Below are 57,671 nucleotides of genomic sequence, written 5' to 3'. Positions count from 1 at the left end.
AATGAAGGAAAGGATGCTCGCCGCGCCGATCAGCAGGAGGATTTCTCCAATCCCCTGACCGACCTCCAACGCACAGCGGCCGATGCTCTTCACGCCCAAAGCGCGAAACGCCAGCCCTAACATCAGCGCAAAAGCCACCGCCGCCGCCGCGCCTTCCGTGGCGGTGAACGCGCCCACGCGAATTCCGCCCACAATGATGACCGGCAGCACGAGCACAGGGAGCGCCTGAACGCCGGTGACCGCGACCCTGCGCGCGACGAACCGCTCCTCGACCGGGAATCCGCGACGTCTGGCTATGAAGTACACCAGCGTCATCTGCATGACGATAATCAGGATCCCCGGCACGATTCCCGCCAGGAACAGATCGATGACAGAAGCGCCGGCGAGAACCGCATAGAGGATGAACACGACGCTCGGCGGTATGATCGGCCCGACGATCGATCCGGCCGCAGTCACCGCCGCCGCGAACGCCCGGGGATACCCGCGCTCCGCCATCTTGGGGATCAGAAGACTGCCGACAGCCGACGCGTCCCCGATGGCGGATCCGGAGATGCCCGCCATCAGCATGTTCGTGGACAGATTGACCATCGCGAGCGAGCCGCGGATATGACCGACGAGAGCCTGAGACAAGTTCACCAGTCGCGTCGTCAATCCTCCGGAATTCATGAGCTCGCCAGCCAACATGAACAATGGCACCGCCAACAGGAGGAACTGATCCATCCCGTTGAACAGGCGTTGCATGATCAGTTCCGGAGGCCAGCCCCGGAGGAATATATACGCCGCGGAGGGGAGCCCGATGGCCACGGCGATTGGCGTGCCGCAAACCAGGAGCACCGCGAAGAGAGAAAGGAGTGCGGCAAACTCAACGCTCATGATGAACCCGCCGTGGAAAGGCGCGAAGCCAACGAAGCGACAGGCGGATCAGTATTCCGCCGGCGACAACCGGGTAAACGATGTAGACCCACCACAACGGGATCTGAGCCGCCGACGACATTCCCGTGGTTTGACTGAGCACCGATACCTTAAGCCCCAACCATAGAATCAGAAGAAAGAAAATCACCGTCGCGGTTTGAGAGATGACGCTAGCGACCAGACGAATTCCTGGATGCCGCACTTTGGACAGCACGTTGAAACTGATGAAGTCGCCCGTGCGCAGATGCCCCACCAAACCGAGGAGGCCGGCCCAGATCATTGCGAATGTCGCGACTTCTTCAGACCACGGCAGCGAAAAGTTGAGAACGTACCGTGAGAAAAACTGTGAGAAGACGAGGCCGGAAATAAACAGGATTCCGAGCACGACCAGCGCATCCAGCAGCTTCTCAAGCCCGCTGAGGATATAAGCCATCCGCGTCAGCCCTGATGATCCCGGCCCCGGTCGCCGTTCGCGGCTCAGCGAGCTTGCTCGGTGGCCGCGAGCCAGGCGTCCAGTTTTTCTTGCGGAACCTGGTTGGCCACATCCTCCAACACTGGCGGCTGGGCCACCTCCCTGAACTTCGCCATCTGCGCGGCGTCCAGCTCAATCACCTCGACGCCAAGATCGCGGAGCTGTTGCTCGGCCTCTTCGACGTCACGCTGATTTATGTCGCGCTCCTCTGACGTCAGCTCCCGCATGGTCTGCTGGACGATGTCGCGAAGATCCTCCGGCATCGCGTCAAAGCGCTTCTTGCTGCCGAGGACGATGACAGAGTCATAGATGTGGTGCGTTAGCGTAACCTGCTGAATGACCTCATGAACGCCAGTCTGCGTGAACAGATAGCTTGGGATCTCCACACCATCCACCACTCCTTGCTGCAGCGATGTGAAGACCTGCGCCCACCCCATCGGCGTCGGATTCGCCCCCAGCGCCCTCCAGGCGGTGATGTGCAATGGCGCTTCCATGGTGCGCAACTTCAGATCGCTTACGCCGGCGACACCGCTTTCCAGCGGTTTGGTCGTCCCGAGATTTCGATATCCCTGCTCCCAAATGGCGAGCCCGACCAGCCCCGACCCTTCCAGGTCCGAGAAAATCAGCGTTTCGCCGACTGCGTCCACGACGTTGCGCGCATGCTCGATGTCGTCAAACTGGAACGGGATGTCCAAAAGCATGAAAGCCGGGTCAAACCCAGCGGCGACGCCATTTGGAATGGCGACAATCTCGATCGTGCCGAGTTGGAGACCTTCCACGCCTTCGCGTTGACCGGCCAGCTGACTCGAGTGAAAGACGCTGACCTCCAGCCGCCCTTCCGAGCGCTCCTCCGCCAGCTCCTTGAACTTCTCAAGCACCACATGGATCGGGTGCTTCGTGTTGGCCGCATGAGAGATCTTGATCTCGAACGTCTCTGCGATCGCATCACCCGATTGCATGAACATCGTCATGCAACCCAACGCTATAGCGGCCGACGCCGCGCGCACCTTACCTTTATACGCCATTTCACTCCCCCTTGATGATCTTCCGATGTTTAGTTACCATCGTGTCTTACAATTTGTTATTTAGCTACCACGACGCCCAACGTCCTGTCTACAAATTCTTCCGATCTGCCTTAATATCGTCCGACGAAACCCCCAGCCAGAGGTCATCAGCCATGACGGAGCTGCCTGATTACACCGCCGTCGAGCTCGTCGATTTGTACAGAAGACGAGAGGCGTCTCCGCTTGAAGTTGTGGACGCGGTCTTGACTCGCGTTGACGCGATGGAGCCCGTTCTGAATACATACGCCGCTCGTGATGATCGCGCGGCGCGGGCGATGGCCAAGGCGTCGGAGCAGCGCTGGGCGCGCAACGCCCCGCTCAGCCCGCTCGACGGCGTACCGGTGTCGATCAAGGATCTGGTGCTCACCCGGGGCCTGCCGACCGGGCGCGGGACAATCACGACCTCCCCGGACCCAGGCGGCGAAGACGCGCCCATCGCAGCGCGGTTGCGCGAGAGCGGGGCCGTAATCATGGGCAAGACCACCGTCTCGGAGCTTGGCTGGAAGGGCGTGGGAGATAACCCCGCAACGGGCGTCACGCGGAACCCTTGGGATCCGGAGCGCACACCTGGCGCGAGCAGCGCCGGCGCGGCCGCGGGCGTCGCCGCCGGACTGGCGACGTTGGGCACGGGGAGCGACGGAGGCGGCTCGATCCGCATCCCCGCGAGCTTCTGCGGGGTTTACGGGCTCAAGCCGACCCACGGAGCGGTGCCATCATGGCCGCCCAGCCCGGTTGGCTCGCTCTCCCACCTCGGACCATTGACGCGCTGCGTGGATGACGCCGTTCTGGCCATGAACCTTATCGCCCAACCGGACAGCCGCGACTGGACGGCTTCGCCAAGATGGATGAATGAGTTCGACGGGGAGCCTGAGTTTGAGCTACGGGGGCGGCGGATCGCGTTTTCACCCACCCTTGGGTACGCGAAAGTGGATCCGGAAGTCGCTGAGATCGTGCAGTCAGCGGCGCGCGCATTTGAAGAGATGGGCGCTCATGTTGAGCTGGTGGAGGAGGTGTTCGAGGACCCCATATCCATATACCGGCCGCTATTTTTGGCTGCGTACGCGCACTTTACTGAAACATGGGATGAAAAGCGCCTGTCCCTCCTGGACCCCGGCCTGCGGGATGTCGTGGACGCAGGGCGCCCTGTCGATATCAGCGCCTATTTGCGCGCGGTCGGCGATCGAGAGCGCTTTGCGACCTCTGCGCAGAGGTTCTTCGATACGTTCGATCTCCTGCTGACGCCAACCATGCCTGTCGTTGCGCTCCCGGTCGGGATGGATACGCTGGAGCCCACCGAAAGCGTGCCAAGCTGGCTGGATTGGAACCCCTTTACGTATCCGTTCAACCTCTCCCAGCAGCCCGCCGCAACCCTGCCCTGCGGCTTCACCGCCGAAGGTTTGCCTGTCGGCCTGCAAATCGTGGCGGCCAAACATCGCGACGCCCTCGTGCTCAACGCCAGCCGAGCATTTGAGAGCAGACACCCGTTCCGCATGCCTGATCCGAATGAGGTTCAGGCCAGACTTTTACAGTTCCAGAACAGCAACGAAGAGTGAGGGGAGAAGACAGATGACGACCACCAAACAGTGCTATGGCGGCGCGCCCGGCCTGCCGCTATCAGCGGCGGTTCGCGCTGGCGATCTGATATTCGTATCCGGCCAGATGCCGCTTGATGACAACAACGAAGTGGTTTCCGGCAATATTGAGACCCAGACGCGCGCCACGCTGGAACGCCTGAAGAAAACGCTCAACCTCGCCGGGGCGGAACTCTCCGACGTTGTCAAGGTAACGGTGTGGATCGCCGATCCGCGTGATTTCACCGGCTTCAACAAGGTGTATAGTCAATATTTTTCTTCCGACGCCCCCGCGCGCTCTACGGTACGAAGCGATCTCGTCTACGATGTGCGCCTCGAAATCGAAGCCGTCGCTTATAAGGCGTCTTGAGCCAGCCGCTTGAAGGAACAGACATGTACGTGATCACAGTGGAATTGGACGTGCTTCCCGATTTCAAGGAAAACTACCGCACGGTGATTGAACAGCAAGCAAAGACATCCGTAGAGCGCGAAGACGGCTGTTTGAAGTTTGAAGTGTCGATCAGCGAGGATGACCCGAACCGTTTTCTGCTCTACGAAGTGTACAAGGATAAAGAGGCGTTCAAGACGCACATCGAGCAGCCACATTCGAAAGAAAACGGCGCAAAAACCAAGCCATGGATCAAATCTCAATCCGTCCGCACATGGCTTCAGCCGGCCGCGTAGGAAAAGGCCTTCCCGACGTCATCGCTCCGCCGATCAGACTTCGCCCGCCCCGCACGGCGGGCGCCTTCCACACGGGACGATCGGCAATCGGTGACGACAGGCGGCGCGCGCCCTGAAACCGTTGAGGAGACGGCGGCGCGCTTTCGCCGGGGGAGCCCGATTCGCTGCAAATCAAGTCTTCGCCGTACGCGTGCCCGGCGTGTCGACCTCATAGTCCAGCCTCCCTTCCGGCCGGCGTATGGGCCGCCTCTCGAAATGTTGGGGACAGGCGCGTGCGTAACTCGCCGCCGCAGCCAGAACCTTGTCGTCCCGAAGGCGGTGGCCAACGATCTGCAAACTGATCGGAAGCCCTGATTTGGAGACGCCGCACGGCACAGAAATCGCCGGCAGGCCGACCAAGCTGAAAGCGTAAACGCCAAGAAACACATCGTAGTAGTTTTCAACTTCCACCCCACCTATGTGATTTGGAAGAGGTTGATCGATACGGAATGGAAGCGCGCCGATAGTCGGCGTCAAGATGAATTCGTATCTCTCGAGGAAATTGCGCACCCGATGCCAGTATGCCGAGCGAAGGCGCTCCGCCCGCGCGACGCTTGCGAGCGATTGGCTGGCCGCGCCCTCTATCTGGTTCACCAATTGCTTCGTCAATTTTGGAGCATGTTCCTCCAGAAGCTCCGAAAACCGACCAATCACTCCGAAGCTCCGCGTTCCCGCGATGATGTCCCGAATGTCGCTTGCGTCGAAACATGCCTCTTCGACGATCGCGCCCTGCTGGGTGAAGGCGGCGGCCGCCGCCCGCACCGCCTCGGCGACCTCCGGATCGACAGGCATGACGCCGCCAAGATCCATACAGAGAGCAATCTTGCGTCCGCGCAATGGCGAGCCGTCCCGGGCCGCCACAATATAGTCCGCATCGGGATCCGGCAGACTGCTCGGATCACGATCATCCTGGCCCGCAAGGATAGACAGCATCAATCCCAGATCTCTGACCGTGCGGGCCAGCGGCCCCTGAACATGCGCGACGAGCGTATCCCAGGCGAATTCGGCCGGATAAACCGGAACGCGGCCGGGGCTTGGGCGCAGACCCGAAATGCCGCCCCACGCCGCCGGAATTCTGATGGAGCCGCCGTGATCGGTTCCCAGCCCGATCGGGGCCATATCGGATACGATCGCAGCCGCAGTTCCTCCGCTGGATCCGCCTGCGCTGACAAATGGATCGAGCGGATTTCGGGTGAGGCCGAAGATCCTGTTGGTCGTATTCACGTCCGTGGCGAATTCGGACGTATTGGTTTTTCCCATGAGGATCCCGCCGGCGGCCTGCAAACGCTCGACGACGATAGCGCTCTCTTTCGGTACATTGGTTTCATGAACAAGTGAGCCGAAGGTCGTCCGCAATCCGGCCGTCGGAATATTGTCCTTGACGACGAAAGGCACGCCTTCCAGCGGCCGCGCCGGCGCACCTGCAGCCAACCGATCGTCTGCGTCCTTCGCCTGCGTCAGAGCATCGTCATTGAACGTAACGACAGCATTTATACCCTCATTGAGGTCAGCCGCCCGATCTTGAAAGGCGGAGCAGACTTCGCTGATCGAAATCTCGCCCTTGCCGACGCGCCGTGCAATTTCGGTGGCGTCCAAATCAGTTAATTTACTCACGCTCAGTGTTCCTTGAGATAGGAGATTGCTTTGCTCGCGCCCCGTCTTCCGCCGAAGACAGCGCGGATCGCGGGTTGGCTGATCGCGTCATGTGCGTCCTCTGCGGATCCGCGGCCCCATCGACTCGATCATACATCAGCCAAACACGTCGAGCCAAACTCGCCAGCGCCGATCAAAACCAATCCGCACAAGAGGGCCTTCCGCCCTCCTCTATCGCCCCCCGCAAACTCAATGCATGAGGATACGGATAGGCAGAAGAACAATCTCCGGAAAGATTGCGATCGACAGGTATATAACCATGCTGCACGCATAAAACGGCAGTGAAACCCGAACCAGTTTTTCGATAGGGAGGCCGCTGATCTGGGCCGTGGCGAAAAGACAGACGCCGACAGGCGGCGTGGCGAGCCCGAGAGACAAGCCGGTCACAAGAAACACGATGAAATGCAGCGGGTCGATGCCTACGCTCACCGCGACAGGGAACAGAACCGGAATGAGAATCAGCCCGGCGGCGATAATTTCCATGAACATTCCCACTATGAGGAAGATCACCCCCATCAAAAGCAAAATGATCGTTGGATCGGCGGAGACGGACAGAATGGCTTCACTGACCTTTTGCGGCAGGCGATCAATCGTAAAAACATAGGTCGCGACGCTGGCGCTCATCATGATGAGCAGGACAGTGCCCGTCGTGCGTCCGGCGCTGATCAAGATGCCCGGAACTTCGCGAAGCTTGAACCCGCCATAGAACACGAACCCCACCAGGAATGTGTAAAACGCCGCCAGGCCAGCCGCCTCAGTCGGGGTGACTATTCCGGAAAACATTCCCCCAAGAATGATGATTGGCGCGCCGAGGGCGGGCAAAGCCACACCGATGGTGCGGGCTGATTGGGAAAAGCCTCTTGGAGGCTCCATTACGCCATACCCGTTTCGGCGTGCGATCACATAGTTGATCAGCACAAACCCCATGGCGAGAATGATCGCCGGCCCCACGCCGCCCGCGAGCGCGCCGCCGACCGACTGCCCGGCGGCGGATGCGGCGATAATCATGAGAATGCTTGGCGGAACGATCGACGCCAATGTCGCTGTCGTCATCGTAAGGCCAGCCGCATAGTCGCGCGGATAGCCTCGCTCCGTCATTGCGCGAATCTCGAGAGGGCCAAGACTCGCCACATCGGCGATGGCCGAGCCGGAAATTCCACCGAATATGAAGCTGGCGGCGATATTGACATGGCCAAGTCCACCGCGCCAGCGCCCCACGACAACATTCGCGGCCTCGAATATGCGCTCGGACAGACCGCCTCTCTCCATTACATGTCCAGCAAGTATGAAGAGAGGAATAGCGATCAAAAGAAAGCTGTTCACCGATGTGTACATCGCCTGCGACACGACCGAGAGTGGGATACCCTCGACCTGAAGCACAAACATGGCGGCCAGACCAAGAGCCACCGCAAGCGGCACGCCAAGAATGCTCAGGGCCGCAAAAGTCCCAAGAAGTAGCCAACTCACGTGATGACCCTATCTGTATCTTCAACCTGAGAGCGTGACGCCTTGTCCAGATAGACAGTCTGAATCAGAGCGATGACCGATAGCACCGCAGAAATAACCGCGGGTATCGTGATGATATACATGCCGATCCCCAGCACCGGCGAAACTTCGCCAATCCTGATTTGTCGATATACAAGCTTCACGGAATACCATCCAACTACAGAAAAGAATATCATGCCCGTCAATGCATAGATATGAACCGACACGCGCCGAAATATGGGAGGCAAGATGTTTACAAGAAGCATGATCCGCGGATGATGCAATTTTCTGAATCCAACGCTCAGGCCAAGAAAAGCGGTCCAGATGAACAGGAATCTGGACAGCTCTTCAGTCCATGGTGTCGAAAAATTATAGGTGCGTGCGAAAACCTGAGTGGAGACCGCAATCAGCATGCTCGAGACGCAGATCAGGAGCACCCCATCGACCGGACGCCAGAGCCAGCGGTCGATCGCGATGGTGACCCGCATCCGCACCCCACCTGTCTTTTCCGACACCATGGATAGCAGTCCTTAATTCCGGCCTAGAAATTTCAGGCTTTCCTGCATGAACTCCGCGCCCACCAGAGCCTCGAACTCAGGATAGAGAGCCAGGGAGATTTGCTTGAGCTTCTCCTTTTCCTCGGGATCAAGCTCGTGAACCTCCATCCCCTTCTCCTTGAGCTCTTCGATCATGCGAGCTTCTTCCTGACGATCGTAATTGCCCTTGTATTCGGCCGCCTCGAGCGCCGATTCCTGCATGATCTCCTGGAGCTCCGCCGGCAGGCCATCCCACAGGTCCTTGTTGACGGCGAGAATATACGCGTCGCCGATGTGACCGGTGAGATTCAGGTGCTTCTGCACTTCGTAGAACCGATTGGACAGCGGGATCTCCACGGGGTTTTCCTGTCCGTCGATCGCCCCGAGCTGAAGGGCCGTATAGACTTCGGTGAAGGCCATCGGCGTCGGGTTGGCCCCGACTTCCTTGAAGAATTTCACGAACAGCTGGTTGTTTGGAACGCGCAGCTTCAGCCCCTTCAGATCGTCGACCTTGGTTATGACACGATCCGACGTCGTGACGTGACGAAAGGTTCGAAGCATCATCGCCAAACCCTTGATGCCCAACCGGTCGAGAGACGAAAGCAAGGCTTGGCCCGGCTCGCCTTTCATGTATTTTTCCAGCTCGCCATAGTCTGAAAACAGATACGGGAGGCTCATCGCGTTCATTCGAGGCTCGAATGACGCGAATACGTTGCTGCTCAAGATGACCATGTCGAGAGCGCCGTCGCCGAGCTGGTTGACCGCGGCGTTCTGATCGCCGCCGAACAGGATGCCATCCGGAAAGATCTCGATTTCGACATCCCCGCCCGTCTTTTCCGTGACGATCTCGGCGAATTTTTCCGCGCCGATCGCGACAGTCGAAATGATCGGGTCGCCGATGGCCATACGGAAGCTGTGCTCTTGCGCTTCAACCGCACCCGATAGGGATACGGAAGAAAGCAGCGCCAACGCCCCCGCAATGGCTCCCGTGGAGCGCTTCAGGTTTTGTGTAAGGTTCATTTTGTTCTCCTCCATGTGTTTTGACGTTCCCGGCCCATCCCTCTCTGACGAACTTCAACCGGGACCATCAGTCTTTCTGACAGGGCATGGATGTCGCACAGTATTAGACCACAACATTTCAGCCCATTTTCAGCTTTCAGGCTCACCCTCTCATCGTGATATTGAGCTCGTTTGTCATGGGCGCGTAAGGTGATTTGGAACGCCCCGCTCGGAGGGATGTGTCACTCTGGGGCCGTTATTTGTCAGACCCTTTTTGGCCACCAGTTCCCGACCCAGCTCCACCGCCTTGATCGCGGCGCCGGCGTTCGCCTTTCCCAGCCCTGCGATGTCATAGGCGGTCCCATGGGCCGGCGTGACGATCGGAAACGGGTAGCCGGCGATCAGCGTAACCCCCCGGTCGAACCCGAGAAGCTTCATCGCGATCTGCCCCTGATCGTGAAACATGGTCAGCACGGCGTCGAATTCGCCCTTGACGGCCCGCAAGAACACCGTATCGGAGGGGACCGGACCGGTCACAGGCATCTGCTCGCCCCGGGCGCGCGCAACGGCGGGCGCGATTATCTCGTCGTCCTCGGCGCCGAAATTGCCCCCGTCTCCTGCATGAGGGTTCAAGGCCGCGACGCCGATGCGCGGGCGCTCGAATCCGGCATTCTTCATGACCTGAAATGTCAGCCTTATGCTGTCATATATCCGATCCACGCTCAGCGTTTCCGCAACGTCCCTCAGGGGGATGTGCGAGGTCACACGCGCATTCCAGACTTCGTCGAGGACATTGAATTCGCGCCCTGACGCGGCTGCGCCGATCGTCCTGTCGATAAAGCCGATCTCATCGACATAGTCAGGCTGCGCCAAACGCATCGCATGCTTGTTGAAGGGCGTGAAAAAGACCATATCGGCGATGCCCGCATTGGCGATCTCCAGCGCCATGCGGAAGTTCTGGACCGAGCCGCGCCCACCGGGCTCACTCGCCACGCCCAGCGGCACGTCGTCGGGGTCGCAATTCGCCATATCCAGCAGAACCGTCCCGTCGGGCGGATCGCGCAGTTCGTCCACCGTCACACGGGGCAGATTCAGCTCGACCCCGGCATGCGCGCATCCACGCTCCAGCACCCGCGCGTCGCCGATCACGACCATCTCCCCCGCCTCTATCGCGCGGTCGGCGAGGATCCTGGCGGCGAGTTCCGGCGAGACGCCAGCCGCATCGCCCAGAGCGAACGCAATTCTCATGACCCCTCACCGGTTTGAGCAAGCAATCGTCATTTCTCAATGTATACAATATTTTCTATCTTAAATTCAAGCTGTCTCTGACGCGAACCGCTGCTAATATCGACGAAAGGAGCAATTCGATGCATGACGCGACGGAATCCGACCACCCGCTGGCCGTTCGTAAGGAGACGCTGCACGATCAGGTGGCCAGCCGGGTGCGGGATCTTATTATCGAGGGCGTGTTGGAGCCGGGAAGCCGGATCGACGAAAGCACGCTTTTGCGCCAGCTAGGCGTATCGCGCACGCCATTCCGCGAATCGTTGCGCACGCTGGCGGCGGAAGGCCTGGTCGAAATTCGCCCCTCGCATGGCAGCCGGGTGCGAAAGCTGAGCCCCGAAGAAGTTCAATCCATGCTGGAGGTGCTCGCGAACCTCGAAGCCCTGATCGGGCGGCTGGCCTGTGAGCGGGCGTCGGACGCCGAGATCGACAGCATGACCGACCTCCATCGCCGGATGATCGAACATTACCGAACCCGAGACCGGCTTCCCTATTACAAACTCAATCAGGAGTTCCACAGTCGGATGGCCGAATTGAGCGGCAATTCCATTCTCGTGGAGATTCAAGCCAACATTCAGGCGCGTCTCAAACGGATACGTTTCATCGGGAACGGCACGCCCGAGAACTGGGCCGAGGCGGTGTCGGAGCACGAGGGAATGGTCACCGCCCTCAAGTCACGCGATGGCATGCGCCTCTCCAGGATGATGGAGCGTCACCTGGAAAACACCTGGGAAAGGGTGCGGGAGTACATCTGAAAGGGGGGGAGACGGGCCTGACACCTTGTGTGACCCGCGCCTGCGGAGCGTCTGTAAATCCAGCCACAGCAGCCGCGGGGTTGATCGGGCGAGACCGGGGAGCGGCGCCGAAGACGCTGTCGGTTCCGGGAACCGCCCGGCTGCCGGCCGACGGCTCCGCGAGCGCGCAGCCGGATGGACGCCTGGAAGGCTTGACGAGATTCTCAGCCGGAAAGCCCCTCCAGCCGCATGGTCGAATCCGGAATTCTGTCAGGCTTGTTCATGGGGCGGGCCGATAGCCGCAGCCGATTTCACCGGCGGCCGCCCGGTGCGCAGCACCGCGGGGAGGACCGCCGACAGATGATCGACCAGAAGTCGGAGCATGGGCAACCTGCGCAGGTCGTCATGCACGACCAGCCAGGCGTCGTGAACCCAGCTCACCTCATCCGGAAGGACGGGCTCCAGCATCGGATCCCGCGCCGCGACGCCGGCCTGCATCGGCCCTATGCCAAGACCGGCCCGGACGCTCGCGATCTGAGCCGCCTCGCTGTCAGTGCGGAGGCGAAGATGCTGCGGGCCGAGGAGCTCGCCGAAGACGTCGAAGCCTGCGCGCGCGGCAGGGTCGGCATCCGGACCGATCAGGACATGGTCTAACAGATGTTCCGGCGTTGTGGGCCGCCCGGCGCGCTCCAGATACGCGCGGTGCGCGAACAACCCGATCGGCGCCGGACCCAGCCTGCGCGCGACAAGGCTGCCCTGCGAGGGGCGGACCATGCGGATCGCGAGATCCGCCTCGCGGCGCAGGAGATCGGCGCTGTCATTGGACAATGCGAGTTCTACGGCGAGGCCCCGGTGCTCCGCCAGAAACGGCGACAGCGCAATCGGCAGCACCTCGGCGCCGACCACATGACTGGCGGCGACGCGTAGGACGCCCACACCCGCCCCGGGGGCGCTCGCCGCGCGCCGTGCGAGGCTTTCCGCGGTCAGATGCATCGCCCGCGCCTCTGGAACCAGGAGGGCTGCGGTCTCCGTGACGCTCAGGCCCTGCGGCGTGCGCAGGAAAAGCGTCTGGCCCACCATCGCCTCCAACGTGTCGATATGCCGTCCAACCGTGGGCTGAGTCAGGCCGAGCGCCCGCGCGGCCGCCGACAGGCTGCCGGCGTCGACCACCGCCAGAAAACTGCGCCATAGCGCCCAGTCGATTCTGCTGCTCATATATTTTCGTATATCCACTATCGAGAGATATACAATTCCCTTGACCTCAAAGACAGGGCAACTAGCAGGCGTCGCCTCCACCTCAGGACCTCGCCATGAACCCGATCACCGACCGCCCGGTTTTCACGCTCCTCCGCCTCGAAGGCGCCGCCGCCCTTGCGGCCGGCCTTGCGGGTTATTTCACGTTGACCGATGCGTGGATGACGCTCGCCATCTTCGCGCTGGCCCCCGATCTCGCCATGGTTGGCTACGTCTTTGGCGCCAAGGCCGGAGGACGCCTCTACAACCTCACGCATACCTACCTCGCCCCGGCGCTTCTGGCGGCGATTGGCTTCTGGACGTTTCCGGCGCTGCTACCCGTCGCCTGCGTCTGGCTGGCGCATATCGGGATCGACCGCGCGCTGGGCTATGGCCTGAAATCCGAAACCGCCTTTGGCCTTACCCATCTTGGCCGGGTCGGGCGCGCGGCCTGACAGGGCCGGCCCCATGCGCGGAAAAGGACTGCCCGGGCTGCGGCGGGAGCAGGCGTCGCCGCCTTCGATGCGCACGCCGGTCTCGTCGGAGGCGACGATCTTCGCCCCCGTTCATTCCTCAGTCCAACACCATTTCAACCCGGAGCGCCGCCTCCGCCGCCGAGCCGACGTCAGGCGGCCCCCCGCCCTCCGCCTGACGCTCGGCGGCGGCGCCATCACCCGCGGGAGAAATACCCGGCGCGGACAGCCTGCCCGATCATGTTGACGATCATCCGTCCAGCCGTGATGCACGTGATCTGATTGACGTCGACTTTGGGCGTGATTTCAACCACGTCCATGCCCACGACGCGACCCTTGCGAACGAGGCCGTGGATCAGCGTGCGAGCTTGCTCGAAGGTGACGCCTGGAGGCGCGGGCGCGTTGACCCCGGGCGCGATCGTCGGGTCCATGCCGTCGAGATCGACAGTCAGATAATAGCGCCCGCCATCGGGAATTCTCTCCAGCACCGCCTCCATGCCGCGCTCGTTCAGTTCATAGGCCGAGACGAGATGCGCGCCATAGGCGCGGGCCGCATCGACTTCCTCTTGGCGCGCGCTGCCGTTGGCCCGAATGCCGAGTTGGAAAATCTCCCCGACATGGGGCATCTCGGAGGCCCGCCGCATCACGCTCGACAGGCCATGAGTGACGCCGTTCACCTCCTGACGCCAGTCGATATGCTGGTCGATCTGAACGATCGTGATCGGCTTTTCCTTGGCGTCGGGAATATCGTCATAGGCCTGCAGCACCGGGATCGGGACCGCATGGTCTCCGCCGAGGATGAAGGGCATGGCGCCGGCGGCGAGAATCTTGCGCACCGCCTGTTCGCTGCGCCGGATATGGGCGAGCCGGTCGGTGGGGTCGCTGCGGATATCGCCGCAATCGACCATGCGAATGTCCCGTCCATCCAACAGCGTGCCGCCGATGTCGAAATCGTAGCGCGTCAGGTCGCGCAGGATCTTGACGTTGGCGGCGCGCATGGCCGTCGGACCGTTGCTCTGGTCGTTGACGGTGTCCTCATACGTGTATGGCTGTCCGTAGGGAATGCCGAGGAAGGCGATGTCGGCCTTCAGGTTGTCGAGGTCCGGCGCATATTCGGCATGCAGAAATGTCGCCGGGGTCTGTCGGGCGGGCACGGTCAAGGTTTCGGTCATTGGTGTTTCACTCCATGTTTGTCTGGGTTGGCGTCGCGTATCGTGATCGGGCGGTTTGTTGGCTGCATCGCGCTTTTCTCATCGCGCCCTGGCCAGCCATCGATCCCGGCGCGCCGCCCAGCGCGGCTGGTCGCAGAGATAGCCGAGGAACTCGGTTATCAGGTGTGCGCCGAGATAGGAGGTCGCCCCGGTGCCGACATCGAGCGCCGGATTCACCTCGACGAAATCGAAACCGACCACGTCGGCTCGTTCGGCGACGGCTTTCAGCGTGTCGCGCAACTCGAGATAGGCGAGGCCGTTCGGCTCGCCTGAGACGCAGCCCGGCACGAGCGACATGTCGAGCGCGTCCACGTCAATGCTGACATAGCAGCGCGCATCCTGCGGCAGGGCGGCTGCGACGCCGTCCGCGCCGAGACGCCGGAACTCGTCCATGCCGATGATGCGGTTGCCGTCGGCGCGAATGTCGGCGACCTGCTCGGGCGAGGTGCGCAGGCTGCGGATGCCGACCTGGGTCAGGCTCTCCACATGCGGCATGGCGGCGATATGGCGGAAGGCGTGACCATTGGTGAAACGCAGATCGTCGGTGATCGGCGCATAGTCGGTATGGGCGTCGAACTGGAGAATATGGATCGGCTCGTCAAAGGCGCGCACCACCGCGAAGGTGATCGAATGATCTCCGCCGATGACCACCGGCATCGCCTCGCGGTCGAGAATGCCGCGCACTGACGTCGTCAGGCGCTCGAAGGTCCGCTCGGGATTGGTCGGGTAGATGTCGGCGTCTCCGACATCAGCGATCAGTTTATGGGTCACCTCCTCGTGCAGATAGCTCTTCCCGGTCTCGACGTCGTAGACGCCCGGCCGCCCGGCGAAGCGCAGCGAGTGTTCGCGGATGGAGCGGGGCGCCATGCGCGAGCCGGGCAGGAAGGGCGAGCCCTCGTCAAAGGGCACGCCGAGCACGGCGATCATGGCGTCGAGCCGGCTGACATCCTCGACGATGGGTGAGCGCAGAAAGCTCGGTATTCCGACATAGGGGCGGTCGATGCGCGGCATATTCCCTCTCCTTGTTTTTGATGTGCCCGGCTAGGGGCCGACACGTATCTGTCCTTCCAGCCATGGGCCGATGCCCAGCATGCTGGCGAGGTATTTCTCCCGTAGGATCTGTTCCGCCGTCGCGGCGAGCCGTTCGGCGGCCTTGTCGAATTCGCCGGCCCGGCTGATGATGGTGAGGCTGCGCGTAAATCTGGGCCCGGGGAAGGGCATGACCAGCGCGTCGCCCATGCGGGCCAGACTGTTGACGAGGCAGAGCGGGGTCAGGATCGTCCAGCTCAGCCCGGCTGCGACGATGCCGACAAGCGTGTCGGACGAATCGAACATGAAATGCCGCGGGATCTGCACGCGCATGCGCCGAAGATGCTGCTCGATGTCGGCGCCGATCTTCGATTTCGCGCTCCAGCGCACCAGATTGAGCGAGCGTGACAGAGTGCCGAGGTCCGGCTCCCGCGCCGCTTCCGCATAGGCCGGCGGCACCAGCAGGACATAGGGCTCGGTGAGGATGGTGTGACGCGCCAGCCCGCTGACATCTTCCGCCGGGTCGTTGGTGATGATGATGTCATAGTGGAAATCATTGAACGCCTCGCGCAGGGCGCTCGCCAGCCCCGCCGAGACCGACATGCTGCGCAAGGATGGCTGCAGGCTGGACAACAGGTCCGGGAGGAAGGGCGAGGAAAGCGAATCGACCACGCCGATTCGAAGACTCTCCGGGAAACCGTCTGCGATCTCGCGAAGACGCGAGGGGATGCGTTGGGCGTCAGCGAGCAATTGTTCGGCCGCATCGCGCAGGATCACCCCGCTCGCGGTCAGCGTCAGAGGGCGGCGGCGGCGGTCCACCAGCCCGACGCCAAGCGTATTCTCCAGCGACTTGATTATCTGCGAAACAGCGGGCTGTGAGATGCCGAGGCGCTCCGCCGCGGCGGCCATGCTGCCCTTCCGACAAGCGATCACGAATGCTTCCAAGGAGCGAAGATCGAAGCCGAGCGAACTTGTCATCGATCCCTTGGCGGCCCGTCCCATGGATTTCCTCCACCCCAAACCGTCCTATGGATTCTCACACCTCGGCTTAGCTTACCCTACTCTGCGCGAGCCTACCCAAACCTATGCTTATGGTACGTATAATTTGTTGGGCGGCGCCGCGCCGGGATTGGGAGGGCGGCGTGTCGGCCTCCACCGGATTTTCACAAGGCTGAGGTGGAGAATTGTGGTTGCTTATCAGCACATTGAATTATGCATTTTCGTTTGGGCTTTCGTATGACGCCGGAGTGCGACGGAATGGAGAACGGCCCGCGCCGCCGCCCCGGAAGATTCTGGATGCTTTTCATCCTTCGTGACCGTGGCTAGCCTTCCAAACAACGCCTCAGCCTTCCGGACAGGGAGGCGGGCAAACCGGAGTAACGCTGCGATGCCCCGTTACAACGCCAATTTACCAAGCGTAGGACTGGCGACGTTCATGAAGTCTCCGGTCTGCGAGGACCTCTCCGCGATCGACGCCGATGTGGCGGTGCTGGGCATCCCCTATGATGGCGGCACCGGCTTTCGTCCCGGCTCCCGGTTCGGCCCACGCGATATCCGTGATCATTCGACCCGCTTCAGCGCCTGGGGGTCATGGAAAGGCGGCGGCGGGTACTGGGACATAAACCAGCAAAAGCAGATGTTGTCCGGCGTCAGCATCGTCGATTGCGGCGATGTCGACGTCGCCTATTACGACATCGAGCGAAACATGCGCCTCATCACCGAGGCGGTCGGCGCCATCCTCGACCGCGAGGCGATGCCGGTCCTGCTTGGCGGCGACCATTCGGTGTCTTTCCCCATCGTGCGGGCGTTCGAGCGGTTCGGCCCGCTCGATATCGTTCACATCGACGCCCATCTTGACTTCATCGATGATGTCGACGGCATGAAATACGCCAGCGGCAGTCCGCTGCGGCGCATGCGCGAACTCGGCTTCGTCCGACAAATGACGCATCTGGGCATCCGGGACATCCGCTCGCGGGCTGGAGACTATGCGGAGGCGACCCGACTTGGCTCGCGTATCGTCACGCGCGAGGCCATCCGCGATCGAGGCGTCCGCGCCATCGTCGACGAGCTCCCCAAGATGGGCAATGTTTATGTGACGATCGATATCGACGGGCTCGACCCCTCGATCGCGCCCGGAACCGGCTCGCCGACGGTCGATGGCCTGCTTTACCATGAAGCCATCAAATTGCTGCAAGGCGTGGCCAGGGAGAAAGGGAATATCGTTGGCTTCGACCTGGTCGAGGTCAACCCGAGCGTCGACACGCATGGGCAGACAAGTCTGCTGGCGAGCACGCTCATCGTCGAATTACTTGGCGCCATCTTCGAAAACAAGACGGGCGGAAGGGCGTAACAGGACGTCCGGCCCTGGCCGGCGGCGACGACGAGACGACGACGACCAATCACGACAGAAGAAGCACCGCCTCAAGGCGGGCCAGACCAACAACCGCAGGAGAGGTGAAATGGATAGACGGACATTCGGCAAAGTGATCGCAGGAACGGCGCTGCTGGGAGCGGGCGGCCTGTCCACTCCCGCCTGGGCGGCGGGGGGCGCGCTGAGGGTGTGTGTGTCATCAAACCTCAATACGCTCGACCCGGCCAAGTCCAAGATCGGCGAGGAGTACCTCGCCGGCTTCCTCGTTTTCAGCGGCCTGACCGAACTGCAGCGCGACGGCAGTCTGAAGCCTGACCTGGCGGAGAGCTGGACGCGCAGCGACGATCTGAAGACCTGGACCTTCGTCCTGCGCAAAGGCGTGAAGTGGCATCACGGCCGCACGCTCGACGCGCAGGATGTGCTGACCACGATCTCGCGCATTCTCGACCCGGCGATCGGTTCGGTGACGCGGGTGAACTTCCAGCTCATCGACACTATGGAGGCGCTCGACGAGCACACCGTGCGCTTCGTCCTGAAGCAGCCCTATGCCGGCTTCGCAGACCTGTTCAGCGATCGCCAGGCGCGTATCGTGCCGCGCGACGAGATCGAGACCCTCGCGACAGCGCCGATCGGCACCGGGCCGTTCCGCTTCAAGGCGTTCAAGCCTGGCGACCGCGTCGAACTTGAACGCAACCCGGATTATTTCGTCTCCGGCCAGCCGTTACTGGACTCCGTGACGCTGCGCATCATCCCCGAGAGCGCGGGACAGGTCGCCGCGCTCGCCTCGGGCGATGTCGATTTCCTGTGGAACGTGCCTCTGGAGGCGATCGACCAGCTCAAATCCGATCCCAACATCGCGCTGGATTCCATTCCCACCTCGACCTGGGATGGCATCATCATGAACTGCGGGCTTGAACCGTTCACCGATCCGAAAATCCGCCGCGCGGTTTCGCTGGCGATCGACAGGGCGGCTCTGGTCGAGTTCGCGCTCAACGGCAACGGCACCGCGACGGCCGCGATGATCCCGCCGAACCACGCCTTCTACAACGGCGACCTGAAGATCACGCCGGATCTGGAGTTGGCCAAGAAACTGATGGCGGAAAGCACGCAGCCGGACGGATTCAGCATCACGCTTCACGTCCCGGCCGGGCGCCCGACGCGCGAGCGCACCGGCACCGCCGTTCGCGAAATGCTCAAGCCGCTCGGGATTGATGTCGATGTCCAGCGAGTGCCATGGGACAAGTTCATCACCGACATTGAAGGCAAGGCCGTGTTCTTCGTTGACGGGTTCTATAGCCGCCCGACGATCGATTCATCGGTCTATCCGTTCTATCACAGCACCGGGTCGTGGAACACGACGCTCTGGCACTACCAAAACGAAGAGATGGACAAGGTGCTCGACGCCGCCCGCGCCGCCGATTCCCCGGAGGAGCAGGCGAAGCTCTACAAGCAGATGCAGGCCATAGCGCTCGAAGACCCGCCGGGCGTCATCCCCTACGTCATCAACCACGTGAACGCGTTCAGCACGAAGGTGACGGGCTTCCATTCGAGCCCGATGATGTGGCTTGATCTGCGAAATGTCTCGATGAGCTGACGGTAGCTCCTTCATGTTGACCTACATCATCAGACGGATCGTCGCGATTGCGACGATCCTGGTGATATTGTCGATGCTGATCTATGCGATCACGCAGGCGCTGCCGGGCAATGTCGCACAGGTGATCGCGGGCCAGTTCGCGACACCCGAGACCGTTGCGGCGATTGAGGCGAAGCTCGGCCTGAACGATCCGTTCTACGTCCAGTACGGGCGCTGGGCGTTGAACATCCTTCATGGGGATCTCGGCGATTCGCTGATCCTCGAGCGGGCGATCGGGCCGGTGCTTTGGGAAGCGCTTTACAATTCGGCGCTTCTGGCTGTCGTGGCCTTCGTCCTGGTGACGGTTCTCGGAATCGGACTCGGCGTCGTCTCGGCGGTGCGCCAGAACGAGCCCTTCGATCACGCCGTGTCCATTTTCACCTTCCTCGGCATTTCGGTGCCGGAGTTCTTCTGGGGCATCATCCTGATCCTGGTGTTCGCGCGATGGCTGCAATGGCTGCCCGCGGGCGGAATCCCGGACTCGGGAGGTTTCCAGGCGATCGCGCCGCATGTCATCCTGCCGGCTGTCACGCTGGCCTTCGCGCTGATCGCGCATGTTTCGCGTATGACCCGCTCCAGCATGATCGACGTCATGCGCAGCCAGTATGTGCGCCACGCCCAGGCCAAGGGATTGACCGAACGCGCCGTGATACTGCGCCATGCGCTGCCGAACGCGTTGCTCCCCACAATCACGGTGCTGGCGATCGATGTCGGCTGGCTGATTGGCGGGGTCGTCGTTACGGAGACCGTGTTCGCCTATCCCGGCCTCGGCCGCGCGCTGATGTTTGCGATCGAGCGGCACGACTTGCCGATGATTCAGGCCAGCATCCTGGTGATCGCCGCCATCTATTGCACGGCGAACCTGGTGGCCGATCTGCTCTATGCCTTCTTCAACCCCAAGATCCGCTATGGATAGCGTCGCCGCCCCCCCGCGGCCCAGGGCCAGGTGGCGCACCTATCCGGCCGCGCTTTGGGTCGGGCTCGCCATCACGCTCGTCATCGTGGTCCTTGCGCTGCTGGCGCCGCTGATCGCGCCCTATCCGTATGACGAGATGAGCATCCTCACGCGGCTGAAGCCTCCAAGCGGCGCACACTGGTTCGGAACGGACGATTTCGGACGAGACGTGTTCAGCCGGACTCTGATCGGCGCGCGCCTGTCGCTGTTCATGGGGTTCGGCGCGACCTTGATCTGCTTCGCCATCGGCGTGCCGCTCGGCCTGCTCGCAGGTTATTCCAACCGCCGGGTCGATGAAATCATCATGCGAGCGATGGACGTGCTGATGTCGTTTCCGCCTATCCTGCTCGGCCTGCTGATCCTCTCGGTCACGCCCCCCAGCCTGTGGAAGGCGATGATCGCCGTGGGCATCGTCTATGTGCCGGCGATCGTTCGCCTGACGCGCGGCGTCACGCTGGAGATCGCACAGGAGGAATTCATCGTGGCGGCGCGCGCGCGCGACGACGGCCTGTTCTATATCCTGTTCCGGGAAATCCTGCCGAACGCCTGGCCGCCCTTGATCGTCGAAGCCGGGCTCCGTGTGACGTTCGCCATCCTGCTCGGCGCGGCGTTGAGCTTCCTCGGCATGGGGGCGCAGCCGCCAAGTTCGGATTGGGGGCTGATGATCAGCGACGCGCGGCCCTATCTCGAATCCGCGCCATGGATCGCGATCGCGCCCGGCCTCGCCATGAGCGTCACCGTGATCGGCATCAGCCTGCTGGGAGACGGGCTGCGCGTCGTGCTTGATCCGCGTCTGCAGGCGGGCAGGTCGAAATGAGCACCTCGCCACTTCTGCGCGTCGACTCCCTGAATGTCGCCTATGCGTCGCTGTCTGGGAACGTTCCGGCGCTGCGCGACGTATCGTTTTCCATTGAGCGCGGCGAGGCGCTGGCGCTCGTCGGCGAGTCGGGGTCGGGAAAGAGCACCGTCGCGATGTCGGTCCTCGGGTTGCTCGGCTCCGAGGCGACGGTGACTGGCGGCGGCATATTCTATGACGGCAAGGATCTGACGCAGGCCTCGCCCGCCGAGCTTCGGGCGCTGCGCGGCAATCGCCTGAGCATGGTGTTCCAGGATCCATTCGGCACCCTCAATCCGGGGATGCGGGTCGGACAGCAGACCGCTGAACCGCTGATGCGGCATCAGGGCATGTCCCGAAGCGACGCGATGGAGCGGGTTGTCGAGGCCTTTTCCGAGGTCGGGCTCCCGCGGCCGTCCGAACTGGTGTCGTCATATCCGCATCAGTTGAGCGGCGGCATGCAGCAACGTGTGCTCATCGCGTCGGCTCTGATCTGCGAGCCGGATCTGATCGTTCTGGATGAACCGACGACAGCGCTTGACGTGACGATCGAAGCGCAAATTCTCGATCTTCTGGATGAACTGAGGCGGCGGCGCAATCTGGCGATGCTGTTCATCACCCATAACCTCGGTGTGGTGAACAAGCTCTGCGATCGCGTTTGCGTGCTCTATTCGGGCGCCGTGCTGGAGGAGGGGCGCAAGGACGCGACCCTCAAACATCCGCGCCACCCTTATACGCAAGGGCTGCTCGGGGCGATCCCCTCCATCGGTCCGCAGCGGAGGGCGCGGCTCAAACCGATTCCCGGCCATCTGCCGGAGCCCGGCAACCCTCCATCCGGCTGCGTGTTTCATCCGCGTTGCCCGCATGCGATCGAGGAATGCCGGACGGAGCCGCAACAGTTGCTCCCCTTCGCTGAAGGCATGGTGCGCTGTTGGCGCGCCGACGCTCTGCCGACGCGTCAAGAGGAGCGGAGTGTAGGAGAAACCTATGTCGCGCCCGCCGGCGAGCCGCTCATGGAGGCGCGCGACATTGGCAAACGCTTTGCGGGCGCGCGCCGCATCAAGCTCGGCGGACCGGCCATGATCCGCATTGAGCGGCCCGAGGTCAGGGCCGTCGACGGCGTGTCGTTGAAGGTGGCGCCCGGCGAGGTGCTGGGGCTGGTGGGGGAAAGCGGCAGCGGGAAATCGACGCTCGGACGCTGCCTGATCCGCCTGATTGAACCCGATATCGGTGAAGTGGTCTTCGATGGGGAGGACGTGAGCGAGGCTCGCGGCGACGCGCTGCACGCGTTCCGTGGCGATGTGCAGATCGTGTTCCAGAATCCGACCTCCTCGCTCAACCCTCGAAGACGGGTGGGCGCCACGATCGGTCGTTCGCTCGACCTGCTGGGCGACGTGCCGAAGCCCGAGCGCCGGGCGCGGATCGAGGCGCTTCTGGAATCGGTGGGGCTGCCGGGCCATTTCGCTGAACGCTTTCCGCATCAGCTCAGCGGCGGCGAACGCCAGCGCGTCAGCATCGCGCGGGCGCTGGCGAGCAAGCCGAAATTCATCGTTTGCGACGAGCCGGTTTCTTCCCTCGACGTGTCGGTTCAGGCGACGGTGCTCAACCTGCTCGCCGATCTGCGCGAGGAGTTGAAGCTCTCTTATCTTTTCATTTCGCATGATCTGTCGGCGGTCGCTCATATCGCGGACCGCATTGCGGTGATGTATGCGGGCGCGATCTGTGAGGAAGGCCCCACCGACAAGGTTCTCGCGCGGCCGAACCACCCCTATACCGAGGCGCTGCTCTCCGCGGTGCCGACGATCGGCGACGATGCTGCGGAAGGCGCGCGCGTCAGGCTGCGCGAGGCGGCCGGGCCTCTTTTCGGCGCGACGACGGGGTGCCGCTTCCACAATCGCTGCCCGCGCAAGATCGGCGCGATCTGCGAGGAGAAGGCGCCGCCTCTTGTGGAATTGAGCGAGGGACACTGGATCACCTGCCATCTCTCCCGCGAGGCGCTGCGCCAACCGCTCCAGTCGTCGAAAAAGACTACTTCCGCCTAAAACCCCGCTCGCGACGAGCTGGGGCCGCAATCATGCATGATCTGATGGAGATATGACGATGGCCAACCCAGCTGCACCGGTTCCACCCAACTATGTGACGGGCATCCTCGGAGCATCCGGAGGGTATACTGAAGGCCTGCTGATCCAGGCGGACGATCATCGACGGTTCAGTGGGCTTGCGACTTTCCTCAAGGCGCCGCCGATGGACGATCCCGCCGACGCGACCATCGGGATCGTCGGCGTGCCGTTCGATGGCGGCAGCTCGCGCACCGGCGGGTCGCGCTTTGGCCCGCGCGGCGTGCGCGATAGCAGCTTCCGGATTTCCGGCTATAACGCCGAACTCGATGTCCAGCCGTTCGAGGCGCATCGCATTGTCGATTGCGGCGATATTCTCGTCTCACCCTTCTCGATCACCGACACTTATCAGGCGATCCAGGCCGGCGTCGCCAAACTGCACGCGGCCGGGATGCTGCCGGTCGCCATCGGCGGCGATCATTCGATCACGCTTCCGCTGCTGCGCGCGGCGCACGCCAAGCATGGGCCGCTGTCGGTGGTGCATTTCGATGCGCATTGCGATGTCTCCGACTCGCAGTTCGGCGCGGACTATCATTATGGCAGCGTGTTCCGGCGCGCGGTCGAAGAGGGCATCGTCGCTCCCGACAGGATGATCCAGATCGGCATCCGCAAGCACTACCATCCCGGAGAGATCGCCTTCCTCAATCAGCACGGCATCGAACGCGTCACCACCCACGATCTCAAGGCGATGGCGCCGACGATACGCAAGTCGCTGGCCGCTCGTCTGGCGCGTCTTGCGGGATCGAAGATCTATGTCACCTTCGACATGGACTTCGTTGACTCCGCGCATGCGCCGGGCATCGGCAGCCCCGAGCCGTTCGGCCCGACGAGTTTTGAGGCGGTCGAAGCCCTGCGCGCGCTGACAGCCGTCTCCAGGGACATTGTCGCCATGGACCTGGTGGAGCTCTCGCCAGTTCATGACGTGAGCCACCTGACAGCCTATCTCACCGCGCAGATCCTGTTCGAGATGGTTTGCATCGTTCCCGCGACGTCCTGACGAGGAGACCCCACGATGATCAGCCCTGCCGAACGTTCGGGCTCATCGCCGCATAGCAATCTTCTGCATCGCAACCTGCACGGCGCGCCCCCGCTTGCGGTCGGGGGGCGCGACGTCTGGCTGATCGATGCGGACGGGCGCGAGATCCTGGACGGCTCCGGCGGAGCCGCGGTGTCATGCCTTGGCCATCAGCACCCCCGGGTGCTCTCGGCGATGGCCGCGCAGGCCGGCAAGCTGACGTTCGCTCACACCAGTTTCTTTACGTCGGAACCGGCCGAAGCCTTGGCCGATGAGCTCGTGGGCCATCGGCCGGGGGGACTTGCGTACGCCTATCTGGTCAGCGGCGGCTCGGAAGCCGTCGAGGCTGCGCTGAAACTCGCACGCCAGTACTTCATCGAGATCGGCCAACCGGCCCGCTCGCATTTCATCGCCCGCCGGCAGAGCTATCACGGCAACACCCTCGGCGCGCTGGCGGTGGGGGGCAACGCCGGACGGCGCGCGCCATACGCTCCGCTGTTGTCGGATTCCTTCAGTCATGTGACGCCAGCCTTCGCCTATCGCGAGAAGCGGGAGACCGAAGATGACGGGGCGTTCGTGCGGCGGCTGGCCGCCGAACTTGAAGCGGAGTTTCAGCGCGTCGGACCCGATACCGTGGCCGCCTTCGTCGCCGAGCCGGTCGTCGGCGCCACGGCGGGGTGCGTCCCGGCTCCGGAGAATTACTTCCGGGCGGTCCGCGAGATCTGCGACCGCCATGGCGCCCTGTTGATCCTCGACGAGGTGATGTGCGGCATCGGCCGCACGGGCACGCTCCACGCCTGGGAGCAGGAAGGCGTCGCCCCGGATATCCAGGTCGTGGCCAAGGGGCTCGGCGGCGGCTACCAACCGATTGGAGCGACCCTTGCGTCGGCCAGGATCGTCGATGCGATCCGCGACGGATCGGGCGCTTTCCAGCACGGCCACACCTACCTCGCACATCCGATGGCCTGCGCGGCGGCGCTCGCCGTCCAGCGCGTCATCAGGGAGGAGGGGCTGCTGGAGCAGGTTCGGAAGATGGGAGACCTGCTCGACGACCAGCTTGTAAACCGCCTCGGCAACCACCGCCATGTCGGAGACATTCGCGGCCGGGGCCTGTTCCGCGGCGTCGAGCTGGTCGCCGACCGCACGACGAAAAGGCCGTTCGATCCCGCGTTGAAGCTGCATGCGCGAGTCAAGCAGGAGGCTCTCGCCCGCGGTCTCGCCTGCTACCCATCAGGCGGGACCGTCGACGGCCGCCATGGCGACCATATCCTGCTCGCGCCCCCGTATATCGTGACGGAGGATCATATCGGTATGATCGTCGAACGGCTTGGCGCCGCGATCGACGCCGCCTGCAACGCCGCCGATCGCCAAGCGGAATCCGCGCTCGACTGATCCATACCACGGCGCATGCGATGTCGCCGAAGGTCTTGAGCGGCCCAACACGCCCATCGCATCCCGACCGGCCCGCCTATGGCGGCGAGGGGCGACGCCTCGGCGCAGCCTGAAGCTTTGCGGCCCCTCGCCGAACGGAGACCCGCGCGGCCCGCGTGACGGCGCCGGGCGGACACATGACCGCGCCCCGCAACGATCGCCAAAACTCAAATCAACCCGTGCGAAGACAGAGCCGTCCCCACAGGACAACGCCGAAAGACGCGCCCAATCGCGCGCCGCGCAGCGCGAAATGAAAGATCCGCGCGACCGGCGATCGCACCCCCCGCGCCGATTGGCGCAAACGCCCGCCGGGTTCCGGTCGCGGGCGCATGACAAGGCGGCGGCGGGTCAGGGTCCGCTAGGATTGCGCCACTTCATTCAGCGCGCCTTGCCGGAAAGCAGGGGCCGACGAATGGTGATGAAATCCTCGACCGCAGCAAGCAGAGAGTCGACGTGGCGTTGTTCGTGGACCAGCGACAGATTGATCATGCCGCGCCGCGCCAGATAGATGCCGCGCTCGAGCATGTCGAAGAAGAACAGATCGCGCGCGCGCGCATCGCCTCGCGCCGCATCCTCCACGTTATGAATCCTGTCTGTCGTCATGTGGACATTCATCATCGACCCAAGCCCGGTGAAGCTCATCTCAACGCCATGTTTTCTGGCGAGCATGTTCAGCTTGTCGCGGGTGTCCTCCCCGAATTCGTTCAGCGCCTTGACCGCATCTCTGGTGTAGATTTCGGTCATCGCCGCCATGCCGGCCGCCATGGTGAGCACATTGTTGTTAAAGGTGCCCGCGTGGGAGATGGCGTGCGGCTGTCGCGGGTCGAGATGGCTCATGATGCTTGCCGCGCCGCCGAATGCGCCGAAGCTCATGCCTCCTCCGATATATTTGCCGAGCGTGGTGAGATCCGGGGTGACGCCATGCTCCCCCTGCAGCCCGCCCGGGCCGAGGCGCGAGGTCATCACCTCGTCGAAGATCAGCGTGACGCCATGCGCTTTCGTCGTTTCGCGCAGCATCTCGAGGAATTCGCGTGTCGCCGGGATGCACCCGCCGCCGCCCTGCATCGGCTCGAGGATCACCACGCCGAGCGCGGAGGCGTTGTCCTCGATCAACTGCCGTGTCGCGTGGACATCGTTGTAGCGGGCGATAACAAAATCGAACGGCGCGTTGATGATGTTGTGCCCATGGTGGAAGGTGAACACGCCGCCATGGTAGCCGCCATTGAACACCATCACCTTCTTGCGCTTGTTCACCGCCAACGCCGTGCTGATCGCCATGAGGTTGGCTTCGGTTCCGGAATTGGTGAAACGCACCAGATCGAGGGCCGGGAAACGTTCGCACAGGGTCGCGGCGAACTCGGCTTCGAGCAGACCATGCCCGCCGTAATTTATGCCGGCGTCCAGCGTCCTGTCGATCGCCGCACGAATGACCGGATGGGAATGGCCGAATATGCCGGCCGTGTATTCGCCGAGGAAGTCGGTGTATTCATGCCCATCCGCATCCCATAGATGCGGGCCTTCGCCGCGCACCATGGCCAGGGGGAACGGCGTGTAGAACAGGCTGGTGCGGGTGTTGCCGCCAGGCATGGATTTCGTGGCCTTGACGTAGGCCGTTTCGCTCTTCGGGTTCCGGCTGGTGAAAGTCTCCTGCGCCTCCTGCAGCGCGGATTCCAGGCTGACGTTGGTAGTGCTGTCCGACATGACTTCCTCCAGGTGTTAACGGCTGATATTCAGCAAGGCGCGCGCCTCGGCCGGTGTAGCCGGACTGTGGCCGAGACTGTCGATGATGGACACCGCCCTTTCGACCAGCGCCGCGTTGCTCGGCGCCAGCTTGCCGCGCGCGAGATATAGATTGTCCTCCAGCCCGACGCGGACATTGCCGCCGAGCAGGATCGCCTGCGCAACCATGGGAAACTGATGCATGGAGATGCCGAAGGCGAACCACACGCAATCCGGCGGCAGCAGATTGCGCATGTACAGCATCGCTTCGGTGCTGGCCGGCTGCGACCACAGGATGCCGAGACAGATCTGGAACAGGGCCGGGGAACGGATCACCCCCTCATCGATCATGCGGCGCGCGAGCCGCACATGGCCGGCCTCGAACACCTCAAGCTCCGGAAGCACGCCAGCGTCGCTGATCGTCTTGGCCATGGCGCGAAGGTGGATGGGCGTATTGAGGAACGCGTGATCGCCCATGTTCATCGAGCCCATGTCGAGGCTGCAGATTTCGGGGCGCAGAGCTTCGACATGGCGCGTCCGCTCATCCGGCAGAGACAACGTCGTGCCGGGGCCGCCCTCCCGCGGATTTGTCTCGCCAGGCGTAAAGCGGCCGCCCGTGCCGGTGGTCAGGTTGATGATCACGTCGACGCCGCTGTCGCGAATGCGTTCGGTGACTTCGCGATAGAGCGCCAGATCCATGCTTGGCGCGGTGGTTTTCGGGTCGCGCACATGAATATGCACGATCGCAGCTCCGGCTTTGGCCGCGTCGATCGCCGATGTGGCGATCGCTTGCGGCGTCACCGGCACCGCCGGGTTCTTGCCCGTTGAATCCGCGGATCCGGTCACCGCACAGCTAATCATGATCTTTCGGCTCATCAGACTGACCTCTCTTGTGGCGTGCGCAGGGGTGGGGAGAGCCGGGGAACGGCCGACTCCGAGTGCTCTGTTCGGCTCCCGTCAATCATCGGTCGCCTGGAACAGGGTGTCTCCGACGATGTGATCGGCGGCGCCGGCGATGTCCGCATGGACGGCGGCCCTCGCCTCGGCGGGGTCATGGCGCTGCATGGCGCTGAGGATGCGCGCGTGATTGTCATTGCCGCGCCAATCCGAGGTTTGCTTGTGCAGGATATGAAAGAATGGCCCCGCACGAACCCAGAGCGACTGGATCACGTCGATCAACGCATGTGAACTGACCGCGTCGTAGATCAGGAAATGAAATGTCTGATTGTGGGCGAGATAAGCGCGGATGTTCTCATCATTATGGGGACGATCCGAAATCTCGCACATCTCTTCATGCTCGCGGGCAAGCGCCTCCAGCGTCGCGTCGGTTACGACTCTGGCGGCCGCGTCAGCCGTCGCCGCTTCGATCAGAGAGCGAGCGACAATCAGGTCGCGATATCGCTCGGCGGTGACCAGCGGCACGCGCACGCGGCGATTTTCCAGCAGCTCGAGCGCTCCAATCGCCACCAGGCTCTTGACGGCTTCGCGCACGGGCATGGTGCTCACGCCAAGCGCGTTGGCGACCGCGCGCAACGGCACCGCCTGTCCGGGCGCGAAATAGCCGCTGGCCACCGCCTGATGCAATGATTCATAGACTTGCTGATTGAGCGACTGCCGCGTCACGCCAGTCAGACTGGCGAATGGGGAGCCGAGAGCCGTCGCGGACCCGCCTGCGCCAGGCGCGCCCGCTGCAGGCGGAGTCTCGTTTGCGGCTGGCTTGGATCTGGCCATTGGTCTCAACCTTGATTTTGCTTTCTCCGTAGGGGTCTCATTATCGTAAAAAGGATGAAGAGATTTTCTTGTTTTCGCCCCTCTATGAAAGGGGGGTCAGGGCCGGATCATTCAGCGCGCTTCCCGCTAGTATGTCCTGGGGTTGAACACGCCGCGCTCACCGCTCCTGCGCACGATTTTCACCGCCGCGGCGACATCCTCCAGATACTGCGGCGCCGCGGGCAGATGAACGGGATTGACCCCTTGCTGGATCGCGAGCGGCTCGCGCAACTGACCGGGAAGCCAGCCCCTGTTCTGCAATTCGTTGGCGACTGCGATGATATCCACGTCGGGGTCCTGTGAAGCATACGCGTAGAGGTTGGCTTCACGGTTCGGCTCCAGGCAACGCAACCCCGGAATCGAGTTGATGCCGTCGATCAGCTGGCAGGTCGCGTCCATCGCCGCTTTGGTGGTTTCCAGATAGCCCTCGCGGCCGAGAAAACGCATCACCGCCCAGGCCGCCGCGATTGCTCCCGCCGGCTTGCTGCCCATGAAAGACGGCGTCGCGTAAGTGCCCCGCGGCCAGCCCGAGAACTCGAAACGTTCGAGTTTCTTCAGATCCTGGTCGCAAAACACCAGCGCGGACGCGCCCTTCGCGCCATAGCCGAACTTGTGGATGTCGGCGGAGAGACTGGTTACGCCCTCCACGCCGAGGTCCCACGGCGGAATCGCATACCCGAGCTCCTTGGCGAAGGGGGAAATGAAGCCGCCCCAACAGGCGTCGACATGCAGCCAGAGATCGCGCTTGGCCGCCGCCGCTCCCAACTCCCGGATCGGGTCGAATACGCCGTAAGGGTAGCACGGGGCGGAGGCGAAAAGCATGATTGTGCGGTCATCGACCAGTTCCAGCATCCGCTTGACGTCGGCGCGCCACTCCGCCCCGACGGGGACGCGGACAATGTCGATATCCATGATCTCGCCAGCCTTGTTCAGCCCGGCGTGAGCGCTTTCCGGGGCGACGACGTTGAGCCGCTCCCGCTCGCCCTTTCCGTTGAGCGCCCGACGGGCGCGGTGGCGATTGCGCGCGGTGCGAACGGCTTCGAAAAGGCTTTCGGTGCCGCCGGATGTGAAGGTCATGCCGGCGCCGGCGGGCGCATGGAACAGGTCGAGAAGCATTGCGCTGATATCTTCGAGCATACGCGTCAGGCTCGGGAAGGCGCGCCCTTCGCCAAGGCCATTTTCAACAGAATAGAGCCGGTAGGCGTCCATCTGAACGCGCAGCAACTCGTCGCTGTAGAAATAGGTGTAGGAAGGCAGCCGCCCTCCGCGCCAGTCATAGTCAAGCGCCTTGAAGCTCTTCAGCCCGCGCTCAAGCGACGCCCAATCCGCGCCGGTAGCCGGAAAGGCGCTGACGCGGGGAATATCGCCCGGGGCGCAGTCAGACGATGACCCGCGCCTGCGCGCGTTGTCGGTATCGGCGCCAGCCATCAAAACCTCCTATCGTTATTCGTGATCACAATGTATCTGCAAAGCACTGACATCGGCAAGGATGAATCGTCGACTCAAGAGACGACGCGCCATCTAGCGACGCACTGCCATAATAAATCATTTTATTACATATAGTTAATGATATTTCCGCGACGAAGGAGCGCCCTGCCGCCATCGCGCGCGGGCGGTGAGGCGTTTCCACCTTGTCAGAATATCATATATGTGATCATATTTATCTTGATCACATATAGCCATCCTCATCGGGATCGGGCGGCTGCGCGCGGAGGTGAAGTTTGTGGTGTTCGCGAGGGGATAATTGCGCCGAGTCATCTGCGCCGAGCCGCCCACGCCGACATGCGAGGCGTTCATCATTCGCGACAAGGCGCGGGTGGATGTCGAGCATGACGGCGCCGAGCCGCAGTCGTTACGAACACTCTCAGCCAAGAACGGAGATCGACATGAAGACCAGAGTTCTAAGCCTCGCGGGAGGCGCGATGCTGTCATTGGTTCTGCCAATGGCGGCGCAGGCCGATATGCTCGAAACTGTCATGGATGCGCAAACCATAAAGTGCGGCGTTTCGGACAACCTGCCCGGGTTCTCCACCCTGAACGACGAGGGAGCCTGGACGGGCTTCGACGCCGACTACTGCCGGGCGTTCTCGGCGGCGGTGTTCGGCGCTGGCGACAAGGTCAAATTCACCCCTATCGCCTTCAACCAGTCGTTCACGGCCCTGCAATCGGGCGAGGTCGACGTGCTTTCGCGCAGCGTGACCTATACGATTTCCCGCGACACCCAGCTCAAGGTCAATTTCATACCGCCGACCTTCTATACCGGTCAGAGCTTCATGGCGCACAAGAAGCTTGGCGTGAACAGCGTCAAGGACCTGAGCGGCGCGGCGATCTGCGTGTTGGCCGGCAGTGTGACGGAACGTTACATCGCGGACTATTTCCGCGCCAACGACATGGAGTTCAACCCGATTGCGATCGAGCAGACGTCGCAGGTTCAGGCTGTCTATGAAAGCGGCCGCTGTGACGCGATGTCCCATGAGACGCCCTCGCTCGCGATCGCGCGTTCGCGCTTCAACGATCCGGAGGCGCATGTGATCCTCCCGGAGGTGATCGCCAAATCCTATGAGGCGCCGCTGGTGCGCGAGGGCGATGATCGCTGGGCCGACATCATCCGCTGGACCCATTTCGGGCTCGTCACCGCCGAGGAGCTCGGCATCACCCAGGGGAATGTCGATGAGATGCTCAAATCGAACGATCCGGTGGTGAGAACCTTCCTCGGCGTCGACGGCGACATTGGCGAGAAGATGGGTCTCGCAAATGACTGGGCGGCGAACGTCATCCGGGCGGTCGGCAATTATGGCGAGATTTACGACCGGCATCTCGGCGAAGAGTCCGTCCTCAGGATCGCGCGCGGAATGAACGATCTTTATGAGCGCGGAGGGCTCCTTTACGCCCCGTCATGGCGTTGACAAGCCGGCGGCGCCCATCGGTCGCGGGCGCTTCCTTCGGATGATGGCCAACGCAAAATGGACGTCTAGATGACTGTGTCTTCCGATCAATATCGGGCGCCTCCGTTCTGGAGGCGCCCATTGGTCCGCGGTTTCCTGATACAGGCCGGGCTCGTGATCTTCCTGGCGGCGGCGGTGTCGTTCTTTGTCGGCAACGCCGCCGTCAACCTGGCCAAGAACTCGCTGACCACCGGTTTCGGCTTTCTGGGGAGCGCCGCCTCGTTCGAGCTCGGGGAAAGCATCACCGGCTTCACGGCCGGGGACACCTTTCTCGAAGCGTTTTACGCCGGGATCGCCAATACGCTCTCGGTATCGGTGGTCAGCATCATCGCCGCCACGATCATCGGGGCGCTGGTCGGCGTCGCCCGCCTGTCCTCGAACCCCCTGGTCCGTTCGCTTGCGGGCGGCTATGTCGAACTGGTTCGCAACATCCCTCTCATCCTGCAGATGATGTTCTGGTACGCGGTGATTTCGCGCTCCCTCCCGTCGCCGCGCCAGGCGTTGCAGCCGGTTGAGGGTCTGTTCCTCAGCAATCGAGGCGTCAATTTCCCGACATTGCGCATGGATGCGCCATATCTCTGGATCGCAGTCGGCCTGACCGCGCTGCTTGTTCTGTTGCTGGCGCTGCGCCGGTCGGCGCGGATTACGAAATGGCGGCGACGGACGGCCGATGCGCTGCGCGATCGCAGATTGCCGTTCGCCCTGTCGGCCGCCATTCTGGCGCTGTTGCTCGCCACGTCTACGATTGAAGCGCCGCGTCAGGCTGGCTTCGGTTTCAGCGGCGGCGCTTCGATTTCACCTGAATTCACCGCGGTGTTCTTTGGCCTGACGATTTATACGGCGGCGTTCATTGCGGAGAACGTGCGCAGCGGCATCCTCGGGGTCTCGCGGGGCCAGAAGGAGGCGGCGGCCGCTCTCGGGCTGCGCGGGAGCCTGACCATGCGCCTGATCATCCTGCCGCAAGCCCTGCGCGTCGTCGTGCCGCCGCTGGCGAGCCAGTATCTGAACATCGTCAAGAACAGCTCCCTGGCTGTGGCCGTCGGCTTCCCGGATATCATGCGCGTTGCGACGATCGTCATCAGCGAGACAGGCAAGGCGATCGAGGTGATCGCGGTTGTCATGGCGATCTATCTGACCCTCAGTCTGATCATTTCCTATCTGATGAATGTCTATAACCGCACCATCATGGCAAAGGGAGGCTAGCGTGGCGGAGCAACAGGCCACGCCTCAGCCGCCGCGGGAGAGCCTGCGCCCGAGTCGAAGGGCGATGAAGCTGTTCAAGGGATTGTTCGGCTCCCCGCTCAACGCCTTTCTGACCCTCGCCATCTGCGCGTTGATGGCGATGGTTCTGCCGCCGCTTTTCCGGTGGGCGATCCTCGACAGCGTCTGGGGGCACGCCGGCAGGGAGGCCTGCGCGCAGGCGTCCGGGGCCTGCTGGTCGTTCATCAACGCCAAGGTGCGGCTGATCGTGTTCGGGCGTTATCCTTACGAAGAGCAATGGCGGGCTCTGCTCGCCATGTTGATCTTTCTCGGCTCGATGGTGTTCACGGCGGACTGGCGTCGCTGGCGTCGCCCCCATGCGGGGCGGACTCTCATCATCCTCTGGCTGGTTGTCCTTCCAACCTGCGGCGTTCTGATGACAGGCGGCCTTTTCGGTCTCCGCTATGTGGAGATCGACCGTTGGAGCGGCCTGCCGCTGACGCTGATGCTGTCCGCCTTCGGCATCTTCCTGTCGTTGCTCCTGTCGATCTTTCTCGCGCTTGGCCGCCAGTCGAAATTGCCCGTCGTGCGCTGGATCTGCATCGTCTATATCGAGTTGATCCGCGGCGTGCCGCTGATCAGCATCCTGTTCATGGCGGCGCTGATGCTGCCGATCATCCTGCCCGAAGAACTGGTGATATCGAAGATACTGCGCGCGCAGATCGCCTTCATCATGTTCTTCGCCGCCTATATGGCCGAAGTCTTGCGCGGCGGTTTGCAGGCGATCGGCAAGGAACAATACGAGGCCGCCGACACGATCGGCCTGTCCTATTGGCAGAGCATGCGGAAGATCATTCTGCCGCAGGTCTTTCGTCTGACGATCCCTTCGCTGGTCAATATTTTCATCTCGGCGTTCAAGGACACGTCCCTCGTCGTCATCATCAGCATGCATGACCTTCTGGGCACCACCAACGCCGCGATCATGGACCCTGAATGGCTCGGCATCTACGTGGAGGCCTATGTCTTCACCGCGATGATCTACTTCATCTTCTGCGGCACAATCTCCTGGTACAGTCAGAAGCTCGAGCGGCGCATGAAGTCCGGCGAGGCGCGGCGATGAGCGAAGCGATCACTTCAGGCGCGCAGCCCGCCGCGCGGGAACCCGCGATCAGGTTCGAGGATGTGCATAAGTATTTCGGCCCGTTTCAGGCGCTTGACGGCGTCAATCTCACCGTCCGTCGCGGCGAGGTCGTCGTCGTTCTCGGCCCGTCCGGTTCAGGAAAATCGACGCTGATCCGCTGCATCAACGGCCTTGAGGATTTCCAGCGCGGCCGGATCATGGTCGGTGATGTGCCGGTCGATCATCGGCTTGGCACCATACCGCAAATCCGGCGCAAGGTCGGCATGGTGTTTCAGCAGTTCAACCTGTTTCCGCATCTGAGCGTCATCGAAAACTGCACCGTCGGCCTCGTGATGACGCGGGGCATGACCGAACGGCGGGCGCGCGAGTGGGCGATGGAGTTCCTGGTCAGGGTCAGGGTCGAGGACCAGGCCCGCAAATACCCGAGCGAGCTTTCCGGCGGCCAGCAACAACGTGTCGCCATCGCGCGCGCCCTGTGTCTGCAACCCGAAGTGTTGCTGTTCGATGAGCCGACGTCAGCGCTTGACCCCGAGATGGTGAAGGAGGTGCTGGACGTCATGAAAGACCTGGCCGAAAGCGGCATCACCATGATCTGCGTCACCCACGAGATGGGTTTTGCGCGCGCGGTCGCCGACCGGATGGTGTTCATGGATGGAGGACGTATCCTGTATGACGAGGCGCCGGACGTGATCTTCGATCAACCTCGCACCGGTCGTCTGGAGGAGTTTTTCAGCCACATCTCGAATTTCACCTGAGCAGGCTGGCGGCCGGCACGCCTCGCCGCGCTGTTTGCGTGCGCGTATCTCGATAACCCGGCGATCCTTTCATCGCCGCCGGGAAGGGCGCGGTCGAGCGAACCATCATCCGGGCGCTCGGCGTCAAGACGGTGAAGGGCGACCGCCGCCCGCAGCTTTCGCCGAGCCGCTCGGGCGCAGGGCCGGGTTCGTGGAGGAGCTGGCGGGGCGGCGGCGTGAGCTCGAGGGGGATCCCGAGCATCCGCATCGCGCCCTGTCCGACAGCGAAATCGCGCACAACGCGCGCATCATCGGGATCATCGACCGAGGCCATCAAAAGCGGGGCGGCGACTGGATCACGTTCCTTGCCAGATAGACGCCGATATCCGCTTATAAATTGTCGCCTTTATTTGCACCTGCGGCGCCGGGAGCGACCATCAAGTCGAGCTGTCGCCGGACCCGCCACCCGCGCCGGTCAGGTTCATCCGGCGCGCAGCGATGGCCAAACCGGCGGCGACGCCAGATGACCAGGCCCATTGGAAGTTGTAGCCGCCCAGCCAACCCGTCACGTCGACAGCTTCACCGATCGCGTAGAGCCCGGGAACACTGCGCGCCTCCATTGTCTTTGACGAAAGCGAAGCGGTGGAGACACCGCCCGCGGTCACTTCCGCCTTAGCGAAACCTTCGGTTCCGGTCGGCCGGAACGTCAGTCGGGTCAATGTCCCGGCGGCGGTTTCGAGCTCGGCGTCCGTAAAATTGCCAAGCTCCTTGGTGATGCCGATACGGATCGCGAGCGCCTCCGCGAGGCGGTTCGGAAGATGCTGCGCAAGCACTGTCTTCAGATGCGCCCGCGGCGTTTCACGCCTCGCGGCCCGAAGCTTCTCGGTTGCATCGGTCAGAACAGAAAGTGAGACCGTCTCGCCGGAGCTCCAGTAGGATGAGACTTGGAGAATCGCCGGGCCGGACAGGCCCCTGTGCGTGAAGAGCGCCGCCTCCTCGAAGGCGACGTCGCGCACCGTCGCAACCGTGGGACAGGACACGCCCGAGATCGATGTGAAGAGTCTATCCGCCTCTCCAAGGGCGAGAGGCACGAGAGCCGGACGCGGCGTGACGACCTCGAGACCGAAGCGCCGAGCGATGGCGTAGGCTATGCCGGTGGCCCCCATCTTGGGAATGGATGGGCCGCCTGTTGCGATCACGAGTTGGCGCGCGGCGCCGCATGCCAGTCGGAATCTCCCGTCGGCATGTTCGATCTCGCCGATGCGGGCGCCAAGCCTGATCTCTACGCTTCCCTTGCGGCATTCCTCGAGCAGCATGGCCACGATCTGCCGCGCAGAGCCATCGCAGAACAATTGACCCAGCGTCTTCTCATGCCATGCGATACGATGACGCTCGACGAGGGCGAGAAAATCCCACTGAGTGTATCGGCTCAGCGCCGATTTGGCGAAATGCTCGTTCTCGGACACGAAGTTTTCAGGGCCCGTCCCGGTGTTGGTGAAATTACACCTGCCGCCGCCCGAGATCAGGATCTTCTTGCCCGGCCTGTCCGCGTGGTCGATGAGAAGCACCCTGGCGCCGGCCTGGCCAGCCGTTGCGGCGGCGATCAGACCTGCGCCGCCCGCACCGAGGATGATCGCGTCATATTCCATTCCAGCCTTTCCGGGATCTCGGTCTCATGGATCAAAAGCGTGTCTGTACCTTTGCAGGCCAGCGCCAACCCGCTGGCCGGTGTCGTCATGTGTGGACGGCTCCGTTTGCGCAAGGATTGATTTGAGTTTCTGGCGATCGGTGCGAGGGGCGGTCATGTGTCCGGCCTGTTGTCGCGGCGCATATGACCGATGGCCCTGATGAAGTCCGCCCAGGGAGTTCTGATCCGCGGCGGCGCAAAACCAGGCCAGCGACAAGGCGCCGAGCGCGAAGGCGCGCGCCGTCCTCCATGACGCGCGTCCTGCGCCTTGCACGGCTCGCGCCGGACATCGTCGGGGCGGTCCTGAGCGGCAAGCAGCGCCCGGAGGCGACGCTGGCGCGGGCGTTGAAGCCATGTCCGTTCGAGCGGGAGCGGCGACAAGCGCAGTTCACCTCAACCGCCGCTGAGACCCCAAACCCACACATAATATTCTCATTGCGGGTGAGTTGTGTTTCAAACTGCCGAATGTCGGGAGTTTTTCATGACCGACCACCCCTTCTGGCTCTCCGCAGGGCGATTTCCCCGTCTCACCCCCCTTCTCCCGAACAAACTGCGCGGCGTTCCGAGGGGCGATGACCGGCGGGCGATCCCGAGGGTCATGGCAGGTCACTTCCCACCGACAAGAGAGACCTCAGCACGCGGCGACGCGACACTGGCGCAGCCAGGGGCGGCAAGGCTACGTCGGGTCCAACAAGCGACGGGGAGATCCGTACGCCTGCGCCCAAGCCACAAAGCTGCATGAAAATACTGAAGGTCGAGGCGGTCTATCTCGCCGAGCGCCGGACCTTCGAGGATGCCGCCGCAGACTCGCCCGCCTTCATCGACACCATCTACAACGCCGCCCGCCGCATTCGGCGCCGGGACATCCGCGCCCAAATCAGTTCGAGGAGAAAAACGCTCCGGAATGGTTAAAACAAACCGCCTGAAATGCCCCGCCGTAAGGGCGCGCTCCACAAATGGCCAAGCTTTCCGAGGTCATTGGAATGGGGTGACACGGCTACGCTTTTATACTCCAGACTGACAAAACAGCGCTAATTGACGGTCGAGAACGAGGCTTTGATGCTCTGCGTGCTCGCGCCACTAGCCAATTGCATCTGCAGGAAGATGCGGGATTTTGCGGGGCCGAGAGAGCCGGACGGAATCAGCCCTTTGGCGAGAAGGTCTGTTTCCGAACCAGGAAACCCATAGGTTTTGGTGAACACGGGGCCATCGACGACACGTGTCGCGAGAATGACGGGCATCCGCTCCGCCAGCGCCGCCAGCTTTGCGGCATGTGAGCCGGGCGCATGTCCGGCGCCCATGCCGACGATAACCGCGCCGGCATAGCCCAAGCCCGGGACAGCATCGATCATGCGGCCGTCGTCGCCGAGGCCGAGCGTCACCAGCGCCACCGCCGGCAGGTCGTCGCCATCAGGCAATCGCGGAAGTTTCGGCATGGGAATTGTGCGGGCGTGCATTCGCGCGCGTCCTTCGAGGACCAAGCCGATGGGCCCCTGCGGCGACGACGTGAACGCCGAGGCGAGTCCGGTGTGCCCCTTGCGGACGTAGCGGGCGGCGTGAATTTCGTCGTTCAGGATCGCGACCACGCCGCGCCCATCCATGTCGGGCGAGGCGGCGTAGGTCACGGCGGCGAGGATGTTGGCCGGGCCGTCCGCGCCAGCCGCTTCCGGGCCTCGCATCGCGCCGGTGACGACCACGGGCTTGACGCCGCCGACGAGGCAATCCAGCACGAAGGCCGTCTCCTCGATGGTGTCGGTGCCCTGAACGACGACCACGCCCGCGAAATCATCGGCAAGCGCCGCGTCGATCATGCCCGCGAGCGCGTTCAGGTGCGAAAGCGTCAAGGACGCTCCGGGCAACTGATAGGGGGAGCGCGCCTCGATCTCGGCGACGGCGCCCAGCCCGGGGACGGCGGCGACAAGATCGGCGCCGGTCAGGGTCGGAACGATCCCCTGTCCGGGCGCCCCCTTCATCGAGATGGTGCCGCCGAGCGCCAGCAGCAGAACGCGAGGCCGGGCCATCTCAGCTGTACCGCTTCTCGGTTTCGTCGTCGGCGAACCAATCGAACGCCTCGTCGGAGACGTTGACCACGACGCTTTGCAGCTTGGTGTATCCTTCGTAGCAGACGATGCCGTTTTCCTTGCCGATGCCGCTGTCCTTGAAGCCGCCCCAGGGCGACGAAGGATCGATGCGGTGATGATCGTTGATCCAGACGATGCCGGCGTCGATCCGTTCTGCGACCCGGTGGGCGCGGGCGACGTTCTTGGACCAGACGCTGGCGGCGAGGCCGAACTGGGTGCCGTTGGCGAGCGCCACCGCCTCGTCCTCGCCATCGAAGGGCATGACGCACACCACCGGGCCGAAGATTTCCTCCTGCGCGATCCGCATGTCGTTGGTCACATCGGTAAACACCGTCGGCGCGTGGAAGAAGCCGTTGGCGAAGGCGCCGTCCGTCAGACGTTCGCCGCCGGCGGCGACGGTGGCGCCCTCCTGGCGGCCGATCTCCACATACTTCTCGACAACGCCGAGCTGCCGGGCGGAGACCAGCGGCCCCATCTGAGTGCGCGGATCGGTCGGATCGCCGACGCGTAGCGCCACAGTCCGCTTCACCAGCAGCTCGACGACCTTGTCATAGATGTTCCGCTGCACCAACAGCCGCGCGCCCTGCACGCAGGTCTGGCCGGCGGCCACGAACGAGGCGAACAGCGCAGCGGCGACAGCTTCCTGTTCCGGCACGTCGTCGAAGACGACGACCGACGCCTTGCCGCCAAGCTCGCCCGAGAACGGGATCAGCTTCTCGCCCGCCATGGCGGCGACCTTGCGGCCGGTTTCGGTGCCGCCGGTCAGATCGAGCTTGCCGATACGGGGGTGGTCGCAGAGCGCCGCGCCCGCGGCGACGCCGAAGCCGGGCACCACGTTATAGGCGCCGTCCGGCAGGCCTGCGTCGCGGAGGACATCGGCGAGCATCAGCGGCGTGACTGGCGCGATTTCGCTCGGTTTCACCACGACGGTGTTGCCGGCGGCGAGCGCGGGGGCGACCTTCTTGGTGAGGATCAGCAGCGGGTGGTTCCACGGCGTCACCAGACCGACCACGCCGATGGGTTTGCGCCGCGTGTAGTTGACGTAAGATCCACCGAAGGGCGGCACGCTGCTCTCGTACGTCCGGGCGACGGCGCCAAAATAGGAATACCATTCCGGCATGCGCGCGAGCTGCGCCTTCATCTCGCGGACCGGGCGACCGGTCTGCGCGACTTCAACCTCCACGAAGGACGGCATGCGTTCCGCCAGGATGGCGGCGGCGCGATTCAGGATTTCAGCACGCTGCAACGGCGACATGCCGCCCCATACGGGCGCGGCCTTCTCGGCGGCGGCGACGGCGGCCTCGATATCCGCGGCGTCGCCCTCGGCGATCTCACAGAGCGTTTGGCCGGTGGCGGGGTTGATGACGGGGAACGTCTTGCCCGAGAGCGCGTCGACCTTTTCGCCGCCGATTTCGAGGGGATAGTACGCAGCGAGCGCCGCAACCGGCCTGGATTTCACTTCGTTCATCGTGGGCATACCCGTTCTTTACGCTAGCGTTTCGTTCTTCGTCGCGTCCGCGTACCAGTCCAGGATCTCCGATCCCGTCCACATGCAGACGCCCTCGTGCCCGAGGATGTAGTCGTAGAGCTGCTCCAGATACTTGATCCGGTGCGGCGCGCCGGTCAGGAACGGGTGGATCGAAATCGCCATCACGCGGGGGATATCCGCGCCCTCTTTATAGAGACAGTCGAAGTGATCCTTGCCGCGGCGGAAGATCTCGTCCGATGGCTGGCCCTGTACGGCGGTCATGACCACGTCGTTGATTTCGACGGTATAGGGGATGGCGGTGATATTGCCGGTTTTGGTGCGAAGCCGAGACGGCAGGTCGTCCAGCACCCAGTCGCAAACGTATTCTATGCCGGCGTCGGCCAGCAGATCGAGGGTGTGATCGGTTTCGGTCAGGCCGGGGCTCTCCCAGCCGCGCGGCGCCTTGCCGGTGAAGGCCTTGATGGCCTCGATTGTGTCGGCGATGGCCTTCTTCTGATCGTCGACCTTGTGCATGGGGCGCTGCGTATAGCCATGGCCGATGAAGTCCCAACCGGCGTCAAGCGCGGCCTTGCAGGCCTGCGGGTACACCTCACACGCGGAGCCGTTGACGGCGAAGGTCGCCTTCAGGCCGCGCTCCTCCAGCGCCTTCAGATAGCGCCAGAACCCGACTCGCATACCGTACTCGTGCCATGACCAGTTGGGGACGTCCGGCAGCATCGGCTGCCCCATGGGGGGCGGCAGAACGGCGCGCGGCATGGCGCTGGTCGGGATCCAGTTCTCGACATTGACGATGGTCCAGACCGCGACCCGAGCGTCGTTCGGCAGCTTGATCCTGGGGCGATCGACGATGGGCAGATAGTCCAGCCGACCGCGTAGCGTTGCGCCGATATCCGTTCCGTCCGTCATCGGAAAAATCCTTTCGGGCAAGGGCGAAATGGGTGTGAGCACCCTTTCATCGTGGCTTGGGACGAGCAATATATTAGATATAATATCTTGTCAAACCAGACTCCCGCCCCTAGGGTGCGATGCGCAATCCGTTCCGCATCGATGAAATTGCGGCTTAGACAGCTTCTGTCGCGACGCTGTCGGTAAAGAAGAAAGCAACAGAGGAGTCCCTCATGAAGTCATTCGCATCGAAGCTCGCCGCCGCTGCGGCGCTGGCGGCCGCAGTTGTTCTGCCGGCCGGCGTCGTCAAGGCGGAATACCCGACCAAGCCGATTGAATGGATCATCATGTGGTCGGCAGGCGGCGGCGCCGATACGGCCACCCGCATCTTCACCAAGTACTTCGAAAAGGAGCTGGGGCAGACCGTCATCGTCCGCAACGTCACCGGCGCCAGCGGCACCGTCGGCTACCTGACCGCCAAGGCGGCTCGTCCGGACGGCTACACCCTCGTCAGCGCGCTCAGCGATCTGCCGAAATACAAGCCGCTCGGCACCAAGGGCATCGAGGTCGACGATTTTGACATCATCGGCAGTTTCGCCGTCGAATCGCCGATTCTGGTCGCCCGGACCGATTCCGAAATCAAATCCCTCGAAGACTTCATCGAGACGGCGAAGGCCAATCCGGGCAACGTGACGGTCGGCGTTTCCAACATCGGGGGCGTACACCACCAGCCGGTCGTCTTGCTGGAGGAAGCCGCCGGCATCGACGCGCCGGTTATCGCGCATGATGGTTCGCCGCAGATGAACGCCGCGCTTCTTGGCGGCCACGTCGACATCATCTCGAGCTGGGTGAAGCAGTCGCTCTCCAACGTGCAGGCCGGCGACATGAACTACATCGCGTATTTCGGCGCCGAGCGTCTGGAGGCGTTTCCGGATGTCCCGACCGTGAAAGAGCTGGGCTACGACATCGTGTGGGAACATTCCTACGGCCTCGGCGCGCCGAAAGGCATTCCCGACGAAGCCAAGGAGAAGCTCTTGGCCGCAATGCAGAAGGTTTGGGCGAACCCGGACTTCGCGGCGGACATGCAGAAGGTGGGGCTCACGCTGCACACGAGCGGCCCGGAATACTACGACGAGCTCAAGGCGACGGAAAAAGCCATGGACCATGTCGTCGAGCTGATGAACCAGTAAGCAACGCAAGATTTTTCAGGCGCGGCCGGCGCCCTTGAGGCCCGGCCGCGCCACCACCCACAACATCACAGGACGCGGCGTATGTTTGCGAATTGGCTCGTAAGTCTCTTCTCAATCGGTCTCAGTCTGCTGTTCTTCGGGGCGAGCTTCACCCTTGTGACCTTGCGCGCCGACCCGGGCGGACCGGCCATCGTGCCGCAGATTCTCTGTATTCTGACCATCATCGCCGCCGGCGCCAATCTGGTGTTGACCATCGTCAGGCAGGACGGCTTGCGGGCGGTCGCCGCATCGATCAGATCCTTCTTCGCCGATCTCAAGCTCGGCGTCCGGGCCGAGAAGGCGGAGGGGCCGCGCGTGTTCGCGGCGATGCTGCTGGCGGGCGTCTATCCGGTCGGCATCACCGAATTCGGCTTTCTGCTCGCGACCGGCGCGCTGGTGGGAATCCTCTGCTGGATCTGCCGGCTCACGGCTTTGCGAAGCGTGATCCTGATGATCCTGACCCCGACCCTTATCTACTGGCTTTTCGACGACATCATGCAGGCCCGCGTGCCGGAAGGCCAAATCTTCGACATTCTCATGCTGTTCTGAGGGACCCGATTTAATGGAACCCGTTCTCGCCGCGATTTCGGTCCTCGCCGATCCCCTCAACATGGCGCTGCTCATCGGCGCCGTGCTCGCCGGCATCGTCATCGGCGCCATCCCGGGGCTAACGTCCGCCGTCGCCATCGGTCTGCTGATTCCGTTCACCTTCGGCTTCACGCCGGAGACTGCGTTCATCCTCCTGCTGGGCATCTATGTCGGCTCCATGTATGGCGGCTCGATCCCGGCGATCCTGATGAATCTGCCGGGCACGCCGTCGGCCGCCGTGACGACGCAGGACGGCTTCCCGATGACCAAGCAGGGCAAAGCCGGCGATGCGCTCGGCATCTCGATCTTCTCGGGCACCATCGGCGGCGTCATCAGCTGCTTCTTCCTGGTGTTTCTGTCGCTGCAATTGGCTCAGGTCGCGCTTCGCTTCGGCGGACCCGAATATTTCGCGCTCTGCACGTTCGCCATCGTCGTCGTATTCGTGTTCTCGGGCGAGTCGGCGCTGAAGGGCGTCGTCGCCGCGGGCCTCGGCCTGTTGCTGTCGACCATCGGCATCGATCCCATCGCGCCCTATCCGCGCTTCACCTTCGACATTCCGGAGATCGCCATCGGTCTGCCGATCGTGCCGGCCACCATCGGCATGTTCTGCGTCGCCGAGGCGTTCCGCATGCTGGAGACTCCCAGCACCCGCAACTCCCTCGACAGCAAATTCGCAGGCATGGGAAGCGTGTTCCGCAAGCTGCCGAAATTCGCGCCCTGCATCACGCGCTCCAGCATCCTCGGCACCATCGTCGGCATCCTGCCGGGCACCGGCGCGACCGTCGCGTCCTATCTGTCCTACAACCTGGAAAAGTTCCTCTCCAAGACTCCGGAGCGTTTCGGAAAGGGCGCGCCCGAGGGCGTCTCGGCGGCGGAATCGGCCAACAACGCGTGCTCCGGCGGCACGATGATCCCCCTACTCACGTTGGGTATTCCGGGCGATATCAACACCCTGCTCCTGATCGGCGCCATGTTCGTGCACGGCCTCGTTCCCGGGCCGACCATGTTCACCGACAAGATCGACCTCGTGTACGTGATCTTCGGCGCGATGATCCTCTCGAACCTGCTTATCCTGGTCCTGGGGGTGCTGTTCACCAAATGGGTCGCCAAGATCGCCACGGTCGAGAAGCGCTACCTGATCCCGATCGTGCTGGTCATCGCCATCACCGGCCCCGCGATCGGCTACGGTCACGTCTATTACTTCTGGGTCGCGATCTTTTTCGGCCTTGTCGGGTATTTCTGCGAGAAGGCCGGATTCCCGGTTCTGGCCATCGCCATGGGCCTGATCCTCGGGCCGATCCTGGAATCCAACCTGCGCTCGTCGCTGATGCTGCCGGGCGTCGACGTGGCGATGTTCTTCACCCGCCCCATTTCGGGGCTCTTCCTGGGGGCGGCGATCATCCTGCTGCTCTACGGGATTCGCCGCGAGGCCGTGCGCTGGCGCCAACGGCGCGCAGCATTGGCCGTCGGCGGCGCCGGAGGTTCGAAATGAGCGCAGTCGAGGCTATCTGTCCGGTCGAGATCCCGCGCGCGGGATTCACCTTCGCGCCGGCGATGAAGGCGGGGCCCTGGGTCTTCGCCAGCGGCCACATGGCCGCCGACTACGCCGTCGGGATCGATCCCGCCGTGTTGGCCGCGACCCGCGATCTTCGGTCCGGCGCCAGGCAGGAGGCGGAGGCGGCGCATATCTTCAGGCGCATGTCCGGCCTTCTGGCGGAATGCGGCGCCGATTTCTCGAACATCGTCCGCCTCGATCAATACTACCCCGACTGGCGCGCGGTGCCGCACTATCACCGGGCGCGCCACAAGGCGTTCAAGGGGACGCAGGGCGTGCCCGCCAGCACGTCGATTCTTCAGGATGCGCTGCTTTATCCGGACGCCAGCCTGCACGTCGAGATGCTCGCCCACACCCGCGCAGGCGGAGAGGCGATCGAAGTCCTGCGCCCGGACGGGCTGCCGGTGTCGTCGCATATGGGCTTCGCGCCCATCGTGCGTGTCGGCGACATGTTGTTCCTGTCCGGCCAGATGGCGGAGAAGGACAACGACGGCATCGCTCCGGAAGCCAGGGTGCCGTCGACGCATCATTGGAAGGGCTCCGCCATTCGCCTGGAGACGGATTACATCATCCGCAACAAGCTGAAGCCGGCGTTGGAAGCGGGCGGCGCCACTCTCTCCGACGTCGTGAAAGCGCAGGCGTACCTGTCCGATCCGAACGATATTCCAGCGTTCCACGATGTATGGAGCCAGTGGTTCGGCGACGCGGCGGCGGCGTTGACCGTGGTTCCATGCGCGACCCCGGGGTTCAACGTCATCGAGGCGTCCATCGAGATCAACATCGTCGCGATGCGGACGGATCGCAACGCCGAGCGCCGCGAGATCGCGGTCGACGGCGTGTCGCCGGTCTTCGCCTCCAGCGCCGCAGCGGTCCGCGCCGGGGACCTGCTGATGATTTCCGGACTCATCGCATGCGATGAGGGCGGCCTGATCTCCGCCGCGCGCCCGGATCCGCGTCAGCCCCATTTCGGCTCGACAGCCAAGGCGCAGATGCGCCATATCCTGGATCAGGCGGAGGCGCTTTGCGCGGCCGCCGGCGCCAGCCTCGACAATGTCGTGCGTATTCAACAGTTTCAGACGGATTTGCGGGAATTCCCGCAAACTGTCGAAACGTGGCGGGAACGGCTTGGCAGCCGCCCTCTGCCGATGTCGGCCGTTGGCGTGCCGGGTCCGCTGCCCGTCAGGGACGCGACCATTCAACTCGACCTTTGGGTGTACATGTCGCCGGGCGGCGGCGAGTAACGGATCTGGAGGGAATACTGATGAACGCAAGAAAGCCCATACGGGCCGCATCGTCTCACACCAGCCGGACCCAGACTGTCGCCGACGCGCTCCGGCAAGCAATCCTGGAGGGGGCGCTTCAGGCGGGGGAGCGCCTCAACCTCGACGACTTGTCCGAACATTTCGGCATGAGCCGGATGCCGGTTCGCGAAGCCATCAAGACGCTCGAAGCCGAAGGCCTGGTGAAGGTCTATCCGTATCGCGGCGTCGAGGTGTCGAGCCTGGGCGCCGACGACCTGGATGAACTGTTCGGGTTGCGCGACGTGCTTGAACGCAAGGCGGTGGCCCGCGCGGTGCCCCGCCTGAGCGAGAGCGATCTCGGCGAGATGAAGCGGATTCTGGAAAATATGGATTCGCTGGTGGATCAGCATGACGAGTGGCTCGACCTGAACCGGCGCTTCCACGAGATAATCAACCGCGCCTGCGGCTGGCCGCGCCTGACCGAAATGATCGATGTGCTGCGTGTCAACGTCGAGCGCTATGTCCGCGCCTACGTGTCGATGATGGGCCGCGAAACACCGCAGCGGGAACACTGGGCGCTTTACGAGGCATGCCGGGATCGCGACCCGGAGGCCGCGCAATCCGTCATCTCCGATCATTTGCGCCACACCGCGGACTCTCTGGCCAGCCAACTGCCCGACAGCGGGGCGAGAGCCGATACGGCGAACATGGCTCCCCCGGAGGAGCGACAGAAGAAAAGGACAAATCTCCTGTGAACGAACTTCTCTCCCGACGAAGCGAAGACATGAGCATCAGCGCGCCGACGGTCGCGGAATGGTTCCTGCGTTCTCTGATCGCGCACGGATGCGAGGCGATCTTCCTTAATCCGGGCACCGATACGCCGCCCCTGCAGGAGGCCTGGGCCAAGTTGAAGGCCGAGGGCCAGCCGGTTCCCGAATTGGTGCTCTGCCCGCATGAAATCATCGCCGTGACCGCGGCGCAGGGATATTATCTCGCCAGCGGCAAGCCGCAGGTCGCCTTCGTGCATGTGGATGTCGGCACGGCGAACGCGTCGGGCGGCCTGAATGACGCGCGGGCCTCGCAGATCCCGGTAATTCTGTGCGCAGGCATGTCCCCGGTGACGACCGACTCGTCGATCCCGGGCTCGCGCACGAAGTTCATCAACTGGCTACAGGATGTGCCGGATCAACAGGCGCTCGTCCGCAACTATGTGAAGTGGAGCCAGGTCGTCAGTCACCCTGCCGCTGTCTGCACTGCGGTCGACCGCGCCTTCCAGATGGCCCAGAGCGAGCCGATGGGGCCGGTCTACCTGGCCTTTCCGCGCGAGACGATGATGGAGCAGGTCGACGCCCCCTTGGCGCTGGGACCGGACCGCTCGAAACCGGTCAAGCTTCCGGCGTTGGACGAGGCGACGGCGTCCGCGCTTGTCGACAAGCTTCTGGCGGCGGAAAATCCGTTGATCATCACCGGCTACGGCGGGCGTTCGCGCGCGCATCGGGACGCCATCGTCGCGCTGGCCGAAACCCTCTCGGCGCCGGTGACGGAATATCGCGGCCGCTTCAACGCGCCGCTCGATCATCCGATGCATCTTGGCTTCAACCCGGAGCGCTGGGTCGGCGACGCCGATCTGATCCTGGTGATCGATCAGGACGTGGCGTTCGTGCCGGCGGACCGCAAGCTCCGCGACGACGTCACGATTGTGCATATGGGGCCCGATCCAATCCAGCAGAACCTGACCATCTGGGGCTTCCCCGCGGATCAGGTCATCCCCTGCAACACGCTGGCCGGGGTGTCGTCGCTGGTCGCGGCGGCCCGGACGCGCGCCGCCCGGTTGACGACGGATGAGGCGGCCAAACTCGACGCGCGCCGCGCCAGGGCGCATGCCGACCACGGCAAGATGCTCGCCGATCACCCGAAGACGGGAGACCCGGCGCGCACCAACCGCATCACGCCGTTCATGGTTGGCGAAGCCATGACCGATCTGTGCCCCGAGGCGCAGGTCTATGAAGAGGCCGTGACGTCCGGGAACCCGTTCGCCTATGGCTTCCGCCCGAATGAAGAGGGCGCCTACAACCGCAACGGCGGCTCCTTCCTCGGCTGGGGGCTCGGTGCGCCGCTGGGCGCCAAGCTGGCCGATCGGGAGAAGCTGATCGCGACCGTGGTGGGCGACGGATCCTTCATGTTCGGCGTGCCGACGGCGGCGTTGTGGGCGTCCCGGCGTCACAAGCTGCCCTTGCTGATCGTGGTGCTGAACAACGCTTGCTACAACTCCGTCCGGTTGGCGACGCGGGATTCCTACCCGCATGGCGTCCAGGCGGCGGACGGCTATGTCGGCGTCGACCTGATCGACCCGCCGGCGTTCGAAAAACTGGCCGAGTCCTGCGGCGCCTGGGGGGAGCGGGTGGAAACGCCGGCGGATCTTCGGCCCAGGCTGCGCGAAGCGCTCGACATCGTGCGGGAAGGTCGCACGGCCGTCCTGAACATCATCATAGAAGCCGCGGAGAAGCCGCTCTAAGCGGCGCCTCCCGACAAAAGCAGGCCTACATCAATGAATGAAAAGATCGCCCAAGCCGGCCATGCCGCGACCTGCCGCTGCTGGGGGTGCGACGTCGTCCGGACGTCGGCCTTCGACATTCACGCCCATTATTATCCCGATGCGTATCTTGATCTCATCGAGCGTGAAGGCGAAAGGTTCGGCGCTGTCTTCAAGCGCACGGAAGCTGGCCCTATCGTAAAGATCCCGCCGCTGCATGCGGGCCCCATCGCGGCGAAGTTCATCGACCTCGATTTGCGCATCCAGGCCATGGACGACCAGGGCGTTCACGCCCAGGCCCTGTCGCTGACCCAGCCCATGGCCTATTGGGCCGACGACGCGCTTTCGGAGAAGTTGTGCGTGACGTTCAACGACAGCCTCGCCGATGCGCACGCGAAGCACCCCGACCGCCTGTACGGTCTCGCCACGTTGCCGATGCAGAAGCCGGACCTCGCCATCAAGGAAGCCCGGCGCATCGCCGCCATGCCCGGCATGAAGGGCGTCTATCTGGGCACGTGCATCCTCGACCGGGAACTCTCCGACGAGGCGTTCTGGCCGGTCTATGAGGTCTTTTCGGAATTGCGCCTGCCGGTGTTCCTGCATCCGCTGAACGTCATCGGCATGGAGGACAGGCTGAAGGATTACTTCTTCTCCAATCTGCTCGGCAACCCGATGGACAACGCCATCGCCGCAGCCTACCTCGTTTTCGGCGGCGTTCTCGACCGTTTCCCCGATCTCGACATCGTGCTGCCGCATGGCGGCGGCGCTTTCCCGTTTCTTATCGGTCGGCTGGAACACGGCTGGCGCGTGCGCCCCGAGTGCAAGCATCTGGAACGCAACCCGCGCGAATACCTCAGTCGGTTCCATTACGACACCATCACCCACGACGCGTCGGCGCTGCGGTACTTGATCGACGTCGTCGGCGCCGATCGCGTGTTGTTGGGGTCGGACTACTGCTTCGATATGGGATACGAGCAGCCGCGTCGCATGCTGGCCGAGAATCAGATGATCAGCGATGCCGACAAACAGGCGATTCTGGAAACCAACGCGCGGCGGTTGCTGAAAATATGATCGCGCTGGCTTCATGATGTTCGGGGATCCCGATATTGCAAAGCTACCCGCGGCCTTACCACGGTAACGGCGCGAGGATATCGAGCGGCATGCTCTCGGCTCTCAGGCGGCGACGAACGCCAGCCCGCGAACGCTCCTTCCCGGGAGGTCTCATGGGGGGGCCGTCAGACAAAACGCACAAGTCTCTGTTGGGCCGGGATCCGCGCGCCCTCAGGCCGCGCCGAGACGGCCCGCCACTCGGAAAGCGCGCGCATCCGGTCGACGCGCCTGCGACGGATCTCGGCGGCGAACATCGGGCCGAACCTGTTCCACCAGAATCGGATCGTCACGCGGCGCACGTCGATCCCGCGCTCGTGGAGGAGGTCCTCGACATTCGTCAACGAGAGCGGGAAGCGGGCGTAGACCGTCACCGCCAGGCGGATGATGTCCGGGCTCGTCTTGAAGGCGCGAACCGGGCTGCGTCCGGTCATGCTCCGAGGTAAAATCCGGTCGAATCATCCACCAGGCCTCGCTCCTCTGACAATGCCCCCGCCAAAACGCAACGATCCCTCAGCACCACGCTTGACTGCGCCGGGGGAGCGGGCGACTTACGCTCATGTCCCTGCGCTACACTCTTCGTCAGCTTGAGTATTTCGCCGCCGTCAGCGACGAGGGAAGCATCGCGCGCGCCTCCGAGAAGGTGAATGTCAGCTCCCCTTCCATCTCCGCCGCCGTCACCCAGCTGGAACAGGAGTTTGGCCTCAAGCTGTTCGTTCGCAAGCATGCGCATGGTCTGACCCCGACCCAAGCGGGCCGCCAGTTTCTGGTGCAGGCGAGACGCGTCCTGCAGGAAGCCGGCGAGTTGAACCGGTTGGCGGACAATATCTCGGGGAATGTCCAGGGTCCGCTGAACGTCGGGTGCTTGCTGACCTTCGCCCAACTGATAGTTCCGAATCTGCGCCGCCGGTTCGAGGAAAAATTTCCCCTGGTTCAGGTCAGCCAGAATGAGCTCGACCAGCATGCGATCTTCGAGAAATTGCGCCGCGCCGAGATTGATGTCGCCCTGACGTATGATCTTGGCATACCGCGCGACATCACGTTTTTGCCTTTGCTCGAGTTGCCGCCTCTGGCGATGATGAGCGAGACTCATCCGCTCGCGCATCTGCCCCATGTCTCCGCCGCGGAATTGCAGAAGCATCCGTTGCTGTTGCTCGATCTACCGCACAGCGCCGAATACTTCCTCTCGCTCTTCGATCATGTCGGCGCGCGGCCGAAGATCGTCGAACGTACGAGGGATATGGCGGTGCTTCGCAGTTTGGCGGCGAACGGGTTCGGCTTCGGCGTCGTCAACACTCGCCCCGTGTACGATGTGGCGCCGGATGGGCGCCCTTTGAAGTTCGTCCCCATAAGCGGGCCAGTCCGGTCAATGCAACTCGGAGTGGCCCTCATCGGCGACACCGAGAAAGCGCTGACGGTGGAAGCTTTCATCGAACACTGCCGGAAAAGCGTCATCGAATCCGAGGCGTTCGGAATTCGGCCGGACCAGACTCCGGGCCGGAATACTGGCGCTCCCCGGCCGAAATCTGCGGGGGAGTGATGTCTCGCCCTACAGGCTAAGCCGCAGTCCAGGACGCGCCAGCGCGGCCGACCTGTCCAGAGAAAAGGACAAGCCGCCCGCGCCGGCTTTGCTCACTGCAGGAGCGCTCTGGCGTCGAGTGCGCACACACCTTCACCTTCGAGCCTGACGCCGAGCGGATTCACGTCAAGCTCGATCAGCTGATCGCGATGGTCCACGGCGAGATCGCTCAAGGCGCTCAGAGCCGTCGCCGCCTCGTTGAGATCGAGCGGAGCACGGCCTCTGAACTCACCGAAAAGTGGCGCGATTCTGAGAGACAAAAGAAGCTCGCGCGCCTTTTCGACGCTGATCGGCGCAACGGCGACAGCCACGTCCGAGAAGAGTTCGACAAAGACGCCCCCCGCGCCGCAGACGACGACAGGCCCGAAGAGCGGGTCCCGCTTGACGCCGAGGATCAGCTCCAGTTCGGGTTTCCACATCTCCTGCACCGAACAGCCTTTGAACGCGGAAGCTGAAAGATGCTTGCCCACCGCGCCCTCGATCTCAGCGAACGCGGACCGAACGGCGTCGGCGTCGGTCAGGTTCAACTTGACGGCGCCGATGTCGCTCTTGTGCACCAATCCGTCGGCCACCGGTTTCAGGACGACAGGATAACCAATTTCATTGGCGGCCGAGACCGCATTTTCGGCGCTGGCGGCCTCACGCTGCCGGGTCACGCGGACGCCGTAGCTTTCGATAAGGCTCTTCACCACCGTTTCTGACAGCAACTCCCCCGGCCGGCCTTTCAGCGGGGCGGCGGATCGCTGCTCCTTCGCCTGCGGCGCTTCGATTTCGGGCGCCTTTTCCCTCATCCGGAAATAGGCGTCGCGCGCCGCGAGAACGCGAATACAATCGTCGACGCGGTCGAAATAGACGCATCCGAGTTCGCGAAGGATCCGGCGCGGCCCATCGGCGGCGCTGCCGGGCGTCACGAGAAAGATGAAGGGCTTGCCCGCCGCGATCGCCGCCCGCGCCATCAGTTCGGTCATGCGCTCGTAGAACGGAACCGTCGTCAGAACGATCCAGACGAGCCCGGTGTCCGCGTCGCCGGCCATCGCGTCGTAAGCGCGCTGCGCTCCGTCGAATGGATCGGAGACGATCCTGCCGCCGAGGTCGATCGGGTTGTTGGCTTGCGGCGGCAGCAGAACCTCACGCAGGCTGGCGCGCGTCTCGTCGGAGAGGACCGAGAGGCGAAGCCCGGCTTCCGACGCCCGGTCGACGCCGATGCCGGCGCCGCCGCCCGAAGCGGAGAAAACCGCGACGCCGTCAGAGCAGCGCGTCGGCCATCGCGCCAGAACATCGGCGGTCTCGATCATCCCGTCCGGATCATCGAGCAGAATGATTCCGTGGTCACGGCACGCGGCGGAGAAAACATCGTAGGAGCCGGCGAGGCTGGCGGTGTGCGATTTCGCGGACTCGACGCCCGCCTCGGTCCTGCCGGTCTTGACCACCAGCAGCGGCTTGCCGATCCGCCGCGCTTCGTCGGCGAGCGCGAGAAAGCGCGCGGGGTCCCGCAGGCCTTCCATGTAGATGCAGATCACTTTCGTCGCGGCGTCATGAAGCAGGTATTCGACGAAATCGCTGATCTCCATATCGGCCTGATTGCCGAGCGAGACGCAGGCGCTGAATCCGATCCCGGCGTCGTCAGCGCGGTTATACATCGACACCATGAGCGCGCCGCTCTGCGAAATCAGGCCGACCGACCCGGCCCGGAGGTGATCGGTCTCCAGCACCAGGGACGAAGTGAGCGCCATCTTGCTGTGCGGGCTGATCAGCCCCATGCAGTTCGGCCCGACGATCCTCATCCCTGTCGATCGTGAAATCTCGAGCAACTCCTCCTGCCGCGCCGCGCCTTCTTCGCCGGCTTCGGCGAAACCGGTGGTCATGACGATGCAGGCCCCGACGCCCGCTTCGGCGCAATCGGCCAGCGCAGCGACCAGCGTATGCGCCGGCAGCGCGAGGAGCGCGACGTCGACCGGGCCTTCGGCCTTCGAGATATGCGGCACGCAAGGGACGCCGAAAACGGAGTCGCGCTTCGGATTAACCGGAACGATGCGACCAGCGAACTTGTGCTTGACCAGATAGTGCATCACCCGGCCGCCGAACTTTCCGACATCTTCGCTGGCGCCGATGACGGCGACTGAGCGGGGATGAAGGATACCCTCGGCGTCGAGCCGATATGCGATTGCTTCAGACAAGTTGTAGTCTCCTTAAACGAAGGCGGCGACGCCGAATTCTTCGCGGCCGACGATCAGCCGCTGGATGTCAGATGCGCCGTCGATCACCGTCAGCATCATCGCATCGCGCAGAAGGCGCTCGACGCCGGCGGCCTCGGAAAGGCCGTATGCGCCCATGCAGGACATGGCGGTGGTGCAGGCGGTGACGGCTGTTTCTGTAGCGAAGACTTTCGCCATCGCCGCTTCGCGTGGGCAGCGCCGGCCGCCATCGAGAATGCGGAGCGCGGAAATCGAAAGCGCGCGCGACGCCTCGACCGCCGCGGCGACGTCGGCGATCTTGGTTTGCACCGCTTGAAACTTCGCGAGAGGGCGGCCGAAAGCGGTGCGCTCTTTCGCATATTCTTTCGCGAGGCGAATGGCTTCCGCCGCAAGGCCGGCCGCCTGAAGGCCGATCAGCGCGCGCGAGGCTTCTATGCCGCGATAGAAGCCCTCGACCCCGTCGGTCCCCCCGCCAAGGAGATTGCTTTCCTCGAGCTGAAGATCATCGAATCCGACTTCGGCGAACGAGACATTGCGGATGCCGATACAGGGCAGTTCCTCCGAGGCCCAGGGCGTCGCGTCACGCTCCACGAAAAAGCGGCTCATGCGCTTGGGGCTGGAGTCAGGGTCGGTGATCGCCAGCACTGTCATCGCATCGGCGACGCCGCCGAGCTTGATCCATTTCTTACGGCCGTTGAGCCGGTATCCGCCGTTCGCCTTCACGGCGTTCGTCGTCATACCACGAAGGTCCGATCCCGCCTGCGGCTCGGTGATCGCCGCAGTGGCGACCATGTCGCCCGCGAGCAGTCGCGGCAGCCACCGTTCACGCTGCGCGTCATCGCCAAGAAAGAAAATGCTGCGCGGCGGAACGATCTCTCCGAGCATGATCGGAGAGGAGCCGAGGGCCTCCAGCAAGAGACCATATTGAAGGTAGGAAAGGCCGGCCCCTCCCGCCTCTTTCGGGATCGTGCTGCCGAGATACCCCATTGGCGCGAACGCCTTGTAGAGGTTTCGCATCTCCGCGTTGGAGAGGCGTTCATTCGGCTGTTTCGCCTCGAAGACCGGTTTCACGTGCCGCGCGATACGTTCGCGCGCCTCTTCATGGAGCGCGCCGCTGACGCTCTTGATATCGTTCATATCCATTTCGCGCGCGCCTTCACTCACCGGTGAAAGTCGGGGTGCGCTTTTCGAGGAACGCGCTCATACCCTCTTTCGCGTCTTTGGAGGCGAAAATGCGGTTCGCCCACGCCTCTTCCAGCAGAGCGGCGCGGTCCACGCCGTCGCGGCACTGCGCGCGGACGGCCTCCTTGATCGCCTGGATCGGCAGAGGCGCACCTGTCGCGAGGCGCTTCGAGACCCGGTCGACCTCCGCATCGAACTCCGCATCGGGCACCACGCGGCTGACGATCCCCAGCTCCATGGCGCGGGCGGCGGAAATATCCTCGCCCAGCAACAGGAGATCCAGCGTCCGGTTCCGGCCCAGATAGTGAACGAGGCGGACCATGCCGACGCTCCACGAAGGGATAATGCCGAGATAGACGTCGCCCGCGCGGAACTTCGCCGTATCGGAGGCGATGCGGATATCGCAGGGCCAAGCGATTCCGGTGCCGCCGCCAATGCACCAGCCGCGAATCGCGGCGATCACCGGCTTCGGATAGGTTTCGATCCGCTCGACGAGGGCGCGTCCAGCATCGCGCAACCCGCGCCCTTCGCCCGCCGGGCCTTTCTCATGACCGATGTCGGCGCCGGCGCAGAAGGCGCGCTCCCCAGCGCCCCGCAGCACGACCGCGCGGGTTTCGGCGCGGCTCTCAAGCTGGTCGAAGGCCGCCAGCATTTCTTCGATCAACTCCGGCGTCGCCAGGTTGAACGGCGGCCGGTTCAGCGTGATCGTGCTGACGCCGCCATCATGAGTCACCAGTATTGTTTCGAAGTTCATCGGTTTTCTCTCAGTTTGAAGGTCATTTCACGAAGGATCTGAGCCCGCCGATCCGCTCAAGGATCAGGATCAATGCGAGCGACAGAAGAATAAGCAGCGAAGACACCGCAGCCACGGTCGGATCCACCTGATCCGAGAGGTAATTGTAAATCCGGAGCGGGAGGGTCTGATAGGACGGCCCGGTCATGAAGATCGTCACTGTGACCTCATCGAACGACATGATGAAGGCGAAGATAAAACCCGCCGCCACGCCCCTTAGCGAAAGCGGCAGCGTCACGCGCCAGAGAGCTCGAACCCTGCTCGCGCCGAGATTCATCGCCGCCCATTCCAGCTCTTTCGGAACGTCACGCAGCGCCGCATCGATAGCCCTGATGGCGAATGGCGTGATCACGACAACATGCGTCGCCACAAGGCTGACGAACGTGTTGTAAAGTCCCACGCCGTTCAGGAACTGCAGCATCGCGATGCCGAGGACGACCGCCGGTATCAGAAGCGGCGACATGAAGTATGCGTCCAGCACCCGCTTGCCGGTGAATGTGAACCGCACAAGCGCGTAAGCCGCGAAGAAGCTGAGCGTGGTTGCGATGATCGAAGATATCAGCGCAAGCCGGACGCTCAGCATGAACGCGTCCATGAAGCCGCTGTGCTCGAAGATCTGCCTGTACCAGCGCAAACTGAATTCGCTCGTCGGCAGCACGAAGAATTCCCTCGGCGTGAACGACATCCAGACGATCAGCACCAAAGGCGCCAACATGAACGCCGCGATCAGATAAGCGTAGACCCGAAGAAAGATGCTCATTCGAAAATCACCTTCCGTTTGCCCGATGTCGTCGCGTAGTGGGAGAACTGGACGAGCGTCATCGTCGTCACCAGAAGAAGCACCGCCATCGCCGAGCCGAAAGGCCAGTTGAGATCGACGAGATTCACCTCATAGGCGAGATAGGACATGACCCGCGCGCGTGAGCCGCCGAGCAGCGCAGGCGTCGCGAAAGCGGCCATGTTCATGGTGAAATTGATGATCATCCCGGCAAGCAGCGCCGGCAGCGTCAGAGGAAAGATCACCTTGGTGAACACGCTTGTCCAGTTGGAGCCAAGATTGCGCGCCGCCCAGATCAACGACCGGTCGAAGCTGACAAGCGCCGCCCAGAGCGGCAGCAGAACGAACATGAAATGCCCGTGGACCAGGCCGATCACGATGCCGGTTTCGTTGAACATCAGCATCAACGGCTTGTCGATCAGCCCCAGCGCCCGGAGGCTGGAGTTCACGACCCCGTTCGCGCCGAGGATCAACGTCCAGCCGAAGGCCTTGACCGCCGTATTGACCAACCAGGGCGCGACGAACAGCATCAGCCAGAACGCCTGCGCCCGACCTGGCCGGTTGGAGATATACCACGCGATCGGAAAGGCGAGCACCGCCGTGATCGCCGATGTCAAAAGGCTGACCCGAATGGTGCGCCCGAGCACGCCGAGATAGAAACTTTCCGAGAGCTTGTCGTAATTCGCGAGCGTCCAGACGGAAGTGTCGATCCCGGAAAGACTGTAGGGATGGAAGCTGTTGATTATACTCTGCAGGAGCGGCCAGACAAAAAAGCCCAGCAAGACCAGAGCCAACGGCCCGGTGAAGAAGAGCGGCGTCCAGCGCAGAAATCTGCGCGGGGCTGGTGTGGTGGTCGGGTTCACGCCCTCCTCCTCAGCGCTGGAAGAATGTGTCATGCTCATCCCATCCAACGAAGATCGGCTCCCCCACCGCCGGCGCGCTTCGGCCTATATTGGGCGCGTGCGCCGATAGCTGTATCCCGTTGATACGCAACTGATAGGTGATCGTGCTGCCAAGATAGGTCACGGACTCGACCTTTGCTTCGAACCTGTTCGAGAGCTCATCATCGGCGACGTCGACGCGCACGCGTTCGGGGCGGATCATCAGCGTCGCGTTTTCACCCTGGCTTGTCTCGCCGGCGGTTGGCCGGAAACGAATGCGCAGGCCGTCCGTGGTCTCCAGCGTCGCGAGCCCGCCATTCATCTCGATGACGCGGCCAGGGAAGTGATTGATCTGGCCGGTGAATTCGGCGGCGAACATGGTCTTCGGTGAAGAGTAAATCTCCTCCGGCGCTCCTATCTGTTCGATGCGGCCGGCGCTCATCACCGCGATCCTGTCCGACATCGCGAAGGCTTCCTGAATGTCATGCGTCACCAGAATCGTCGTGATGCCCACGCTTTTCTGAATTTCTCGGACCTCGTGACGCATCGTCTCGCGCAGCTTCGCGTCGAGATTGCTCAGCGGCTCGTCCAGCAAAAGGAGGTCGGGCTCAACCACCAAGGCG

51 protein-coding genes and 1 pseudogene (2 of these 52 running past the window's edge) are annotated in these 57,671 nt (G+C 63.1%); 25 read left to right on the top strand and 27 right to left on the bottom strand.

The window, feature by feature from the left end; all coding sequences use genetic code 11:
- The 3 genes in view from WG921_RS06030 to WG921_RS06020 are tightly spaced (at most 44 nt apart) and all read right to left on the bottom strand, a layout consistent with a single transcriptional unit that may run on beyond the window.
- On the bottom strand, positions 1 to 873 hold the 5' portion of the coding sequence (locus WG921_RS06030) for a TRAP transporter large permease (RefSeq protein ID WP_340108304.1). Its footprint begins 405 nt before the window's first position; 873 of the gene's 1,278 nt are visible here — the first part of the coding sequence; it begins with the start codon at positions 871 to 873; its stop codon lies beyond the left edge, outside the window.
- Complete coding sequence (locus WG921_RS06025; RefSeq protein WP_340108303.1) at positions 863 to 1,345, bottom strand: TRAP transporter small permease; 483 nt, start codon at positions 1,343 to 1,345, stop codon at positions 863 to 865. The genes WG921_RS06030 and WG921_RS06025 overlap by 11 nt, the downstream gene beginning before the upstream one ends.
- Before the next feature lie 44 nt (positions 1,346 to 1,389).
- Positions 1,390 to 2,409, bottom strand: coding sequence for a TRAP transporter substrate-binding protein (locus WG921_RS06020; RefSeq protein ID WP_340108302.1), 1,020 nt, complete (start codon positions 2,407 to 2,409; stop codon positions 1,390 to 1,392).
- Between the two features lie 152 nt (positions 2,410 to 2,561).
- Between WG921_RS06020 and WG921_RS06015 the strand changes: the two genes are divergently transcribed.
- From WG921_RS06015 to WG921_RS06005, 3 genes are read left to right on the top strand one after another with little or no spacing between them, the layout of a single operon-like run.
- Positions 2,562 to 4,001, top strand: coding sequence for an amidase (locus tag WG921_RS06015; protein ID WP_340108301.1), 1,440 nt, complete (start codon positions 2,562 to 2,564; stop codon positions 3,999 to 4,001).
- A 13-nt stretch (positions 4,002 to 4,014) separates the two neighbouring features.
- Entirely contained in the window at positions 4,015 to 4,389 is a 375-nt protein-coding gene (locus WG921_RS06010) for a RidA family protein (protein WP_340108300.1), read from the top strand.
- 23 nt (positions 4,390 to 4,412) lie between these two features.
- Positions 4,413 to 4,703: a putative quinol monooxygenase gene (locus WG921_RS06005; protein WP_340108299.1), complete on the top strand. Its 291-nt coding sequence runs from the start codon at positions 4,413 to 4,415 to the stop codon at positions 4,701 to 4,703.
- Positions 4,704 to 4,874: 171 nt separating this feature from the next.
- Here the strand turns inward: WG921_RS06005 and WG921_RS06000 are convergent, their stop codons facing one another.
- From WG921_RS06000 to WG921_RS05980, 5 genes are all read right to left on the bottom strand, one after another.
- On the bottom strand, positions 4,875 to 6,356 hold the full coding sequence (locus WG921_RS06000) for an amidase (RefSeq protein WP_340108298.1): 1,482 nt from the start codon (positions 6,354 to 6,356) through the stop codon (positions 4,875 to 4,877).
- 228 nt (positions 6,357 to 6,584) lie between these two features.
- Positions 6,585 to 7,862: a TRAP transporter large permease gene (locus WG921_RS05995; protein ID WP_340108297.1), complete on the bottom strand. Its 1,278-nt coding sequence runs from the start codon at positions 7,860 to 7,862 to the stop codon at positions 6,585 to 6,587.
- Positions 7,859 to 8,398 carry a TRAP transporter small permease gene (locus WG921_RS05990; protein ID WP_340108296.1) on the bottom strand — a complete coding sequence of 180 codons (540 nt, stop codon included), beginning with the start codon at positions 8,396 to 8,398 and terminating at the stop codon, positions 7,859 to 7,861. Before WG921_RS05990 ends, WG921_RS05995 begins: the two co-directional genes overlap by 4 nt.
- A gap of 12 nt (positions 8,399 to 8,410) precedes the next feature.
- Positions 8,411 to 9,436, bottom strand: a complete 1,026-nt coding sequence (locus WG921_RS05985) for a DctP family TRAP transporter solute-binding subunit (protein WP_340108295.1) — start codon at positions 9,434 to 9,436, stop codon at positions 8,411 to 8,413.
- A 174-nt stretch (positions 9,437 to 9,610) separates the two neighbouring features.
- The gene (locus tag WG921_RS05980; protein ID WP_340108294.1) at positions 9,611 to 10,663 is read right to left on the bottom strand and encodes a 4-hydroxythreonine-4-phosphate dehydrogenase PdxA; all 1,053 of its coding nucleotides are present in this window, start codon (positions 10,661 to 10,663) and stop codon (positions 9,611 to 9,613) included.
- A gap of 119 nt (positions 10,664 to 10,782) precedes the next feature.
- On the opposite strand from WG921_RS05980, the gene WG921_RS05975 reads away from it, so the two are divergent.
- Positions 10,783 to 11,454 (top strand): GntR family transcriptional regulator, encoded by a 672-nt coding sequence (locus tag WG921_RS05975; protein WP_340108293.1) that lies wholly within the window; start codon positions 10,783 to 10,785, stop codon positions 11,452 to 11,454.
- 249 nt (positions 11,455 to 11,703) lie between these two features.
- Here WG921_RS05975 and WG921_RS05970 read toward each other — a convergent pair whose 3' ends face one another.
- A complete protein-coding gene (locus tag WG921_RS05970; RefSeq protein ID WP_340108292.1) occupies positions 11,704 to 12,648 on the bottom strand; it encodes a LysR family transcriptional regulator in 945 nt (314 codons plus the stop codon).
- Positions 12,649 to 12,743: 95 nt separating this feature from the next.
- Here WG921_RS05970 and WG921_RS05965 point away from each other — a divergent pair, with 95 nt between their 5' ends.
- Positions 12,744 to 13,121: a DUF4260 family protein gene (locus tag WG921_RS05965; protein WP_340108291.1), complete on the top strand. Its 378-nt coding sequence runs from the start codon at positions 12,744 to 12,746 to the stop codon at positions 13,119 to 13,121.
- 215 nt (positions 13,122 to 13,336) lie between these two features.
- Here WG921_RS05965 and WG921_RS05960 read toward each other — a convergent pair whose 3' ends face one another.
- The 3 genes from WG921_RS05960 to WG921_RS05950 all read right to left on the bottom strand — a co-directional run bounded on the left by WG921_RS05960 (position 13,337) and on the right by WG921_RS05950 (position 16,357).
- Positions 13,337 to 14,311 (bottom strand): agmatinase, encoded by a 975-nt coding sequence (locus WG921_RS05960; RefSeq protein WP_340108290.1) that lies wholly within the window; start codon positions 14,309 to 14,311, stop codon positions 13,337 to 13,339.
- Between the two features lie 78 nt (positions 14,312 to 14,389).
- On the bottom strand, positions 14,390 to 15,361 hold the full coding sequence (locus WG921_RS05955; RefSeq protein WP_340108289.1) for an arginase family protein: 972 nt from the start codon (positions 15,359 to 15,361) through the stop codon (positions 14,390 to 14,392).
- Between the two features lie 30 nt (positions 15,362 to 15,391).
- Entirely contained in the window at positions 15,392 to 16,357 is a 966-nt protein-coding gene (locus WG921_RS05950; RefSeq protein ID WP_340108475.1) for a LysR family transcriptional regulator, read from the bottom strand.
- Positions 16,358 to 16,766: 409 nt separating this feature from the next.
- On the opposite strand from WG921_RS05950, the gene speB (WG921_RS05945) reads away from it, so the two are divergent.
- From speB (WG921_RS05945) to WG921_RS05915, 7 genes are all read left to right on the top strand, one after another.
- Entirely contained in the window at positions 16,767 to 17,729 is a 963-nt protein-coding gene (speB, locus tag WG921_RS05945; RefSeq protein ID WP_340108288.1) for an agmatinase, read from the top strand.
- Positions 17,730 to 17,862: 133 nt separating this feature from the next.
- On the top strand, positions 17,863 to 19,344 hold the full coding sequence (locus tag WG921_RS05940; RefSeq protein ID WP_340108287.1) for an ABC transporter substrate-binding protein: 1,482 nt from the start codon (positions 17,863 to 17,865) through the stop codon (positions 19,342 to 19,344).
- Between the two features lie 13 nt (positions 19,345 to 19,357).
- A complete protein-coding gene (locus tag WG921_RS05935; protein WP_340108286.1) occupies positions 19,358 to 20,299 on the top strand; it encodes an ABC transporter permease in 942 nt (313 codons plus the stop codon).
- Entirely contained in the window at positions 20,292 to 21,155 is an 864-nt protein-coding gene (locus WG921_RS05930) for an ABC transporter permease (protein WP_340108285.1), read from the top strand. Before WG921_RS05935 ends, WG921_RS05930 begins: the two co-directional genes overlap by 8 nt.
- A complete protein-coding gene (locus tag WG921_RS05925; protein WP_340108284.1) occupies positions 21,152 to 23,215 on the top strand; it encodes an ABC transporter ATP-binding protein in 2,064 nt (687 codons plus the stop codon). The genes WG921_RS05930 and WG921_RS05925 overlap by 4 nt, the downstream gene beginning before the upstream one ends.
- Positions 23,216 to 23,273: 58 nt before the next feature.
- Positions 23,274 to 24,287 carry an agmatinase gene (gene speB / locus WG921_RS05920; protein ID WP_340108283.1) on the top strand — a complete coding sequence of 338 codons (1,014 nt, stop codon included), beginning with the start codon at positions 23,274 to 23,276 and terminating at the stop codon, positions 24,285 to 24,287.
- Positions 24,288 to 24,302: 15 nt separating this feature from the next.
- Positions 24,303 to 25,697, top strand: a complete 1,395-nt coding sequence (locus tag WG921_RS05915; RefSeq protein ID WP_340108282.1) for an aspartate aminotransferase family protein — start codon at positions 24,303 to 24,305, stop codon at positions 25,695 to 25,697.
- 417 nt (positions 25,698 to 26,114) lie between these two features.
- Here WG921_RS05915 and WG921_RS05910 read toward each other — a convergent pair whose 3' ends face one another.
- From WG921_RS05910 to WG921_RS05895, 4 genes are all read right to left on the bottom strand, one after another.
- On the bottom strand, positions 26,115 to 27,437 hold the full coding sequence (locus tag WG921_RS05910; protein WP_340108281.1) for an aspartate aminotransferase family protein: 1,323 nt from the start codon (positions 27,435 to 27,437) through the stop codon (positions 26,115 to 26,117).
- A gap of 15 nt (positions 27,438 to 27,452) precedes the next feature.
- On the bottom strand, positions 27,453 to 28,331 hold the full coding sequence (locus tag WG921_RS05905; RefSeq protein WP_340108280.1) for a beta-keto acid cleavage family enzyme: 879 nt from the start codon (positions 28,329 to 28,331) through the stop codon (positions 27,453 to 27,455).
- An 81-nt stretch (positions 28,332 to 28,412) separates the two neighbouring features.
- Positions 28,413 to 29,186, bottom strand: a complete 774-nt coding sequence (locus WG921_RS05900; protein WP_340108279.1) for a GntR family transcriptional regulator — start codon at positions 29,184 to 29,186, stop codon at positions 28,413 to 28,415.
- A 126-nt stretch (positions 29,187 to 29,312) separates the two neighbouring features.
- Entirely contained in the window at positions 29,313 to 30,653 is a 1,341-nt protein-coding gene (locus tag WG921_RS05895) for a pyridoxal phosphate-dependent decarboxylase family protein (RefSeq protein ID WP_340108278.1), read from the bottom strand.
- Positions 30,654 to 31,111: 458 nt separating this feature from the next.
- Between WG921_RS05895 and WG921_RS05890 the strand changes: the two genes are divergently transcribed.
- The 5 genes from WG921_RS05890 (at position 31,112) to WG921_RS05870 (ending at position 35,621) form a co-directional block, all read left to right on the top strand.
- On the top strand, positions 31,112 to 32,131 hold the full coding sequence (locus tag WG921_RS05890) for an amino acid ABC transporter substrate-binding protein (protein ID WP_340108277.1): 1,020 nt from the start codon (positions 31,112 to 31,114) through the stop codon (positions 32,129 to 32,131).
- A 153-nt stretch (positions 32,132 to 32,284) separates the two neighbouring features.
- Positions 32,285 to 33,373, top strand: a complete 1,089-nt coding sequence (locus WG921_RS05885; RefSeq protein WP_340108276.1) for an amino acid ABC transporter permease — start codon at positions 32,285 to 32,287, stop codon at positions 33,371 to 33,373.
- Position 33,374: 1 nt separating this feature from the next.
- Positions 33,375 to 34,490 carry an amino acid ABC transporter permease gene (locus tag WG921_RS05880; protein WP_340108275.1) on the top strand — a complete coding sequence of 372 codons (1,116 nt, stop codon included), beginning with the start codon at positions 33,375 to 33,377 and terminating at the stop codon, positions 34,488 to 34,490.
- Entirely contained in the window at positions 34,487 to 35,266 is a 780-nt protein-coding gene (locus tag WG921_RS05875; RefSeq protein WP_340108274.1) for an amino acid ABC transporter ATP-binding protein, read from the top strand. The genes WG921_RS05880 and WG921_RS05875 overlap by 4 nt, the downstream gene beginning before the upstream one ends.
- Positions 35,267 to 35,456: 190 nt before the next feature.
- Positions 35,457 to 35,621 (top strand): hypothetical protein, encoded by a 165-nt coding sequence (locus WG921_RS05870; protein ID WP_340108273.1) that lies wholly within the window; start codon positions 35,457 to 35,459, stop codon positions 35,619 to 35,621.
- 61 nt (positions 35,622 to 35,682) lie between these two features.
- On the opposite strand, the gene WG921_RS05865 is transcribed toward WG921_RS05870, so the two are convergent.
- The 4 genes from WG921_RS05865 to WG921_RS05850 form a co-directional block, all read right to left on the bottom strand.
- The gene (locus WG921_RS05865; protein ID WP_340108272.1) at positions 35,683 to 36,894 is read right to left on the bottom strand and encodes a BaiN/RdsA family NAD(P)/FAD-dependent oxidoreductase; all 1,212 of its coding nucleotides are present in this window, start codon (positions 36,892 to 36,894) and stop codon (positions 35,683 to 35,685) included.
- 1,069 nt (positions 36,895 to 37,963) lie between these two features.
- Positions 37,964 to 38,953, bottom strand: a complete 990-nt coding sequence (locus tag WG921_RS05860) for an asparaginase (protein ID WP_340108271.1) — start codon at positions 38,951 to 38,953, stop codon at positions 37,964 to 37,966.
- Between the two features lies 1 nt (position 38,954).
- Positions 38,955 to 40,490: an aldehyde dehydrogenase gene (locus WG921_RS05855; RefSeq protein WP_340108270.1), complete on the bottom strand. Its 1,536-nt coding sequence runs from the start codon at positions 40,488 to 40,490 to the stop codon at positions 38,955 to 38,957.
- A gap of 9 nt (positions 40,491 to 40,499) precedes the next feature.
- On the bottom strand, positions 40,500 to 41,408 hold the full coding sequence (locus WG921_RS05850) for a polysaccharide deacetylase family protein (RefSeq protein WP_340108269.1): 909 nt from the start codon (positions 41,406 to 41,408) through the stop codon (positions 40,500 to 40,502).
- Between the two features lie 212 nt (positions 41,409 to 41,620).
- On the opposite strand from WG921_RS05850, the gene WG921_RS05845 reads away from it, so the two are divergent.
- The 7 genes from WG921_RS05845 (at position 41,621) to WG921_RS05815 (ending at position 49,604) form a co-directional block, all read left to right on the top strand.
- On the top strand, positions 41,621 to 42,577 hold the full coding sequence (locus WG921_RS05845) for a tripartite tricarboxylate transporter substrate binding protein (protein ID WP_340108268.1): 957 nt from the start codon (positions 41,621 to 41,623) through the stop codon (positions 42,575 to 42,577).
- Between the two features lie 81 nt (positions 42,578 to 42,658).
- Entirely contained in the window at positions 42,659 to 43,165 is a 507-nt protein-coding gene (locus tag WG921_RS05840) for a tripartite tricarboxylate transporter TctB family protein (protein WP_340108267.1), read from the top strand.
- A 13-nt stretch (positions 43,166 to 43,178) separates the two neighbouring features.
- The gene (locus WG921_RS05835; protein WP_340108266.1) at positions 43,179 to 44,696 is read left to right on the top strand and encodes a tripartite tricarboxylate transporter permease; all 1,518 of its coding nucleotides are present in this window, start codon (positions 43,179 to 43,181) and stop codon (positions 44,694 to 44,696) included.
- A complete protein-coding gene (locus WG921_RS05830) occupies positions 44,693 to 46,000 on the top strand; it encodes a RidA family protein (protein ID WP_340108265.1) in 1,308 nt (435 codons plus the stop codon). Before WG921_RS05835 ends, WG921_RS05830 begins: the two co-directional genes overlap by 4 nt.
- A 20-nt stretch (positions 46,001 to 46,020) precedes the next feature.
- On the top strand, positions 46,021 to 46,755 hold the full coding sequence (locus tag WG921_RS05825) for a GntR family transcriptional regulator (RefSeq protein WP_340108264.1): 735 nt from the start codon (positions 46,021 to 46,023) through the stop codon (positions 46,753 to 46,755).
- A 29-nt stretch (positions 46,756 to 46,784) separates the two neighbouring features.
- Positions 46,785 to 48,515, top strand: coding sequence for a thiamine pyrophosphate-requiring protein (locus tag WG921_RS05820; RefSeq protein WP_340108263.1), 1,731 nt, complete (start codon positions 46,785 to 46,787; stop codon positions 48,513 to 48,515).
- A gap of 33 nt (positions 48,516 to 48,548) precedes the next feature.
- On the top strand, positions 48,549 to 49,604 hold the full coding sequence (locus tag WG921_RS05815; RefSeq protein WP_340108262.1) for an amidohydrolase family protein: 1,056 nt from the start codon (positions 48,549 to 48,551) through the stop codon (positions 49,602 to 49,604).
- A 230-nt stretch (positions 49,605 to 49,834) separates the two neighbouring features.
- Here the strand turns inward: WG921_RS05815 and WG921_RS05810 are convergent.
- Positions 49,835 to 50,074, bottom strand: a pseudogene (locus WG921_RS05810) (IS6 family transposase); the annotation flags it as partial.
- A 125-nt stretch (positions 50,075 to 50,199) separates the two neighbouring features.
- Between WG921_RS05810 and WG921_RS05805 the strand changes: the two are divergent.
- Positions 50,200 to 51,180 (top strand): LysR family transcriptional regulator, encoded by a 981-nt coding sequence (locus tag WG921_RS05805; protein WP_340108261.1) that lies wholly within the window; start codon positions 50,200 to 50,202, stop codon positions 51,178 to 51,180.
- Positions 51,181 to 51,272: 92 nt separating this feature from the next.
- Here WG921_RS05805 and WG921_RS05800 read toward each other — a convergent pair whose 3' ends face one another.
- The 6 genes in view from WG921_RS05800 to WG921_RS05775 are tightly spaced (at most 22 nt apart) and all read right to left on the bottom strand, a layout consistent with a single transcriptional unit that may run on beyond the window.
- Positions 51,273 to 53,396 carry an acetate--CoA ligase family protein gene (locus WG921_RS05800; RefSeq protein WP_340108260.1) on the bottom strand — a complete coding sequence of 708 codons (2,124 nt, stop codon included), beginning with the start codon at positions 53,394 to 53,396 and terminating at the stop codon, positions 51,273 to 51,275.
- 12 nt (positions 53,397 to 53,408) lie between these two features.
- Complete coding sequence (locus tag WG921_RS05795) at positions 53,409 to 54,557, bottom strand: acyl-CoA dehydrogenase family protein (protein WP_340108259.1); 1,149 nt, start codon at positions 54,555 to 54,557, stop codon at positions 53,409 to 53,411.
- A 13-nt stretch (positions 54,558 to 54,570) separates the two neighbouring features.
- Positions 54,571 to 55,350 carry an enoyl-CoA hydratase/isomerase family protein gene (locus WG921_RS05790; protein ID WP_340108258.1) on the bottom strand — a complete coding sequence of 260 codons (780 nt, stop codon included), beginning with the start codon at positions 55,348 to 55,350 and terminating at the stop codon, positions 54,571 to 54,573.
- A gap of 22 nt (positions 55,351 to 55,372) precedes the next feature.
- Positions 55,373 to 56,149 carry an ABC transporter permease gene (locus WG921_RS05785; RefSeq protein ID WP_340108257.1) on the bottom strand — a complete coding sequence of 259 codons (777 nt, stop codon included), beginning with the start codon at positions 56,147 to 56,149 and terminating at the stop codon, positions 55,373 to 55,375.
- Positions 56,146 to 57,030, bottom strand: coding sequence for an ABC transporter permease (locus WG921_RS05780; protein WP_340108256.1), 885 nt, complete (start codon positions 57,028 to 57,030; stop codon positions 56,146 to 56,148). The genes WG921_RS05785 and WG921_RS05780 overlap by 4 nt, the downstream gene beginning before the upstream one ends.
- Before the next feature lie 10 nt (positions 57,031 to 57,040).
- Positions 57,041 to 57,671 carry the 3' portion of an ABC transporter ATP-binding protein gene (locus WG921_RS05775; RefSeq protein WP_340108255.1) on the bottom strand. 434 nt of this gene lie beyond the right edge of the window, so the window shows 631 of its 1,065 coding nt (coding positions 435–1,065); its start codon lies beyond the right edge, outside the window — the gene reads right to left on this strand; it ends in the stop codon at positions 57,041 to 57,043.

Origin of the sequence: Paludibacillus litoralis, from assembly GCF_037646705.1 — a bacterium.
Classification (GTDB): Bacteria; Pseudomonadota; Alphaproteobacteria; order Rhodobacterales; family Rhodobacteraceae; genus Pikeienuella; species Pikeienuella litoralis.
The sequence above is the reverse complement of the archived record's forward strand: the minus strand, read 5'-3'. Positions and strand labels throughout refer to the sequence as shown.

Coding starts and splice junctions, on each gene's coding strand:
- WG921_RS05815 (WP_340108262.1), top strand. CDS start 48,549: ATGAATGAAAAGATCGCCCAAGCCGGCCATGCCGCGACCTGCCGCTGC.
- WG921_RS06015 (WP_340108301.1), top strand. CDS start 2,562: ATGACGGAGCTGCCTGATTACACCGCCGTCGAGCTCGTCGATTTGTAC.
- WG921_RS05875 (WP_340108274.1), top strand. CDS start 34,487: ATGAGCGAAGCGATCACTTCAGGCGCGCAGCCCGCCGCGCGGGAACCC.
- WG921_RS06025 (WP_340108303.1), bottom strand. CDS start 1,345: ATGGCTTATATCCTCAGCGGGCTTGAGAAGCTGCTGGATGCGCTGGTC.
- WG921_RS05905 (WP_340108280.1), bottom strand. CDS start 28,331: ATGAGCCGAAAGATCATGATTAGCTGTGCGGTGACCGGATCCGCGGAT.
- WG921_RS05955 (WP_340108289.1), bottom strand. CDS start 15,361: ATGCCGCGCATCGACCGCCCCTATGTCGGAATACCGAGCTTTCTGCGC.
- WG921_RS06005 (WP_340108299.1), top strand. CDS start 4,413: ATGTACGTGATCACAGTGGAATTGGACGTGCTTCCCGATTTCAAGGAA.
- WG921_RS05790 (WP_340108258.1), bottom strand. CDS start 55,350: ATGAACTTCGAAACAATACTGGTGACTCATGATGGCGGCGTCAGCACG.
- WG921_RS05850 (WP_340108269.1), bottom strand. CDS start 41,408: ATGACGGACGGAACGGATATCGGCGCAACGCTACGCGGTCGGCTGGAC.
- WG921_RS05985 (WP_340108295.1), bottom strand. CDS start 9,436: ATGAACCTTACACAAAACCTGAAGCGCTCCACGGGAGCCATTGCGGGG.
- WG921_RS05835 (WP_340108266.1), top strand. CDS start 43,179: ATGGAACCCGTTCTCGCCGCGATTTCGGTCCTCGCCGATCCCCTCAAC.
- WG921_RS05975 (WP_340108293.1), top strand. CDS start 10,783: ATGCATGACGCGACGGAATCCGACCACCCGCTGGCCGTTCGTAAGGAG.
- WG921_RS05895 (WP_340108278.1), bottom strand. CDS start 30,653: ATGGCTGGCGCCGATACCGACAACGCGCGCAGGCGCGGGTCATCGTCT.
- WG921_RS05785 (WP_340108257.1), bottom strand. CDS start 56,149: ATGAGCATCTTTCTTCGGGTCTACGCTTATCTGATCGCGGCGTTCATG.
- WG921_RS05860 (WP_340108271.1), bottom strand. CDS start 38,953: ATGGCCCGGCCTCGCGTTCTGCTGCTGGCGCTCGGCGGCACCATCTCG.
- speB (WP_340108283.1), top strand. CDS start 23,274: ATGGCCAACCCAGCTGCACCGGTTCCACCCAACTATGTGACGGGCATC.
- WG921_RS05970 (WP_340108292.1), bottom strand. CDS start 12,648: ATGAGCAGCAGAATCGACTGGGCGCTATGGCGCAGTTTTCTGGCGGTG.
- WG921_RS05990 (WP_340108296.1), bottom strand. CDS start 8,398: ATGGTGTCGGAAAAGACAGGTGGGGTGCGGATGCGGGTCACCATCGCG.
- WG921_RS05935 (WP_340108286.1), top strand. CDS start 19,358: ATGTTGACCTACATCATCAGACGGATCGTCGCGATTGCGACGATCCTG.
- WG921_RS05820 (WP_340108263.1), top strand. CDS start 46,785: ATGAGCATCAGCGCGCCGACGGTCGCGGAATGGTTCCTGCGTTCTCTG.
- WG921_RS05900 (WP_340108279.1), bottom strand. CDS start 29,186: ATGGCCAGATCCAAGCCAGCCGCAAACGAGACTCCGCCTGCAGCGGGC.
- WG921_RS05910 (WP_340108281.1), bottom strand. CDS start 27,437: ATGTCGGACAGCACTACCAACGTCAGCCTGGAATCCGCGCTGCAGGAG.
- speB (WP_340108288.1), top strand. CDS start 16,767: ATGCCCCGTTACAACGCCAATTTACCAAGCGTAGGACTGGCGACGTTC.
- WG921_RS05825 (WP_340108264.1), top strand. CDS start 46,021: ATGAACGCAAGAAAGCCCATACGGGCCGCATCGTCTCACACCAGCCGG.
- WG921_RS05960 (WP_340108290.1), bottom strand. CDS start 14,311: ATGACCGAAACCTTGACCGTGCCCGCCCGACAGACCCCGGCGACATTT.
- WG921_RS05865 (WP_340108272.1), bottom strand. CDS start 36,894: ATGGAATATGACGCGATCATCCTCGGTGCGGGCGGCGCAGGTCTGATC.
- WG921_RS05965 (WP_340108291.1), top strand. CDS start 12,744: ATGAACCCGATCACCGACCGCCCGGTTTTCACGCTCCTCCGCCTCGAA.
- WG921_RS05930 (WP_340108285.1), top strand. CDS start 20,292: ATGGATAGCGTCGCCGCCCCCCCGCGGCCCAGGGCCAGGTGGCGCACC.
- WG921_RS05845 (WP_340108268.1), top strand. CDS start 41,621: ATGAAGTCATTCGCATCGAAGCTCGCCGCCGCTGCGGCGCTGGCGGCC.
- WG921_RS05950 (WP_340108475.1), bottom strand. CDS start 16,357: ATGACAAGTTCGCTCGGCTTCGATCTTCGCTCCTTGGAAGCATTCGTG.
- WG921_RS06020 (WP_340108302.1), bottom strand. CDS start 2,409: ATGGCGTATAAAGGTAAGGTGCGCGCGGCGTCGGCCGCTATAGCGTTG.
- WG921_RS05980 (WP_340108294.1), bottom strand. CDS start 10,663: ATGAGAATTGCGTTCGCTCTGGGCGATGCGGCTGGCGTCTCGCCGGAA.
- WG921_RS05795 (WP_340108259.1), bottom strand. CDS start 54,557: ATGGATATGAACGATATCAAGAGCGTCAGCGGCGCGCTCCATGAAGAG.
- WG921_RS06010 (WP_340108300.1), top strand. CDS start 4,015: ATGACGACCACCAAACAGTGCTATGGCGGCGCGCCCGGCCTGCCGCTA.
- WG921_RS05925 (WP_340108284.1), top strand. CDS start 21,152: ATGAGCACCTCGCCACTTCTGCGCGTCGACTCCCTGAATGTCGCCTAT.
- WG921_RS05840 (WP_340108267.1), top strand. CDS start 42,659: ATGTTTGCGAATTGGCTCGTAAGTCTCTTCTCAATCGGTCTCAGTCTG.
- WG921_RS05805 (WP_340108261.1), top strand. CDS start 50,200: ATGTCCCTGCGCTACACTCTTCGTCAGCTTGAGTATTTCGCCGCCGTC.
- WG921_RS05890 (WP_340108277.1), top strand. CDS start 31,112: ATGAAGACCAGAGTTCTAAGCCTCGCGGGAGGCGCGATGCTGTCATTG.
- WG921_RS05915 (WP_340108282.1), top strand. CDS start 24,303: ATGATCAGCCCTGCCGAACGTTCGGGCTCATCGCCGCATAGCAATCTT.
- WG921_RS05855 (WP_340108270.1), bottom strand. CDS start 40,490: ATGCCCACGATGAACGAAGTGAAATCCAGGCCGGTTGCGGCGCTCGCT.
- WG921_RS05830 (WP_340108265.1), top strand. CDS start 44,693: ATGAGCGCAGTCGAGGCTATCTGTCCGGTCGAGATCCCGCGCGCGGGA.